The following is a 56502-nucleotide window of genomic DNA, read 5'->3' as shown; positions in this document are numbered from 1 at the left end:
CACTAACGCGTGAAAAACAAGAGTTTAAGCCAATAGAGGAAGGCAAGGTCCGTATGTATGTGTGTGGACCTACTGTATACAACTATATTCATATTGGAAACGCAAGACCAGCAATTGTATTTGATACCGTAAGAAGATATTTGGAATATAAGGGCTATCATGTTGACTATGTTCTCAATTTTACCGATGTGGACGATAAAATTATTAAAAGGGCAAATGAACTAGGGGAAGATGTGTTTGCGGTTTCTAATAAGTATATTGATGCTTATTTAGAAGATGTAAGTAAATTAGGAGTTAAAAAGGCAACTCATAATCCACGAGTTACCAATACGATGCAAGAGATAATTGATTTTATTAAAGACTTAGTAGATAAAGGCTTTGCTTATGAAGCGGAGGGGGATGTTTATTTTAAACCGAGGGCTTTTGAAGGCTATGGCAAGCTTTCTCATCAGTCAATCGATGAATTACGATCTGGAGCTAGAATCCAAATCGGGGAGAAAAAAGATGACCCTCTTGACTTTGCGTTGTGGAAAAGTGCTAAGGAGGGGGAAATTTCTTGGGATTCTCCATGGGGCAAGGGCCGTCCTGGCTGGCATATTGAATGCTCCGCGATGGCGAAGAAATATCTTGGCGAGACGATTGATATTCATGCTGGAGGACAGGATCTAACATTCCCACACCACGAAAACGAAATTGCCCAATCAGAGGCAAATAACGGGAAAACATTTGCAAACTATTGGATGCATAATGGATATATTAATATTAATAACGAGAAAATGTCTAAATCACTAGGTAATTTTGTGTTAACAAGAGACTTATTGGAACAGCATGATGCTAATGTGATTCGTTTCTTTATGCTAAGTGTTCACTATAGAAACCCGATTAATTTCTCAGGAGAACTATTAGAAGCAGCAAAAAACAGTCTGGAACGCGTTATCACCTCGTATCAGAATTTAGAGCATCGGAAAGCATCAAGTACTAATCTTGATACAACCCAGCAAGAATGGGTAGATAAAATCGCTGTTTTAACAGCGCGGTTTGAAGCAGAGATGGATGATGACTTTAACACAGCAAATGCAATTTCTGTTCTATTTGATTTAACAAAAGAAGCAAATGTTTATTTAAATCAAGACCATACATCAGCACATGTAATCGACCTATTTCAAGAGAAAATAAAATCGTTCTTAGAAATTTTAGGAGTAACCGTTGAAGGTGAGAAAGCTTTATTGGATGAGGAGATTGAAGCGCTGATTGAGGAGAGAAATGAAGCAAGAAAAACGCGTAATTTCGCTCGGGCAGATGAAATTCGTGATTTATTAAAAGAAAAGAATATTATTTTAGAAGATACACCACAAGGGGTTCGTTGGAAAAGGGGCTAGTGAATGGGAACTGACATTAAACAGATGAAAAGCTTAGCCCTTGCCTATATGGGCGATGCAATCTATGAAGTATTTGTTCGCGAGCATTTATTAGCAAAAGGAACCGTGAAGCCTAATCAACTACATCAGAAGGCCATTACCTTTGTATCGGCCAAAGCGCAAAGCTTTGTTTTGCGGGATTGGTTAGAGCAAGGGATTTTAACGAGTGAGGAGGAGCGGATTGTTGCAAGAGGGAGAAATGCAAAATCCGGCTCCGTTCCTAAAAACACCGATGTTGTCACCTATCGTTATTCTACGGCGTTTGAGGCGTTAATTGGGTTTCATTACTTATCTAAAAATGAGACAAGGTTACAGGATTTAATAAATTTAGCGATTGAACAAATAGAAAGGAGGAATGGCTAAATGGATCAAGAAATGATTATTGGTAAAAACCCAGTAATAGAAGCACTAAATTCAGGAAGATCCGTGAATAAAGTGCTTATTTCAGATCAATTAAATGCTAATACACAAGGAAAGATTATTCAGCTCGGCAAACAAGCGGGGACTATTGTACAAAAGGTTCCCAAATCGAAGCTAGATCACATAACAGATGGAAACCACCAGGGGGTTGTCGCTTATGTAGCTTCCTATCAGTATGCATCACTGGATGAATTGTTTAGAAAGGCCAAGGAAAGAAACGAAGAGCCGTTTTTTATTATTTTAGATGAATTAGAAGACCCTCATAATTTAGGATCCATATTGCGAACAGCAGATGCTACTGGTGCACACGGTGTCATCATTCCGAAGCGACGTTCTGTTGGTTTAACCGCAACAGTAGCGAAGACAGCAGCAGGCGCTCTAGAGCATATCCCTGTAGCTCGTGTGACCAATATTGCGAACACAATTGAAGAATTGAAGCGAGAAAATGTGTGGGTAGTTGGTACAGAAGCGGAAGCAACGGAGGATTATCGGAAATTGGACGGAGCGCTTCCGATTGCATTAGTGATAGGGAACGAAGGAAAAGGAATGAGTCGACTAGTACGTGAAAAGTGTGATTGGACGGTAAGTCTCCCGATGAAGGGAAACGTTTCTTCTCTTAATGCCTCTGTCGCGTGTAGCTTATTGTTATATGAGGTGTACCGTAAAAGGTATCCTGTCGGTGAGTAGTTTATGGTTGTATTAATAGTAGACGGCTATAACATTATCGGTGATTGGGATGAGCTAAAGCAGTTAAAGCAGAAAGACTTAAGCCAAGCTCGAGATCAGTTAATTGAGTTAATGGCAGAATACCAAGCTTATTCTGGATCCCGTGTGATTATTGTATTTGATGCCTACTATGTTCGTGGAATAGAGAGTAAGCTTAAGCAATACAAGGTAGAAATCATTTATACAAAAGAGAAGGAAACAGCTGACGAATGTATTGAGCGGTTAGTTAAAAAAGTAAAGAATGTAAGAACACAAATCTATGTTGCAACATCTGATTATGAGGAACAGCGAATGATTTTCGGACAAGGTGCACTTAGGAAATCAGCTCGAGAATTAAAGGTAGAGCTTGAGAATATGAATCGGGAAATCTCGCATAGTGTGTCAGAGCATATGAAGGCAAGACCAAAGTCGAAGATCCCATTAAATGATGACATATTAGAGAAGTTTGAAAAATGGAGAAGAGGGAAAATGTAACTGTGCATTTCCCTCTTTTTCGTTATAAGAGAGTAGTAAGTAAACGAAGCGGTTCTAGCTATTGGGATAGGATTGTTTAATCGAGGGGTTAGCTATATTTTTCATTTGTCGCATAACTAATCGGAGCAAACATTAAAGCGGTAAAACGTTTGAAAATTATAGCTATTGAGTTATTAAATCGCTTACTGTATAATATTTTTAATGATTGACAATTTGTCAAGGGGGCTTTCCGGATGAACATCAAGCAATTAATCAAAGACAACGACAAATTAGTTACGCTTGATGATGATGAAATTTTAGAGTTAATTCATCAAGGAGACAATCAGGCATTAGATTATTTAATACATAAATATAAGAACTTTGTCCGGGCAAAAGCTAGAACGTATTTTCTAATTGGAGCGGATAAAGAAGATATTATCCAAGAAGGGATGATTGGCCTTTATAAAGCAATTCGCGATTATAATGAGGATAAATTAACGTCATTTAAAGCGTTTGCTGAATTGTGTATTACTAGGCAAATAATTACCGCGATCAAAACAGCCACTCGACAAAAGCATATTCCACTTAATTCATATGTGTCATTGGACAAGCCTATATATGATGAAGAGTCGGACAGGACATTACTTGATGTAATAGCAGGATCAACGGCGATAGACCCACAGGAGTTACTCGTTAACCAAGAGAAGTTTGGTGATATGGAAGTAAAGCTTTCCGAATTACTTAGTGAATTTGAGAGAGGGGTTCTTCAATTGTACTTGGAAGGACGGACCTATCAGGAAATATCAGCCGATCTTAACCGACATGTTAAATCAATTGATAATGCACTACAACGAGTTAAGCGTAAACTGGAGCAGCTGATGGAAGCAAACGAAGTGGGTCAATAGGCGACGTTGACACAGCCTGTCAACCATGCTACATTTAAGTGAGGAAATATCCCGAAATACGGGGTGAAATCATGACGAAAAAAATTACTTTAGCGTGTGCAATTTGTTCTAGCAGAAACTATACTACTAGTAAGAATGTATCCACACAAGCTTCACGCATGGAAGTGCGCAAATATTGTAAAACATGTGGGCAACATACATTGCATCGCGAAACAAAATAAATTTATAAATTCATTTTTACGCATCTTCAAGGCCTAAGTTTGGGGAGGGTACAAGCATGTTTAAGTTTCTAGGTAACGTATCTAAAGAAATGAAAAAGGTTAGTTGGCCAAAAGGTAAGGAATTAACAAGCTATACGATCGTTGTTATCACTACGGTTATCTTTATGGCACTATTCTTTGGTGTTGTTGATTTAGGTATTTCACAAGTATTGAACTTATTTTTTGAATAATTTTCCTACAAATATGCTATAATGAAAAATAGATTAAGGAAGTTTCTAAAAAAACCCGAAATTTGCGGGTTTTTTTAATATGTTGTTTTTTGATATAAATTCACCTATAAAGGGAGGGAAGGGCAACGTAATTGTCCTAAATAAATGGAGAAAAATTGGTATGTTGTTCATACGTACTCAGGATATGAAAACAAAGTAAAGGCTAACTTAGAAAAGCGTGTCGAAACGATGGGAATGGAAGATAAAATCTTTCGTGTCATTGTTCCAGAAGAGGAAGAAACGGAAATAAAAAATGGCAAAAAGAAAGTCTTGAAAAAGAAGGTATTTCCAGGTTATGTATTAGCTGAAATGATAATGACGGATGATTCTTGGTATGTGGTACGTAACACGCCAGGTGTGACAGGCTTTATCGGATCAAGTGGTGGAGGTACGAAGCCAACCCCACTCATGCCAGGAGAAGCAGAAGCAATTCTAAAAAGAATGGGCATGGCAGAGCCGGTTGTTCAAGTTGACTTTGAGCTGAAAGAAAACGTTCGCGTAACAGATGGACCGTTCTCGAACTTCACTGGTTCTATTGAACACATCGACATGGACAAGCAAAAAATAAAAGTACATGTTAACATGTTCGGAAGAGAAACCCCGGTTGAGCTAGATTTCTCGCAAATTGAGAAAATATAAGTTTTATATAGAAACGTAATAGAAATCGCAAAAAAATAGTAATAAATACTTGCGGTATATGGTGTGTATCAGGAATTTTTCCTGTCTATAGATCGTGGTCATGGTCGTGATTCGAACCAAAGGAATATGCTAAACTTTTCAGAAGGCACTTGCATTTTTTCGGAATACATGCTAAAATTCTTTTGTTATTCATGCCCTAGGAGGGAATGAAAACCTGAGTGGGAGGGGAAAATCCCCAATTACCACATCACGGACTTTAAGGAGGTGTGTCTCGTGGCTAAAAAAGTAATCAAATTAGTTAAATTGCAAATTCCAGCTGGTAAAGCGAATCCAGCTCCACCGGTGGGACCTGCACTAGGTCAAGCTGGTGTAAATATCATGGGATTCTGTAAGGAATTCAACGCACGTACGCAAGATCAAGCTGGTTTAATTATTCCGGTTGAAATCACTGTATTTGAAGACCGTTCATTTACATTTATTACGAAAACTCCACCTGCTGCAGTATTACTTAAAAAAGCAGCTGGATTAGAGTCAGGATCTGGTGAACCTAACAAAACAAAGGTCGCTACTTTAAAACGTGATAAAGTAAGAGAAATTGCAGAAACTAAAATGCCTGATTTAAACGCAGCTGACGTTGAAGCGGCTATGCGTATGGTTGAAGGAACTGCACGTAGCATGGGTATTGTAATCGAAGACTAATACTCTATAAATGTTACTACTAGAGGTTGCGGTAATGGTCTTCCGTTTCGCGCAACCCTTTTTCATGAAATCAATCTATAACTAATAGATTGTATCGTAAGCTTTATAGAAGCAAGCGCTGCTTCTATAAGTGGGAGGTACTACCGCTATTACCACATTAGAGGAGGAAATAAATAATGGCTAAAAGAGGTAAAAGATATCAAGAAGCTGCAAAGCTAATTGATCGTTCTAAATCTTATGATATAAACGAAGCTGTTGCTTTATTAAAAGAAACAGCGAAAGCTAAATTTGATGAAACTGTAGAAGTGGCTTTCCGTCTAGGGGTTGACCCTAAGAAAGCTGACCAACAAATCCGTGGTGCTATGGTGTTACCAAACGGTACTGGTAAAACACAACGTGTACTAGTATTCGCTAAAGGTGACAAAGTGAAAGAAGCAGAAGCGGCTGGAGCAGATTATGTTGGAGATCAAGATCTAATCAACAAAATCAACCAAGGTTGGTTTGAGTTTGATGTGATTGTTGCGACTCCAGACATGATGGCTGAAGTTGGTAAATTAGGTAGAGTTCTAGGACCTAAAGGCTTAATGCCAAATCCTAAAACTGGTACTGTTACATTCGAAGTAGAAAAAGCAATCAAAGAAATTAAAGCTGGTAAGGTTGAATATCGTGTAGATAAGCAATCTAATATCCACGTTCCTATCGGAAAAATTTCTTTCGACAACCAAAAGCTTGTTGAAAACTTCGAAGCTCTTGTTGAAACAATTGTAAAAGTAAAACCTCAAGCTGCTAAAGGGGTTTACATGAAGAATGTTGCAATTACTTCAACAATGGGACCTGGAATCAGAGTAGACGTTTCTAACTACCGTTAATTGGTAATTGACTTTTAATCCTCGATTCGGTATACTGTAATTTGTGATGAATTGAATACGTTGTACCGTAGACAGTAGGTGCTGAAAAGCTTAATATCCTGCCGAGGTGTTTGAAACAAGTTAAACTTTGTTTATTCGAGCCTCCATGTCTATATGGGGGCTCTTTTAATAGTGAAACCTATAACGGTATGATGGACGAAACTAACGGGAGGTGGAACAATGTCAAAAGTAATGGAAAAGAAACAACAAATCGTACAAGAAATCGCTGATAAATTCCGTGAAAGCCAATCAACAGTTTTAGTTGATTATCGTGGTCTTGACGTTGCAGAGGTTACTGAACTTCGTAAGCAACTTCGTGATGCTGGTGTTGAGTTCAAAGTGTACAAAAACACAATGTCTCGTCGTGCAGCTGAAGCAGCTGAATTAGCTGAATTAAATGAAGTTTTAGTTGGACCAACTGCTATTGCTTTTAGTAAAGATGATGTAGTTGCTCCAGCGAAGATCCTTAGCAATTTTGCTAAAGAGCACGAAGCTTTAGAAATTAAAGCAGGTGTCTTAGATGGCAAAATCGTAACGCTTGATCAAATCAAGGAGCTTGCAGATCTACCGAACTACGAAGGTATGGTATCTATGCTACTCAGCGTACTACAAGCACCTATGCGCAACTTTGCTTATGTTACAAAAGCTGTTGCAGAACAAAAAGAAGAACAAGGCGCGTAAGTTGATTGTGAATCAACCAATTGTCTTAGGATATTAAAAAAACATTAAAAATCAGGAGGAAATAAAAATGACTAAAGAGCAAATTATCGATGCTATTAAAGAAATGTCTGTACTAGATCTTAACGATCTTGTAAAAGCTATTGAAGAAGAATTTGGAGTAACTGCTGCTGCACCTGTTGCTGTAGCTGGTGGAGCTGCTGCTGGTGGAGCTGCTGAAGAAAAAACTGAATTTGACGTAGTACTTGCTGATGCTGGTGCTTCTAAAATTAAAGTTGTTAAAGCGGTTCGTGAAATCACTGGTCTTGGCTTAAAAGACGCTAAAGATTTAGTAGATAACGCTCCTAAAGCTGTTAAAGAAGGCGTTTCTAAAGATGAAGCTGAAGAAGTTAAAGCTAAACTTGAAGAAGCAGGCGCTTCTGTAGAAGTTAAATAATTATAATTCAATGAACATGAGCTCGTCGTAACTATTCGACGGGCTCTACATTTACACAGAATCTTCCTTATATTACATAAAAGTAAAGTAGGTGCCCAAATGTCTGAGCATTACTTTTCACAAAAACCCCAATCAAAAAGTTCACCCAAACATTGGAATTACAGACTGAGAGGAAAAGAATATAAATTTACAAGTGATGTCGGTGTGTTTTCTAAGAATGAAGTAGATTTTGGATCGAGGTTATTAATAGAAACATTTACTCCGCCTGAAATTCCCGGGGATATACTGGATTTAGGGTGTGGTTATGGGCCGATAGGGATTTCTATTGCAAATGAATTGCTAGAGCGTAAGGTTGTTATGGCCGATGTTAATGAACGCGCGTTAACATTAGCTGCATCCAATGCGGAGCAAAATGGAGTATCGAATGTAGAATTTGTTCTCAGTGATAGATTTTTGGGATTAGACAATCGAAAGTTTGCTGCTATATTAACTAATCCACCTATTCGAGCCGGGAAATCGGTTGTGCATGGGATGTTTGAAGGTAGTAGAGAAAGTTTGCTTGAAGGTGGCGAACTTTGGGTTGTGATTCAGAAAAAGCAAGGTGCTCCTTCTGCTATACAAAAATTAGAATCTTTATTCGGAAATTGTGAAACGATAGCAAAGAGTAAAGGTTATTTTATTTTGCGGTCAATAAATGATTGACTTCGATAGAAGGACTATGATAATATAATAAAATGCTAATATGGGATTATTTTGTCAAGAGAATTTTTTTGAAAGAGGAAAGTGTATAATTCATCAAGTTTAGGAAACAATGATAGAATCGAATTATGAGCGTTCTATCTATTTTTCGCTTTTGTGGAATTGTTTCAGATGAATGTACAACTTATTATGCTTTTCTATTTTAAAATCATACCCCATATTTTTAGGGATGGCAAGTAATAGTTTTACCTTATAAGTAGAATCAACGTCCGCTGTTGATTCACTTTGGTTTGTTACTTGTACATAAATCCTATTAGTAGTTTTTTTCGTTTTTAAGCAATTGTTTCTCCAACTAAGAAAGCATTAACAAGAAACAATTGTTTTCTAACAATATAGTTGTTATTTACATGTGAGCTCTGCTCGCAAATAAAATATGCATGATTTGAGAGGTGAAGCAGTTGACAGGTCAACTAGTTCAGTATGGACGGCACCGCCAACGTAGAAGTTATGCGCGCATCAGTGAAGTATTAGAATTGCCGAATCTAATCGAAATCCAAACCGCTTCATATCAATGGTTTATGGAAGAAGGTTTGAGAGAAATGTTCCAGGACATTTCTCCGATTGAGGATTTTACAGGTAACCTATCACTTGAGTTTGTTGATTATAGCTTAGGTGAGCCGAAATACCCTGTAGATGAATCAAAAGAAAGAGATGTTACTTATAATGCTCCACTTCGTGTAAAGGTTCGATTGATTAATAACGAAACCGGCGAAGTGAAAGAGCAAGAAGTCTTTATGGGAGACTTCCCTCTCATGACAGATACTGGTACGTTCATTATCAATGGAGCTGAACGTGTAATTGTTTCGCAGCTTGTACGTTCACCTAGTGTCTATTTTAATGAAAAAATGGATAAAAACGGTAAGCGTGGTGTTGCGGCAACTGTTATTCCAAACCGCGGTGCATGGTTAGAATTTGAAACAGATGCTAAAGACGTCGCTTATGTACGTATTGATCGTACACGTAAATTGCCAATTACCGTACTATTACGTGCGCTTGGTTTTGGTTCTGATCAAGAGATTATCGATTTAATCGGTGAAAACGAGTATCTGATCAATACGCTAGAAAAGGATAATACCGAAACGACTGAAAAAGCGCTATTAGAAATTTACGAGCGCCTGCGTCCGGGTGAACCACCTACTGTAGAAAATGCGAAAAGCTTATTAATTTCACGTTTCTTTGATCCTAAACGTTATGACCTTGCGCATGTTGGACGTTACAAGATCAACAAGAAACTTCATCTGAAAAATCGTTTATTCAATCAAGTATTGGCTGAGCCTATTGTTGATATGGATACTGGTGAAGTTCTTGCAGAAGCAGGAGATAAGGTCGAACGTAGATTGTTAGATAAAATCATTCCATATATCGAGAAAAAAGATGTTGTTCTTGGTGAACAAATTCTAGAGCCACATGATGGTGTATTAGAGGATCCGATTCGAATTCAATCTATTAAGATTGTTGATCCAACAGACCCAAGTGGTGAAAGAGTGCTTAATCTAATTGGTAATGCAAATATCGATACGAGTGTGAAACATATTACACCGGCTGATATATTAGCATCGATTAGCTATTTCTTTAACTTACTACACCAAGTTGGTGACACAGATGATATTGACCATTTAGGTAACCGTAGACTTCGTTCTGTTGGTGAATTACTACAAAACCAGTTCCGTATTGGTTTATCCCGTATGGAGCGTGTGGTTCGTGAACGTATGTCTATTCAAGATACATCTAGTGTAACACCACAACAATTAATCAACATCCGTCCGGTTATTGCGTCTATTAAAGAGTTCTTCGGAAGCTCACAGTTATCACAGTTTATGGATCAGACTAACCCGTTAGCTGAATTAACACATAAACGTCGTCTGTCAGCTCTAGGACCTGGTGGTTTAACTCGTGAACGTGCTGGTTTTGAAGTGCGTGACGTTCACTATTCCCACTATGGTCGTATGTGTCCGATTGAAACTCCAGAGGGGCCGAACATTGGGTTAATTAACTCATTATCTTCCTATGCGAAAGTGAATAAATTTGGATTTATTGAAACGCCATATCGTCGGGTTGATCCGGATACTGGTAGAGTTACAAACCAAATTGATTATTTAACAGCAGATGAAGAGGATAATTATGTAGTTGCCCAAGCAAATGCTAGATTAAATGAAGATGGAACATTCGCTGATGAAGAAGTAGTAGCACGTTTCCGTGGTGAAAATACAGTTGTTGCTCGTGAAAAGATAGATTACATGGACGTTTCACCGAAGCAGGTAGTATCGGCTGCGACAGCATGTATTCCATTCTTAGAAAACGATGACTCCAACCGTGCACTAATGGGAGCGAACATGCAACGTCAGGCGGTTCCATTATTAAATCCAGAAGCTCCAATTGTAGGTACTGGAATGGAGTATGTATCTGGTAAAGACTCTGGAGCAGCAATCATCTGTAAGAATGATGGTATTGTAGAACGAGTAGAAGCAAAAGAAATTTTAGTACGTCGTGTATCTGTGGTGGATGGTAAAGAAGTAAAAGGTGATTTAGATCGCTATAAGCTTCAGAAGTTTATTCGTTCTAACCAAGGTACTTGTATAAATCAACGCCCGAATGTAACAGAGGGTGATCGTGTTACAAAAGGTGAGGTACTTGCGGATGGACCTTCCATGGAAAAAGGTGAGCTTGCACTTGGACGTAACGTATTAGTAGCGTTCATGACATGGGAAGGTTACAACTACGAGGATGCAATCATCATGAGTGAGCGTCTTGTAAAAGATGATGTATATACTTCGATCCATATTGAAGAGTATGAATCTGAAGCGCGTGACACGAAGCTTGGACCAGAAGAAATCACTCGCGATATCCCGAATGTAGGGGAAGAAGCACTGAAGAATCTTAACGAACAAGGGATTATTCGTATCGGTGCAGAGGTTTCAGACGGTGATATTCTAGTAGGTAAAGTAACACCAAAAGGGGTTACTGAACTTTCAGCGGAAGAGCGTTTATTACACGCAATCTTCGGTGAAAAGGCTCGTGAAGTACGCGATACATCTTTACGTGTACCACATGGTGCTGGCGGTATTGTATTAGACGTCAAAGTCTTCAATCGTGAAGATGGTGATGAACTACCACCAGGCGTTAATGAATTAGTACGTGTTTACATTGTACAAAAACGTAAAATCCATGAAGGGGATAAAATGGCAGGACGTCACGGTAACAAAGGGGTTATTTCCCGTATTTTACCGGAGGAAGATATGCCATTCTTACCTGATGGTACACCGGTCGATATCATGCTTAACCCATTAGGGGTACCATCGCGTATGAACATCGGACAGGTGTTTGAATTACATCTAGGTATGGCTGCTAGACAGCTAGGTATCCATGTTGCTACACCGGTATTTGATGGGGCGACAGAGCAAGACGTTTGGGATACATTAGAAGAAGCTGGTATGCCACGTGATGCGAAAACGATTCTTTATGATGGAAGAACTGGAGTACCATTTGATAATCGTGTATCTGTTGGTGTCATGTATATGATTAAACTAGCGCACATGGTTGATGATAAATTACACGCTCGTTCAACTGGTCCATACTCGCTTGTTACACAGCAGCCGCTTGGTGGTAAAGCACAGTTTGGTGGACAACGTTTCGGTGAGATGGAGGTATGGGCACTAGAAGCATATGGTGCTGCATACACGTTACAAGAAATTCTAACCGTGAAATCGGATGACGTTGTTGGACGTGTGAAAACGTATGAAGCAATCGTTAAAGGCGATAACGTACCTGAACCAGGAGTTCCAGAATCATTTAAAGTATTAATTAAAGAGCTACAGAGTCTTGGTTTAGACGTAAAAATCTTAGCTGGAGACGAATCTGAAATAGAAATGCGTGACTTAGAAGAAGAAGAAACACAAGCAGCTAGTAAGCTTAATTTAGAAGTTGAAGAAAATTAATGTTGGTGGGGAATTGACTTTATTGTCTTTCCCCCATAGCTCATTCGTAAGTAAATCCATTGGAAAACGGACATTAAAAAGGGAGGTATACCCTTGTTAGATGTAAATAATTTTGAATTTATGAAGATAGGTTTAGCTTCACCAGAAAAGATTCGTTCTTGGTCGTATGGTGAGGTTAAAAAGCCAGAGACAATTAACTACCGTACACTAAAGCCAGAAAAAGATGGTTTATTCTGTGAACGTATCTTTGGACCACAAAAGGACTGGGAATGTCATTGTGGAAAATATAAAAGAGTGCGTTACAAAGGTGTTGTATGTGATCGGTGTGGTGTTGAAGTAACCAAATCAAAAGTACGCCGTGAACGCATGGGGCATATTGAATTAGCAGCTCCTGTTTCACACATTTGGTATTTCAAAGGAATCCCTAGTCGTATGGGTCTTGTATTAGATATGTCACCACGTGCATTAGAAGAAGTAATTTATTTTGCTGCATATATTGTGACAGATCCAGGTAATACACCTTTAGAAAAGAAACAACTTCTTTCAGAAAAAGAGTTTCGTGCATATTACGAAAAATACGGTAGTGCCTTTAAAGCACAAATGGGTGCTGAAGCAATCCGTAAACTTCTTCAAGATATTGACCTTGATAAAGAAGTAGATGCGCTAAAAGAGGAACTAAAAACAGCTCAAGGTCAACGTAGAACGAGAGCAATTAAACGTTTAGAAGTGCTAGAGGCATTTCGTAATTCTGGTAATGAGACTTCTTGGATGATTTTAGATGTTCTTCCGGTTATCCCACCAGAAATTAGACCAATGGTACAGTTAGATGGTGGTCGTTTTGCTACATCTGACTTAAACGATTTATATCGTCGTGTAATTAACCGTAACAATCGTTTAAAACGTCTATTAGATTTAGGTGCGCCTAGCATTATCGTTCAAAACGAAAAGCGTATGTTACAAGAGGCAGTAGATGCTTTAATTGATAACGGTCGTCGTGGTCGTCCGGTTACAGGACCAGGAAACCGTCCATTGAAATCTCTATCCCATATGCTTAAAGGTAAGCAAGGTCGTTTCCGTCAAAACTTACTAGGTAAACGTGTAGACTACTCTGGACGTTCTGTTATCGTAGTAGGTCCAAACTTAAAAATGTACCAATGTGGATTACCAAAAGAAATGGCTTTAGAGTTATTCAAGCCGTTCATTATGAAGGAACTTGTTGAGCGTGGAATTGCGCATAACATCAAATCTGCAAAACGTAAAATTGAGCGCGTTCACCCAGATGTTTGGGGCGTTTTAGAAGATGTGATTAAGGAGCATCCGGTATTACTTAACCGTGCCCCTACACTTCACAGACTAGGTATTCAAGCATTCGAACCTACATTAGTAGAAGGTCGTGCTATCCGCCTACACCCATTAGTATGTACAGCATATAACGCTGATTTTGACGGGGACCAAATGGCTGTTCACGTACCGCTATCTGCAGAAGCACAAGCAGAAGCACGTCTTCTAATGCTAGCAGCGCAGAATATTCTTAACCCGAAAGACGGTAAACCAGTTGTAACACCATCACAGGATATGGTATTAGGTAACTATTATCTAACGTTAGAACGTGAAGGTGCAGTTGGAGAAGGTACTGTATTTACGGGTGTAGATGAAGCTAGAATCGCATATCAAAATGGTTATGTTCATTTGCATACTCGTGTTGCTGTTCAAGCATCTAGCTTAAACAACAAAACATTCACAGAAGAACAAAATAACCAACTATTACTTACAACAGTAGGTAAATTAATTTTCAACGAAATATTACCAGATTCGTTCCCTTACATTAATGAACCAACTAAGACAAATCTTGAGGAACGTACTCCGGAAATGTACTTTGTTGATAAAGGAACAAATATTAAAGAAGAGATTCAAAAACGCGAAATCATCAAGCCGTTTAAGAAAGGCTTCTTAGGTGATATTATTGCGGAAGTGTTCAAGCGATTTAAGATTACAGAAACATCTAAAATGCTTGACCGTATGAAGGATCTTGGATTTAGTATGTCTACCACTGCAGGTATGACAGTTGGTATTTCTGATATCGTCGTATTACCTGAAAAAGAAGAAATCTTAATTGAAGCGCAGAAGAAAGTAGATAACGTCATGAAGCAATTCCGTCGTGGTTTAATCACAGAAGAAGAGCGTTATGATCGTGTTATCGCTGTTTGGACGCAAGCAAAAGATACGATTCAAAATAAACTAATGCAGTCTCTAGATAATCGTAACCCGATCTTCATGATGAGTGACTCTGGTGCCCGTGGTAACGCATCTAACTTTACACAGTTAGCAGGTATGCGTGGACTAATGGCTAACCCAGCAGGACGAATCATCGAGTTACCGATCAAATCTAGTTTCCGTGAAGGTTTAACGGTATTAGAGTACTTTATTTCTACGCACGGTGCGCGTAAAGGTCTAGCCGATACAGCACTGAAGACAGCGGACTCTGGTTACCTAACACGTCGTCTTGTTGATGTGGCACAGGACGTTATCGTTCGTGAAACAGATTGTGGAACCGACCGTGGATTACCAGTAACAGCATTAATGGATGGAAATGAAGTAATCGAGCCATTATTTGACCGTTTAGTAGGACGTACTGCGTTCGAAGAAGTGGTTCATCCTGAAACAAAAGAAGTCATTGTGAAATACGATACAGTGATTTCTGAAGATCAGGCGAAACAAATCGTTGAAGCAGGAATTGAACAAGTAACAATCCGTACCGTGTTTACATGTAATACAAAACACGGCGTATGTAAGAAATGTTATGGTCGCAACTTAGCGACTGGTTCAGAAGTAGAAGTTGGCGAAGCAGTTGGTATTATTGCAGCACAATCTATTGGTGAGCCAGGAACACAGTTAACGATGCGTACTTTCCATACAGGTGGGGTAGCAGGAGACGATATCACTCAAGGTCTACCTCGTATCCAAGAGTTGTTTGAAGCGCGTAATCCGAAAGGGCAAGCGATCATCAGTGAAGTTCACGGTACTGTACTAGAAATTCACGAAGTGAAAGACAAACAAGAAATTGTGATACAAGGTGATGTGGAACAACGTTCTTATGCTGTACCATACAATGCGCGCTTAAAAGTATCTGTTGGAGACCAAGTGATTGCTGGTCAAGAACTAACAGAAGGTTCAGTGGATCCTAAAGAACTGATTCGTGTTCAAGGAGTAGCTGGCGTTCAAGACTACTTACTACGTGAAGTGCAGCGTGTATACCGTATGCAAGGTGTAGAAATTGGCGACAAGCACGTTGAGGTAATGGTACGTCAAATGCTACGTAAAGTTCGTGTACTTGATGCTGGAGATACTGATGTATTACCTGGATCGTTACTTGAGTTACATCAATTCAAAGAAGCGAACCGCAAAGTATTACTTGAAGGTAACCAGCCTGCTGTAGGTAGGCCGGTATTACTAGGTATTACAAAAGCTTCCCTAGAAACGGATTCATTCTTATCAGCTGCATCATTCCAAGAAACAACTAGAGTACTTACTGACGCAGCAATTAAGGGTAAACGTGATGAATTACTAGGACTTAAAGAAAACGTCATTATCGGTAAGCTAGTACCGGCTGGAACAGGTATGCAACGCTATCGCAAAATTCAACTACCAGCAGTAGAACAAGAAGAAACAGAAGAAGAATTAGAACAACCAGTTCAATAACTTAATTGACTATGTAACTGTAAAAGTGCACGTCATCAGTCAAATTAATTAGTCGCACTAAGCGGTCCGAATTCAAGGAATCTACTATGGGAATAGCGCACAAGATAAAGCCCTGTAGAAAGAAAGTGTATTCGGACCACGGGTGTGACTTCCTTTCTGAACTGAAGCTATAAAGAAAAAAATATCAAGGAAGCACCAAAAAATATTAGAATTCTAGTTGACATTAAAAAACGAGAATGATACTATATTCAAGGTGCTTCCGATTTATACTTGTAACTTTGGAGGATATACCATGTCTTATGAAAAAGTACTGCAAGTAAAGTCACAAACGATTATTGGTGTGAAGCAAACACTTAAAGCTATGAAAAATGGCCAAGTGAAACAAGTGTATATAGCCGAAGATGCTGATCGGTTCGTTACACAAAAAGTAGAAGAATTAGCAAAAACACTAGACATTCCATGTCAACGTGTTGATTCCAAGAAAAAGCTAGGAACCGCATGTGGAATAGATGTCGGCGCATCAGCGGTTGCAATTAAAAAGTAGAAAGTGGTTTTGGCAAGAGGCACTCTTGCGAAAGCTTTGTTTTTTACCTTAAGATGAACCGCCTGGATGTGTGGAATTACAAAACGGTATAAACTAGCTAATTACTAACCAAAGAAAAGAAGGGAGGACAACATAATGCCTACAATTAACCAACTTGTCCGCAAAGGTCGCGTAAGCAAACCTAAGAAATCTAACTCACCAGCACTTAACAAAGGGTACAACAGTTTCAAAAAGTCTCTAACTGATGAAAACTCTCCACAAAAACGTGGCGTATGTACTCGTGTTGGTACACTAACTCCTAAAAAACCGAACTCAGCTTTACGTAAATATGCTCGTGTTCGTTTATCAAACAACATGGAGGTAACTGCATACATTCCTGGTATTGGTCATAACCTACAGGAGCACAGTGTAGTTTTAATCCGTGGTGGACGTGTAAAAGACTTACCGGGGGTACGTTATCACATTGTTCGTGGAGCACTTGATACTGCTGGAGTAGACGGTCGTATGCAAGGTCGTTCTAAATACGGTACAAAACGCCCTAAAGAGAAAAAATAACTCTTTTTAACAACATGATACAGGAAAGGAGGGGGACATATGCCACGTAAAGGACCAGTACCTAAGCGCGATGTCTTGCCAGATCCAATTTATAATTCAAAACTAGTAACTCGTTTAATCAACCAAATCATGGAGGATGGAAAACGAGGCATTGCTCAAAAGATTCTTTATAACGCTTTTGAACTAGTTGAACAACGCAGCGGACAAAATCCGATGGAAGTGTTTGAGCAAGCTATGAAAAACGTTATGCCAGTACTTGAAGTACGTGCACGCCGTGTTGGTGGTTCTAACTACCAAGTACCGGTTGAAGTTCGTCCGGAACGCCGTCAAACTTTAGGTTTACGTTACATTGTTAACTACGCACGTTTACGCGGAGAAAAAACAATGGAAGAGCGTTTAGCGAATGAAATTCTAGATGCTTCAAATAATACAGGTGCATCTGTTAAAAAACGCGAAGATATGCACAAAATGGCAGAAGCAAACAAAGCGTTTGCTCACTATCGTTGGTAATATAAATAAAAATAAAGGTTTTAACAGGAAGGAGAAGAATACATGGCAAGAGAGTTCTCCTTGGAAAAGACGCGCAATATTGGTATTATGGCTCACATTGATGCAGGTAAAACCACTACAACTGAGCGTATTCTTTTCTATACAGGACGCATTCACAAGATTGGTGAAACACACGAAGGTGCTTCACAAATGGACTGGATGGAGCAAGAGCAAGAGCGCGGAATTACAATCACTTCTGCTGCTACAACTGCTCAATGGAAAGGTCACCGTATCAACATCATCGATACACCTGGGCACGTAGACTTCACAGTAGAAGTTGAACGTTCATTACGTGTACTTGATGGTGCGGTTACAGTACTTGATGCTCAATCAGGGGTTGAGCCTCAAACTGAAACAGTTTGGCGCCAAGCAACAACTTATGGAGTACCACGTATTGTATTTATCAACAAAATGGATAAAACAGGTGCAGATTTCCTATACTCTGTAGGTACATTAAAAGAACGTCTAGGTGCTAATGCACACCCAGTACAATTCCCAATCGGTGCAGAAGATGAATTCCAAGGAATCATCGACTTAATCGAAATGGAAGCTTACTTCTATGAGGATGATTTAGGAACTCGTTCTGAAGCACGTGAAATCCCAGCTGATTTAAAAGATCAAGCAGAGGAATTACGTACTAGCTTAGTAGAAGCTGTATCTGAATTAGACGAAGAGCTAATGATGAAATACCTTGACGGAGAAGAAATCTCTAATGAGGAATTAAAAGCAGTTATTCGTAAAGCTACAGTAAACGTTGAGTTCTATCCAGTATTCTGTGGATCAGCGTTCAAAAACAAAGGTGTTCAATTAATGCTAGATGGTGTTATTGATTACCTACCATCTCCAGTAGATGTACCAGCAATTGAAGGTACACTTCCTGGTTCAGATGAGAAAGTAACTCGTCCATCTTCTGATGACGAACCTTTCGCAGCGTTAGCTTTCAAAGTTATGACAGATCCTTTCGTGGGTAAATTAACATTCTTCCGTGTTTACTCAGGAACATTAGATTCTGGATCATATGTACGTAACTCTGTAAAAGATAAGCGTGAGCGTGTAGGTCGTATCCTGCAAATGCACGCAAACACTCGTGAAGAAATTTCTAGAGTATATGCAGGTGAAATCGCTGCAGCTGTAGGTCTGAAAGATACTTCAACAGGTGATACTCTATGTGACGAGAAGAATCTTGTAATCTTAGAGTCCATGGAATTCCCAGAACCAGTTATTGATGTTGCTATCGAACCAAAAACGAAAGCAGACCAAGATAAAATGGGTATTGCACTTGGTAAACTTGCAGAAGAAGATCCAACTTTCAGAACGGAAACAAATCCAGAAACTGGTCAAACAATCATCTCTGGTATGGGTGAGCTTCACCTAGACATCATTGTTGACCGTCTAAAACGTGAATTCAAAGTTGAAGCAAACGTTGGTGCACCACAGGTTGCATACCGTGAAACATTCCGTGCTGCTGCTGAAGTCGAAGGTAAATTCGTACGTCAGTCTGGTGGACGTGGACAATACGGTCACGTTTGGATCAAATTTGAACCAAACGAAGAGGGCGCAGGATTTGAATTCCAAAACAACATCGTTGGTGGTGTAGTACCACGTGAATACATCCCTGCTGTTGAACAAGGTATTAAAGAAGCAATGGAAAACGGTGTATTAGCTGGGTTCCCTGTAATCGACATTAAAGCTTCTCTATTTGATGGTAGCTACCATGATGTCGACTCTAACGAAATGGCGTTTAAAGTTGCTGCATCAATGGCACTTAAAGCTGCTAAAAGTAAGTGTAACCCTGTAATTCTTGAACCAATGATGAAAGTGGAAGTTGTAATCCCTGAAGAATATCTTGGAGATATTATGGGTGACATCACTTCTCGTCGTGGACGTGTAGAAGGAATGGAAGCACGCGGTAACCAACAGGTTGTTAAAGCGTTTGTTCCTCTATCAGAAATGTTTGGATATGCAACAGCATTACGTTCAAACACTCAAGGACGTGGAACTTACACAATGCACTTCGATCATTATGAAGAAGTACCGAAGAGCATCTCTGAAGAAATTATTAAGAAAAATGCTGGAGAATAATTGATTTTTTTATCATTCTCAAGTATAACTTTTATTGTAAGCTAAGAAATAACACAAGCTGCTATTTCTTAGCTCCAACATATACTTACAATCTTTCATTTATTTAAGGAGGAAATATAAATGGCTAAAGAAAAATTCGACCGCTCTAAAAGTCACGTTAACATTGGAACAATTGGACACGTTGACCATGGTAAAACTACATTAACAGCTGCTATTACAACTGTAATGGCTAAGAAAAGTGGTAAAGGTACTGCGATGGCATATGACCAAATCGACGGTGCACCTGAAGAAAAAGAACGTGGAATCACTATCGCGACTTCTCACGTTGAGTATGAAACTGAAACTCGTCACTATGCACACGTAGACTGCCCAGGACACGCTGACTATGTTAAAAACATGATCACTGGTGCTGCACAAATGGACGGAGCTATCCTAGTAGTATCTGCTGCTGATGGTCCAATGCCACAAACTCGTGAGCACATCCTACTTTCTAAAAACGTTGGTGTACCTACAATCGTAGTATTCCTAAACAAAGTAGATATGGTTGACGATGAAGAATTATTAGAACTAGTTGAAATGGAAGTTCGTGATCTATTATCTGAATATGACTTCCCTGGTGATGATGTACCAGTAATCAAAGGTTCTGCTCTTAAAGCTCTTGAAGGAGACGCTCAATACGAAGAAGCAATCGTTGAATTAATGAATGCTGTAGATGAGTATGTTCCAACTCCAGAACGTGACACTGATAAGCCATTCATGATGCCAGTTGAGGACGTATTCTCAATCACTGGTCGTGGTACAGTTGCAACTGGTCGTGTAGAACGCGGTCAAGTTAAAGTTGGAGACGAAGTTGAAATCATCGGTCTTCAAGAAGAATCAAGCAAAACTACTGTAACTGGTGTTGAAATGTTCCGTAAGCTTCTTGATTATGCTGAAGCTGGAGATAACATTGGTGCACTTCTACGTGGTGTTTCTCGTGAAGATATCAACCGTGGTCAAGTACTTGCAAAACCAGGTACAATTACTCCACACACTAACTTCAAAGCTGAAGTTTACGTATTATCTAAAGAAGAAGGTGGACGTCATACTCCATTCTTCTCAAACTACCGTCCACAGTTCTACTTCCGTACAACTGACGTAACTGGTGTTATCAACTTACCAGAAGGAGTAGAAATGGTTATGCCTGGAGACAACATCGAAATGGATGTTGAACTAATTTCTCCAATCGCTATCGAAGAAGGAACTCGTTTCTCTATTCGTGAAGGTGGACGTACTGTAGGATCAGGCGTAGTATCTTCTATCCAAAAATAATTAAATGAATCATATATAAAGACAGCCGATTGTTCGGTTGTCTTTTTTGTATAAAGGATTAGTGCAATCATTTCAGGCATAAGGGGTATAGTAGATAAGTTGCCCGAAGCTTAGAATGCAATATACTGTACTGAAATTTGTTTCGTAAGGTGACAAAGAAGGATTAGTAGCTTACAAGCTACCTAAAGATGCTGCTTTATTCTTGAGAAAGGCGCACTAGCATCATCGTATTTATCTCGCATAGAACGTCACCATATTGCTATAGCAGTTCATATAGTAATGGTGGAATGATGATAAGGGACTATGAATCGATCTACCACATCGTTAAAACCAAACTTTCCCAACAAAAAACTCCCTAGAATCCTTGCAATCACTAAGATTACTAAGTATAATACATAGATGTGCAACAAATTAGTTTTATAACTAAAAAAGGGTTGCAATGACCACGTATATTCTATATAATAAGAATGTTGGTCGTTTCAGGCGATGATGTGGAAGGTTGTTGGCACACCCGGCCCCTTTGCCATGGGCGGTGGCTAAGAAATTTTCACGGAGTATGTCTATAATAATATGGGCGATAAAGGAGGGAAAATAATGGCAAAAGATAAAATTAGAATTCGTTTAAAAGCATATGATCATCGTATTTTAGATCAGTCTGCTGAAAAAATCGTAGATACTGCGAAGCGTTCTGGTGCGAAAGTGTCTGGTCCGATTCCATTACCTACAGAGAAGGCTGTCTACACAATCTTACGTGCGGTTCATAAATACAAAGACTCACGTGAGCAATTCGAGATGCGTACACATAAACGTCTAATCGATATCGTAAACCCAACACCGCAAACAGTAGATTCGCTAATGCGTTTAGACTTACCATCTGGTGTTGACATTGAAATTAAACTATAAAATTTGTTTTTAAATAGGAGGTGTAACGGATGACGAAAGGAATCTTAGGTCGAAAAATCGGCATGACTCAATTGTTTAATGAAAACGGAGAATTAATCCCGGTAACAGTTGTTCAGGCTGAGCCTAACGTAGTATTACAAAAAAGAACTCTTGAAAACGATGGATACGAAGCGATTCAAATCGGTTTCCAAGATCTTAAGGAATCACGTACTAACAAAGCGGAGAAAGGTCATGCTGAAAAAGCAAACACAACCCCTAAGCGCTACGTTCGTGAAATCCGTAACGCTAATCTTGATGAATATGAAGTAGGTCAAGAAGTTAGCGTTGAAATTTTCCAAGCTGGTGAAAAAGTTGATGTAACTGGAACTTCTAAAGGTAAAGGTTTCCAGGGTTCAATTAAACGTCATGGTCAATCACGTGGACCTATGTCTCACGGTTCTCACTACCATAGAGCTCCAGGTTCAATGGGTGCAATTGATGCAATGCGCGTATTCCCAGGCAAAAACTTACCAGGTCACATGGGTCAAGAGCAAGTAACAATCCAAAACCTTGAAGTAGTAAGTGTTGACGTTGATCGCAACCTGCTATTAATCAAAGGTAATGTGCCAGGTGCTAAAAAATCATTCGTAAAAATCACGAGTGCAGTTAAGGCTAACTAATCATATATACGAAGGGAGGATATGTCATGCCTAAAGTAGCACTATTTAAACAAGATGGTTCACAAGCAGGTGAAATCGAATTAAACGCGTCTGTATTTGGTATTGAGCCTAATACACACGTTTTACACGAAGCGGTAGTTATGCAACGTGCGTCTATGCGTCAAGGTACACACGCTGTTAAAAATCGTTCTGATGTTCGCGGTGGTGGACGCAAACCATGGCGTCAAAAAGGTACAGGTCGCGCGCGTCAAGGTTCTATTCGCTCACCACAATGGGTAGGCGGTGGAGTTGTTTTCGGACCTACACCTCGTAGCTACAGCTACAAACTACCAAAGAAAGTTCGTCGTTTAGCTCTTAAATCAGCATTATCTTCTAAAGTACAAGAAGAAAACTTAGTTGTTTTAGAAAGTCTTGCACTAGATGCTCCTAAAACAAAAGAAGTTGTAAAAATGCTAGGTGCTTTAAACGTAAATGAAAAAGCTCTTATCGTTACTGCTGACACTGACGAGAACGTAGTACGTTCTGCTAATAACCTTCAAGGGGTTAAAGTTCTTACAGTTACAGAAGTAAACGTTCTTGATTTATTAATGCATGACAAGTTGATCTTAACGAAAGATGCAGCTGAAAAAGCAGGGGAGGTGCTTGCATAATGACTGATGCACGTGATATTATTAAGCGCCCTGTCATCACTGAACACTCTGCAGATCTAATGGCAGAGAAGAAATATACGTTCGAAGTTAGTACGAAAGCTAACAGAACACAAATCAAAGATGCTGTTGAAGAAATCTTTGGTGTAAAAGTTGAAAAAGTTAACACTATGAACTTAAAAGGTAAATTCAAGCGAATGGGTCGTTACGGTGGTTTCCGCCCAAATCGCAAAAAAGCTATCGTTCAGCTATCTGCTGACAGCAAAGATCTAGACTTCTTTGAAGGTTAAAAAGTAAATAAGTGAAGGAGGGAAAACAAGATGGCGATTAAAAAATTTAAACCTACCACTAATGGTAGACGTAACATGTCTGTATCTGATTTTGCAGAAATCACTACAGATCAACCGGAAAAATCCCTATTAGCACCTCTACCAAAACGTGGTGGACGTAACAACCAAGGGAAATTAACCGTTCGTCATCAAGGTGGCGGTCACAAGCGTCAATATCGTATCATCGATTTCAAACGTGACAAAGATGGTATTCCAGGTAAAGTTGCTACTATCGAATACGATCCAAACCGTACCGCTAACATTGCATTAATCAACTACGCTGATGGTGAGAAGCGTTATATTCTTGCACCAAAAGGCTTACAAGTAGGTCAAGTAATTGAATCTGGTGAAAGCGCGGATATTAAAGTGGGTAACGCTCTTCCGTTAGCAAACATTCCAGTAGGTACAGTAATTCACAATATCGAACTTAAACCAGGAAATGGCGGACAGTTAGCTCGTTCTGCGGGTGCTGAAGCTCAAATCCTTGGTCGTGAAGAAAAATACACATTAGTGCGTTTAGCTTCTGGTGAAGTTCGTTTAATTTTATCAACTTGCCGTGCAACAGTAGGTCAAGTAGGTAACTTAGAACATGAATTAATTCGTGTCGGTAAAGCAGGACGTTCTCGTTGGAAAGGTATTCGCCCAACTGTACGTGGATCTGTTATGAACCCGAACGATCACCCACACGGTGGTGGTGAAGGACGTGCACCTATCGGACGTAAATCACCAATGTCACCTTGGGGCAAACCAACTCTTGGTTATAAGACGCGTAAACGTAATAAAGCTTCAGATAAGTATATTGTGCGTAAACGTAAAAAATAATCGTAATTTAAGGTGGGAATAACTCCCATCTTGGAACTTCGAAAGGAGGTTTATCCATGGGTCGTAGTTTAAAAAAGGGACCTTTTGCAGATGACCATCTATTGAAAAAAATTGATGAACTAAATGAATCTGACAAAAAACAAGTTATTAAAACTTGGTCACGTCGTTCTACTATTTTCCCGACATTCATCGGGCACACTATTGCTGTTTATGATGGACGTAAACATGTTCCTGTATTTGTTACAGAGGACATGGTTGGACATAAATTAGGTGAATTTGCTCCAACTCGTACGTACAAAGGACATGCAAGTGACGATAAGAAAACAAAACGCTAATGAGAGGAGGCGCTCTAAATGCAAGCTAAAGCCGTAGCTAAATCAGTTCGTATTGCTCCTCGTAAAGTGCGATTAGTCGTTGATTTAATTCGAGGAAAACAAGTTGGCGAAGCAATTGCTATTTTACGCCACACACAACGCGGTGCTTCTCCAGTTGTAGAGAAAGTGTTAAAATCTGCAATCGCAAACGCAGAACACAACTACGAAATGGATCCAGATAATCTAGTGATTTCTGAAGCATTCGTTAATGAAGGTGTTACTTTAAAACGTTTCCGTCCACGCGCTCAAGGACGTGCAAGCAAGATTAATAAGCGCACTAGCCACATTACAGTGGTTGTAACAGAAAAGAAGGAGGGATAGTTAGTGGGTCAAAAAGTGAATCCAACAGGTCTTCGCGTTGGTATCATTAAAGACTGGGAGTCTAAATGGTATGCTGGCAAAGACTATGCAGACTTACTACATGAAGATATTAAAATCAGAGAATATCTTGAAAACCGTCTAAAAACCGCAGCTGTTTCCCATGTTGAAATTGAACGTGCAGCTAATCGCGTAAACGTAACAATTCACACTGGTAAACCAGGTATGGTTATTGGTAAAGGCGGATCTGAAGTAGAAGCTCTACGTAACTCATTAAACAGTTTAACTGGCAAACGTGTTCACATCAATATTGTTGAAATCAAGAAAGTTGATGTTAATGCTAAGCTAGTTGCAGAAAATATTGCTCGTCAATTAGAAAATCGTATTTCATTCCGTCGTGCACAAAAGCAAGCTATCCAACGTGCTATGCGTGCTGGTGCAAAAGGAATTAAAACACAGGTATCTGGTCGTCTAGGTGGCGCAGATATTGCTCGTGCTGAACATTACAGTGAAGGAACTGTTCCACTACACACATTACGTGCTGATATCGACTATGCAACAGCAGAAGCTGATACTACGTACGGTAAACTTGGTATTAAAGTGTGGATCTATCGTGGTGAAGTCCTTCCAACTAAATCGAACAAATAAGGAAGGGGGCTATAAACATGTTAATGCCTAAACGTGTTAAATATCGTAGACAACATCGTGGTAAAATGAGAGGCCAAGCAAAAGGTGGTACTCAAGTTACTTTTGGTGAATATGGAATACAAGCTCTTGAGGCTTCTTGGATTACAAGTCGTCAAATAGAAGCTGCTCGTATCGCTATGACTCGTTACATGAAACGTGGCGGTAAAGTATGGATCAAAATTTTCCCAGATAAGCCGTATACAGCGAAGCCTCTAGAAGTCCGAATGGGTTCTGGTAAAGGTGCTCCTGAAGGATGGGTTGCTGTAGTTAAGCCTGGAAAAGTTATGTTTGAAATTGCTGGAGTATCTGAAGAGGTTGCTCGTGAAGCATTACGTCTTGCTTCTCACAAACTTCCAATCAAAACTAAATTCGTAAAACGTGAAGAAATTGGTGGTGAAATCAATGAAGGCTAATGATATCAGAGAACTAACCACTGCCGAAATTGAACAAAAACTTAAATCTTTAAAAGAAGAGTTATTTAATTTACGCTTCCAACTAGCAACTGGTCAACTTGAGAACACTGCACGTATTCGTGAAGTAAGAAAGACCATTGCTCGTATGAAAACTGTTGTCCGTCAACGCGAACTAAGCGTAAACAACTGATAATGAGAGGAGGTTAGCCTCAAAATGACTGAACGTAATAATCGTAAAGTATATACAGGCCGTGTAGTTTCAGATAAAATGGATAAAACAATCACAGTTTTAGTTGAAACTTACAAAAACCATAAATTATATGGTAAACGTGTTAAATATTCTAAGAAATTTAAAGCACATGATGAGAACAATCAAGCAAAAACTGGTGATATCGTTCGTATTATGGAGACTCGTCCGTTATCATCAACTAAACGCTTCCGTCTAGTTGAAATCGTTGAAGAAGCGGTAATTATATAATAAAGTTTCGCTCGGAAGGTATCCGAAGGGAGGTTTAAAGCGTATGATTCAACAGGAAACACGCTTAAAAGTTGCAGATAACTCTGGTGCACGTGAGTTACTTACGATTAAAGTACTAGGTGGCTCAGGTCGCAAAACTGCTAATATCGGTGATGTTATTGTTTGTTCCGTAAAACAAGCAACACCAGGAGGCGTTGTCAAAAAAGGTGACGTTGTAAAAGCAGTAATTGTACGTACTAAATCTGGTGTACGTCGTAAAGACGGCTCATATATTCGTTTTGATGAAAATGCTGCAGTAATCATTCGTGACGACAAAAGTCCAAGAGGAACTCGTATCTTCGGACCAGTTGCACGTGAATTACGTGATGCACAATTCATGAAAATCGTATCTCTAGCTCCAGAAGTTCTATAAGAAGAGAATTACCTTGTAAGGAGGTGCGTAAAGCATGCATGTAAAAAAAGGTGATAAAGTAATTGTTATTTCCGGTAAAGACCGTGGTAAAACAGGCACAATTTTAGAAGCATATCCGAAAAAGGATCGCGTTCTTGTTGAAGGTGTTAACTTGATCAAAAAACACGCTAAGCCTTCTCAAGAGAATCCACAAGGTGGAATTCTTAACCAAGAAGCTCCAATTCATGTTTCTAACGTGATGCCAGTAGATCCAAAGACCGGCAAACCAACACGTGTTGGTTACGAAGTGCGTGATGGAAAGAAAGTCCGCATCGCTAAAAGTTCCGGTGAAGCATTAGATAAATAGTATGTGCTGTGAAAGGAGGGCAACATGGTGAATCAATTAAGACAAAAATACCAAGATGAAATTGTACCATCTTTAATGAATAAATTTAATTACAAGTCTGTTATGGAAGTGCCTGGAATCGAAAAAATCGTTATCAACATGGGTGTTGGTGATGCAGTTCAAAACTCTAAGGCACTAGATAGCGCAGTTGAAGAACTAGCATTAATTTCTGGTCAAAAACCAATGATTACACGTGCTAAAAAATCAATAGCAGGATTCCGTTTACGTGAAGGAATGCCGATTGGTGCGAAAGTTACTCTTCGCGGTGAGCGCATGTATGAATTCCTACAAAAGCTAATCGCGGTATCTCTACCACGTGTACGTGACTTCCGTGGTATTTCTAAAAAAGCTTTTGATGGCCGTGGTAACTACACGCTAGGTGTTAAAGAACAATTAATTTTCCCAGAAATTAATTACGATAAAGTAAGTAAAGTGCGCGGTATGGATATTGTTATCGTAACAACATCTAATACTGATGAAGAAGCACGTGAACTTTTAGCTCAGCTTGGCATGCCTTTCCAAAAATAGACATGAGCTAATACAAGGAGGGAAAATTGTGGCTAAAAAATCAATGATTGCGAAACAAAAACGCACACAAAAGTATCAAGTACAAGAGTATACTCGTTGTGAACGTTGTGGACGTCCGCATTCAGTAATGCGTAAATTTAAACTTTGCCGTATTTGTTTCCGCGAACTTGCCTATAAAGGTCAAATTCCTGGTGTCAAAAAAGCAAGCTGGTAAACCCCGATTCGGGAAGGAGGTAATGATTAATGGTTATGACAGATCCAATCGCAGATATGCTAACTCGCATTCGTAATGCGAACATGGTTAAACATGAAAAGTTAGAACTTCCTGCTTCTAAAATTAAAACTGAAATTGCTGATATTCTAAAAAGAGAAGGCTTTGTACGTGATTATGAAGTTATTGAAGATAACAAACAAGGCGTTCTGCGTATTTTCCTTAAGTACGGTGTAAATGAAGAACGAGTAATTACAGGTATTAAACGTATTAGTAAGCCAGGATTACGTGTTTATGCTAAAGCTGGTGAAGTACCTCGTGTACTAAACGGTTTAGGTATTGCAATCGTATCAACATCTAAAGGTGTACTTTCTGATAAAGAAGCACGCGCTCAAGCTGTTGGTGGCGAAGTACTTGCATATGTTTGGTAATTAATTTTTTATGATGAGGAGGTGCATGGAATGTCTCGTATAGGACTTAAGCCAATTGAGATTCCGAGTGGTGTAGAAGTAAAACTTAATGAAAATACAGTTACAGTTAAGGGCCCTAAAGGTGAATTAACTAGAGAATTTCATCCTGATATGAAGATTGTTGTTGCAGATAACGTGATCACAGTGGAACGCCCAAGTGATCAAAAAACACATCGTTCATTACACGGAACAACTCGTAGCCTACTAGCTAACATGGTTGAAGGTGTATCGAAAGGATTTGAAAAACATCTTCAAATTATCGGTGTTGGTTATCGTGCACAAAAGCAAGGTAATAAAATCGTAGTAAACGCTGGATATTCACATCCAGTTGAAATAGATCCAATCGACGGTATTGAAATCGATGTTCCAAACAACACTTCTGTGATTGTTAAAGGTATCGATAAAGAAAAAGTTGGCGCTGTTGCAGCTAACATTAGAGCTATCAGAAAACCAGAACCTTACAAAGGTAAAGGTATTCGTTACGTTGATGAATATGTACGTCGTAAAGAAGGTAAAACTGCTAAGTAAGGTTAGTTAGGCGAGAAAGGAGTGACCCAGATGATCACAAAACCTGACAAAAATGTTGCACGTAAAAGAAGACATAACCGTGTTCGTAAAAATCTTTTCGGAACACCTGAGCGTCCTCGTTTAAACGTGTATCGTTCAAATAAACACATTTATGCACAGTTAATTGATGATACTAACGGTGTAACATTAGTTAGCGCGTCTACTGTAGATAAAGAATTAAGCGTTGATTCAACTAGCAGTGTTGATGCTGCAACTAAAGTTGGAGAATTGATTGCAAAACGTGCCCAAGATAAAGGTCATAAATCAGTTGTATTTGATCGTGGAGGCTACCTTTATCATGGACGTGTAAAAGCATTAGCAGATGCTGCTCGTGAGGCAGGTCTTGAATTTTAATTGTAAAAGGAGGGACACAGATGAAAACAGTAATCGATCCTAATAAATTAGATCTTGAAGAACGTGTTGTTGCGGTAAACCGCGTAGCAAAAGTTGTAAAAGGTGGACGTCGTTTCCGTTTTGCTGCATTAGTAGTTGTAGGAGATAAGAACGGCCATGTTGGATTTGGTACTGGTAAAGCACAAGAAGTACCAGATGCAATTAGAAAAGCAGTTGATGATGCGAAGAAAAACTTAATCACTGTACCGATCGTTGGAACAACAATTCCACATGAAATTCATGGAGAATTCGGTTCTGGACGTGTATTAATGAAACCAGCTTCTGAAGGTACTGGAGTTATCTCTGGTGGTCCGGTTCGTGCGGTACTTGAGCTTGCTGGTGTTGGTGATATTTTAACTAAGTCACTTGGTTCTAACACACCAATTAATATGATTCGCGCTACTATGAATGGTTTAACTAACCTTAAGCGCGCGGAAGATGTAGCAAAACTACGAGGAAAGTCTGTAGAAGAACTGTTAGGATAAGGAGGGAAACACTATGTCTAAAAAATTAGAAATCACCCTCACACGCAGTGTAATAGGTGCAAAAGAAAAACAAATGAAAACTGTTGAAGCACTAGGTCTTAAAAAGATTCGTCAAACCGTAGTTCTTGATGATACTCCGGCTGTTCGTGGAATGGTTAACCGAGTATCTCATCTTGTAACGGTTAAAGAAGGTTAATAAACAGAAGCGTAAAGAGGAGGTGCTCGTATGAAACTTCATGAATTGAAACCAGCAGAAGGCTCACGTAAAGAGAGAAACCGTGTAGGTCGCGGAACATCATCTGGAAACGGAAAAACTTCCGGTCGTGGTCACAAAGGACAAAACGCTCGTTCTGGCGGTGGTGTACGTCCTGGATTTGAAGGTGGACAAATGCCTTTATTCCAACGTTTACCAAAACGTGGATTTACGAACATAAACCGTAAAGAATATGCTATAGTGAACTTAGACGTTTTAAACCGATTTGAAGACGGCACAGAAATCACTCCTGAGTTATTATTAGAATCAGGTGTCGTAAAGAACGTAAAATCAGGTATTAAAGTACTTGGTAATGGTTCCGTCGAAAACAAATATACCGTTAAAGCTCATAAGTTCTCTGCTTCAGCAAAGGCAGCAATCGAAGAAGCGGGCGGTAAAACAGAGGTGATCTAATGTTCCGTACATTCTCCAATTTTATGCGCGTGGCTGACATTAGACGGAAAATATTTTTTACACTTGCTTTGTTAATTGTATTCCGTCTAGGCACATTTATTCCTGTGCCATTCACAGATAAAACTGCAATTGAACATTTGAACTCGCAAAATAATGTGTTTGGATTTCTAGATACATTTGGCGGTGGGGCATTGATGAATTTCTCCATTTTCGCAATGGGGATAATGCCTTATATTACAGCTTCAATCATTATGCAATTACTACAAATGGATGTTGTACCGAAGTTTACTGAATGGAAAAAGCAGGGTGAAATGGGTAGAAAGAAACTTGCCCAAGTTACCCGTTATGGAACAGTGGTCCTTGCATTCGTTCAAGCAATAGCCATGTCTATTGGCTTCAATGCCATGGCTGGTGGTTTCTTAATTGCCAATCCAGATCCAATGAAGTTCCTTATCATCGCATTAGTATTAACTGCTGGAACAACATTCCTAATGTGGTTAGGTGAACAGATCACTGCAAATGGAGTTGGGAATGGAATTTCGATACTCATTTTTGCAGGTATCGTAGCTGCTATACCGAACGCTGTTGAACAGTTATATGCCCAGTACTTTACAAATCCTGGAGATGAACTGTTTATCAATATCGTTATTGTAGCTTTAATAGCTTTAGTTGCGATAGCAATCACGGCTGGTGTTGTTTTCGTACAACAAGCGTTACGTAAGATCCCAATTCAATATGCAAAGAAACTTGTAAATCGTTCTCCAGTTGGTGGTCATTCTACACATTTACCTCTAAAAGTAAATGCTGCGGGAGTTATCCCAGTAATCTTCGCGATTGCCTTTATTATGGCTCCAAGAACTGTTGCAGGATTCTTTGATGGTAATGTTGCTAATACAATTGAATCGATCTTTGATTATACAACAACAACAGGTATGCTTATCTATGTGGCGCTAATTATTGCGTTTACGTATTTCTATACATTTGTTCAAGTTAATCCTGAGCAAATGGCTGAGAACTTACAAAAGCAGGGTGGATATATTCCAGGAATTCGTCCAGGTAAAAATACTGAAACGTATCTTACTCGTGTTATCAATCGTTTAACATTTGTAGGAGCAATATTCTTGGCTGCAGTTTCCGTACTACCTATTGTATTCGGTAAACTTGCAGGTCTTCCACAATCAATTCAAATCGGCGGCACAAGTCTACTAATCGTTGTAGGTGTAGCAATTCAAACAATGAAGCAATTAGAAGGTCAGTTAGTGAAGCGACACTACAAAGGATTTATTAAGTAAGAATTTGCCAATGAAGCGAGGGGAAAGTTTTGAATCTATTGTTAATGGGTCTTCCTGGTGCAGGCAAAGGTACACAGGCAGATAAAATAAGCGAGAAATATAACATCCCTCATATTTCAACAGGAGATATGTTCCGATCCGCTATTAAAGAAGGAACAGAACTTGGTGTGAAAGCTAAAAGCTTCATGGACCAAGGCGCACTTGTTCCGGATGAAGTAACAATTGGAATCGTAAAAGAGCGTTTGAGTAAAGCTGACTGTGAGAAAGGGTTCTTGTTAGATGGTTTCCCAAGAACCATTGCACAAGCAGAAGCTTTACAAGCACTTTTATCGGAAATGAATCAAGCGATTGACCATGTATTACATGTAGAAGTACCAGAAGATAAATTAGTGGAGCGTTTATCCGGTCGTAGAATTTGTCCAACATGTGGTAGAGCTTATCATGTGATATATAATCCTCCCAAAAAAGAGGGTATCTGTGATATTGATGGTTCAGCGTTAATTCAACGTGATGATGACAAACCAGAAACGGTTAAAAATCGTTTGGCGATCAACATCGAACAATCGAAGCCGTTACTAGACTTTTATGAAGATAGAGGATATCTTGTAACCGTTGATGGTGATCAAGATATCAATAAGGTTTTTCAAGACATTCAATCGATTATTGAAAAGTAATTCATTGTAGGCCCTGCACGAATAGACAATTCTATTTGTTTCATAGTAATAAGAGTCGTTTAGCTTTAATGCTTACTATGTGGATAATGACACCCTGTGTTTAACATTCCACCCTCATTTAGGTGAACGTCATGAAGCGAAACTGATTCGATGCCACGAATAGGTCTTGTTTGTCGAATTTGCAAGAGGCGACAAGGCATTATCGGTTTGAGTGATTGATGATCGTTGTGTCTTGGTAGCAGATGGGGAACACGTAAATATGATCTCGACCAAAGAGAATGAGTAAACATCATATTGAACATGGATTATACGTCTCCAGAAGTCCAAAACAGCCTTCTAGAAACTGGTCGTGTCACAAATGAAAATTTATCGTTTATATGTTGTTTTAGAACAATATTGTGACTGATTTAAAAGAAGGGAGTAAGGCGCGATGGCGAAAGATGATGTAATTGAAGTGGAAGGAACCGTAACAGAAACATTGCCAAATGCAATGTTCAACGTAGAGCTTGAAAACGGTCATACGGTCTTGGCACATGTGTCGGGAAAAATCCGTATGCACTTCATCCGTATCTTACCAGGTGATAAAGTAACGGTAGAACTCTCTCCATATGATTTAACAAGAGGACGAATTACGTACCGTTATAAATAAGCGAGCTCCGATATAAAAGGAGGTAAAGATGATGAAAGTAAGAGCATCTGTAAAGCCAATTTGTGAAAAATGCAAAGTCATTAAACGAAAAGGCAAAGTAATGGTGATTTGTGAAAATCCGAAACACAAGCAAAAACAAGGATAATTGAAGGAGGTGCGCATTTTTTATGGCACGTATTGGAGGTATAGATATTCCACGTGATAAACGTGTAGTAATCTCTTTAACATACATTTATGGTATTGGTAAGAAAACTGCACAAGATATCCTTAAAGAAGCAGGCGTTTCTGAAGATACTCGTGTTCGTGATCTAACTGAAGATGAGTTAGGACGTATTCGTCAAGCGGTGGATGGTTACACAACTGAAGGGGATCTTCGTCGTGAAGTATCGCTTAACATTAAACGTCTAATCGAAATCGGCTCATATCGTGGTCTAAGACATCGTCGTGGTTTACCGGTTCGCGGTCAAAATACGAAGAACAACTCTCGTACTCGTAAAGGCCCACGTCGTACAATCGCTAACAAGAAAAAATAATGTAAGGAGGTAAACTAATAGATGGCTCGTAAAACTAATACACGTAAACGTCGTGTGAAAAAGAATGTTGAGACTGGTGTAGCACATATCCGTTCTACTTTCAACAACACTATTGTAACTATCACTGATGTTCAAGGTAATGTTGTTGGATGGAGTTCTGCAGGTGCACTAGGTTTCAAAGGTTCTCGTAAATCTACTCCATTTGCTGCACAAATGGCTGCTGAAACAGCTGCTAAAACTGCAGTTGATAATGGAATGAAAACTCTAGAAGTATCAGTTAAAGGTCCAGGAGCTGGACGTGAAGCTGCTATTCGTTCTCTACAAGCAGCTGGACTAGAAGTTACAGCTATTAAAGATGTAACTCCAGTACCTCATAACGGTTGCCGTCCACCAAAACGTCGTCGTGTATAATTTAAACGTATATTATTTGTCACCCTGTCTATAATGGGTTATGATGACTAAAAGTATAGATGGTAATAGAGATAAATTTAAGTACACCAAGGTAAATGATGAGAAGATGGTATAGCAACACGCCTTAGGGGCGAGGAGATATATTTCTTATTAAGACCTTACTATACAGCATCGCAAAGACAAACGTACGATAAATTACACAGGTAGTGCAGAAACGCCAACTGCCGATCCCGAGGAATTTCGGTTAGATCACTTTCTAGCCGGGGTTTCGACGTTTTAAAGGAGGGTATTATGGAATGATTGAAATAGAAAAGCCAAAGATTGAAACGGTTGAGATTAGTGATGATGCTACATTTGGAAAATTTGTGGTAGAACCGCTCGAACGTGGTTATGGTACAACTCTTGGAAACTCCTTGCGTCGTATCCTACTATCCTCACTTCCAGGTGCTGCTGTTACGTCAGTTCAAATTGATGGAGCATTACATGAATTTTCAACTATTGATGGAGTAGTTGAAGATGTTACGACAATCATTTTGAATTTGAAAAAGCTAGCCCTTAAAATCTATTCAGACGAACCAAAAACATTAGAAATCGATGTGCAAGGTGAAGGAGTCGTTACTGCGGCAGATCTAACATACGATAGTGATGTAGAAGTATTGAATCCTGAACTTCCAATTGCAACATTAAATGCAAAAGGAAACTTGCGTATGAAATTAACTGCACAACGTGGTCGTGGTTATGTTCCAGCAGATGCAAACAAACATGAAGATCAACCAATTGGTGTTATTCCAGTTGATTCCATTTTCACACCAGTATCACGTGTCACTTACCAAGTTGAGAATACTCGTGTAGGTCAAAGTGCAAACTACGATAAATTAACTTTAGATGTTACAACTGATGGAAGCATTCGTCCAGAAGAAGCGATTTCTTTAGGGGCAAAGATCTTTTCTGAGCATTTAAATATTTTCGTAGGCTTAACTGATGAAGCACAGAATGTTGAAATAATGGTTGAGAAAGAAGAAGACCAAAAAGAAAAAGTAATGGAAATGACAATTGAAGAATTAGACCTATCGGTTCGTTCTTACAATTGTTTAAAACGTGCTGGCATTAATACAGTTCAAGAGCTTTCAAATAAATCTGAAGAAGATATGATGAAAGTGCGTAATCTAGGTCGTAAATCATTAGAGGAAGTTAAAGTTAAGCTTGCTGATTTAGGTTTAGGTTTACGTAAAGAAGATTAATATCGGACATCTTTAGAGTTTCAAGAAAGGGAGGGATAGTCCATGGCAAGAAAACTAGGACGTACAACAGATCAACGACTAGCACTACTTCGCAACCTTGCTTCTGATTTAATTATTCATGAGCGGATTGAAACAACAGAAGCTAAGGCTAAAGAACTTAGATCTGTAGTAGACAAAATGATTACATTAGGTAAACGTGGTGATCTACATGCTCGTCGTCAAGCAGCTGCTTTCTTATACAACAAAGAGGCTAATGAAGAAGATACAGTTCTTCAAAAGCTATTCAATGATGTAGCGAAGCGCTATGAAGACAGACAAGGTGGATATACACGCGTTCTTAAGTTAGGCGAACGCCAAGGTGATGGAGCGAAAATGGCAATTATTGAGCTAGTTTAATCAATCCATACGCGTTAAGGGCAGGACTTGATCTCTTCCACGAGGTGAAATCCAAGCCCTTTTTTTGTATAGAAAAGGGCTTGGATTTCAGGTTAAGTGGATCACGTGTTTCGATTGAATGGGCAATATACATGTAATATAAGCGGTATGAAGTGGTTAACTAGGGTTAGTTATAGAGGAAATTAGGCATCCGAACCTTTAGATGGTCGCTAGAACTGTAATAGGGAAATATACCATATAATGGGCAGATGTTTCGGATACACGGTTATGCTATACAAGCATAGTTGAAAGCTAATTATCCTGCTTTAGGTTCACTAAGCTAAGTAAGGTCAGCCCCAACCACTTTCCCCAGACACCCTTCGCTAAATTAAACACCTATCTATTAACATTCAACAACAGAAGTAGTAAAATACATACATGGATGTAACCTAAAGGCTACGTAGAGAATAGGAGGAATAAAGATGAGAGAGAAGTTTATAGAGTTTAGGAATGTATCGTTTCGATACGGAGAAGAGCAGCCTTGGGTATTAGAGAACGTTTCATTTGAAATATATCAAGATGAATGGGTAGCGATTATTGGGCATAATGGATCTGGTAAATCGACAATCGCTAAGTTAATGAATGGACTATTGTATCCCCAAGAAGGGGAAATTTTAATAAATGGGATGCCAGTTAACGACGAGCACGTCTGGGAAATTCGTAAGCAAGTAGGAATGGTCTTCCAGAACCCTGATAACCAGTTTGTCGGGACAACTGTTCAGGATGATGTAGCCTTTGGAATGGAGAATAGAGGTGTCCCAAGAGAAGAAATGGTCACTAGAATTGATGAGGTATTAAAGGCTGTACGGATGGAAGATTATCGCCTTACAGAACCACATCGACTATCAGGCGGACAAAAGCAACGAGTGGCGATAGCTAGTGTGCTAGCCATTCAACCAGCTGTTCTAATCCTAGATGAGGCGACAGCAATGTTAGATCCAAAGGGTCGTAAAGAAATTATGCGAACCGTTTCAGAGATTCAAGCAAAGAATGAGATTTCACTTATTACGATAACACATGATTTACAGGAAGTAGTACAAGCAGAGCGCGTTATCGTGATGAATAGCGGTAAGGTATGGGAAGAGGCGACACCGCGAGAGGTTTTTGCTAAAAAGGATGAGTTACGGAAAATCGGCTTAGATGTTCCCTATATTGCGTTACTGGCAGATGAATTAAAACGAAATGGGCTAGAGATCTCGACGGAACCTTTAAATCATGAAGAATTATTGGAGGAATTATGGACATTACATTCAAAGATGTAAGTTACATCTACCAAGCAAACTCACCTTTTGCTCATTCTGCGTTAAAGGACCTATCCTTTCATATTCCATCTGGATCCTTTGTCGCGATAGTTGGTCATACTGGATCTGGTAAGTCAACATTACTCCAGCACTTAAATGGACTGTTAACACCAACTAAAGGTGAAGTTCGAATTGGTGACTTTCATATTAATTCGGATAAAAAAACGGAGAATTTAAAGGAACTTCGTAGTCGAGTAGGAGTCGTCTTTCAGTATCCTGAACACCAATTATTTGATGAAACCGTCGAAAAGGACATCGCGTTTGGACCGAAGAACTTTGGGGTTTCCGATACAGAAATAGCGGAACGAATACGAGATATTATTCCTGCAGTTGGAATGGATGAGTCTTTACTAGAAAGATCCCCTTTTGATCTAAGTGGTGGACAAATGAGACGGGTTGCGATAGCTGGAGTTCTTGCTATAAAGCCAGAGATTCTTGTTTTAGATGAGCCAACTGCAGGGCTAGATCCAAGAGGTCAATTGGAAATAATGGACATGTTCTATACGCTTCACCAAGAGCGCAACTTAACTACGATACTAGTAACACATAGTATGGAGGATGCCGTCAAATACGCTGACCACGTCATTATCATGAACAAAGGAACGAAATATATGGAAGGTTCACCTGAAGAGGTATTTACGCAACGAGAAGCGCTTCATCAGGTGCAATTAGAAGTCCCTGAAGCTATTCAATTTATTACCTCATTTCAGGAGAAATTTGGGTTAACCATCCCCTTCAAGCGTCAAACCGTTGAAGAGCTTGCGGTTGAGATTCAGCAATTACTAAAGGGGGCTGAATCGGATGAATAACATGATGATTATCGGACAATATGTCCCAGGAAATTCTTTAGTGCATCGGTTAGACCCAAGAATGAAGATTACGATCATCTTCTTATTCGTTATTATTGTGTTCTTTGCTAATAATGTCGTTAGCTATAGTATTTTGACAGCATTTGCGATTATTACGATTGTTATCACGAGAATCCCGTTTCGTTTTATATTGAAGGGATTAACACCAGTATGGTTCTTAATTATTTTTACCTTTATCCTGCATTTGATTGTAACAAAGGAAGGTTCCGTAGTTTTTGATTTATTTGGGTTTAAAATATACTCAGGAGCCATTATACAGGGGTTTGCAATCTCGCTACGATTCTTCCTATTAATCTTGATTACATCGCTATTAACGTTAACGACAACACCAATAGAGATCACAGATGCGATTGAAGATATGTTACATCCATTGAAGAAAATCAAGTTCCCAGTACATGAACTAGCTCTCATGATGTCGATATCCTTACGTTTTATCCCAACCCTTTTACAAGAGACGGATAAGATATCAAAGGCACAAGCATCAAGGGGAGTGGATTTTCGTACTGGACCAATGAAGGAACGGTTAAAAGCCATTGTTCCTCTATTAGTACCGCTATTTGTTAGTGCGTTTAAGCGTGCGGAAGAGCTTGCGATGGCGATGGAAGCTAGAGGCTACCAGGGAGGAGAGGGAAGAACGAAGCTAAGGCAATTAAAAATTGATAAGATCGATATCTTTGTTTTGCTTTTCTTCTTATTGGTAATTGCTGGGCTATTCTTAACGAGAAATTATTCATAGTTTGGAGGTTGGACAGTTTTGCCGAAAATTAAATGTACGATTAGCTATGATGGAACTAATTTCCATGGCTATCAGGTCCAGCCCGATAAACGAACCGTTCAACTAGAATTAGAGCATGCATTGGAAAAAATCCACAAAGGTGAAAAAATCCATATTCATGCATCCGGCAGAACCGATACAGGGGTTCATGCTAAGGGACAAACCATTCACTTTGAAACGAATCTAGATATCCCGGGAAATAGTTGGAGGAAGGCACTCAATGCCTTATTACCGAGTGATGTATATGTGACACATGCAGAAGTAGTTTCTAATGATTTTCACGCTAGATACAATGTAGTGGAGAAGGAATATCGTTATTTTTTATTAAATACAACGAATCCTGATGTTTTTAGACGAAATCATGTGTATCATTTTCCATATAAGCTTGATATAGAAGCAATACAAGAAGCTTGTCGTTATTTAGAAGGAACCCATGACTTTACCACCTTTTCTTCAGCAAAGGCAACTGTCAAAGGGAATAAGGTAAGAACGTTGTATGAGGTTTCATGTAATCAAGATAACGGGCAAATAGAATTTATTTTCCGAGGTAGTGGATTTTTATATAATATGGTTCGAATCTTAGTAGGAACGTTAATCGATGTTGGGCAAGGGAAAATTAGCCCTTCTGATATTGGCACGTTGTTAGAGGCAAGGGACCGGAAATATGCCGGAAAAACAGCTCCAGCTCAAGGTTTATTCTTGTGGAGAGTAAGCTATTAAGGCATCATTATTTCTGACAAAACACTACATTTCCTGGGAAATATCGACACCTTTCTTTTTAGATAGAAATGCTGTATAATAGAAAGAGTGTTTTTGCAATGAATTATAAAAAAATATCAATAAATAAATCTGCCAGACTCTTGACAATTTACCCTATTTTGATATATTATGGTCTATGGCATTTTATTTCTAAAACCGCGATTAGCCCCGGAACTAATTGTGTTGAAAATATAGGAATAACGAACTTTAAACATTTAAAAATTTATGAATGAAAAATATGGAGGGAACCAATCATGCGCACAACTTTCATGGCGAATGAAAACAATATCGAACGCAAATGGCTTGTTGTGGATGCTGAAGGCCAACGCCTTGGTCGTCTAGCAAGTGAAGTTGCTGCAATCCTTCGTGGAAAGCATAAGGCAACTTATACACCACACGTTGATACTGGTGATTATGTAATCATCGTTAACGCTGACAAAATTGAACTAACTGGAAACAAATTAAGTGACAAGAAGTACTACCGTCACTCTGGACATCCAGGTGGATTAAAAGAACGTACTGCTGATGAAATGCGTACAAAATATCCTGAGCAAATGCTTGAGATTGCAATCAAAGGCATGCTTCCAAAAGGATCTTTAGGACGTAAAATGGCTAAGAAATTACATGTATACAGAGGTGCTGAGCACAATCACGCAGCACAAAAACCTGAAGTTTACGAACTTCGCGGATAATAAAAGGAGGTAAATCAATTGGCACAAGTACAATACTACGGCACAGGTCGTCGTAAAAGCTCAACTGCACGTGTACGTTTAGTACCGGGTACTGGTAATGTAACCATTAATGGTCGTGATGCAAAAGACTATTTCCCATATGAAACTCAAATTCTAATTCTTAACCAACCACTACAAGCTACTGAAACTCAAGGAACATATGATGTAATCGTTAATGTTCATGGTGGTGGATTTACTGGTCAAGCTGGTGCTATCCGTCATGGTATCGCACGTGCTTTACTAGAAGCAGATCCAGGTTATCGTCCAGCGCTTAAAAGTGCAGGGTTCCTAACTCGTGACCCTCGTATGAAAGAACGTAAGAAATACGGTCTTAAAGGCGCTCGTCGTGCACCTCAGTTCTCAAAACGTTAATATTTCAATGTTTAAAGGCTCTCAACATATTAAGTTGGGAGCCTTTTCTGTTTCATAGGTCCATTCGTATATAAACTAATTCAGGTGGAGGCAAATAGATAGGGATGCCAGAATTAAAACGTATGGAAGCCTATGAAACAAAGCTTATAGGGAAGAGTATATGAACACAATATTCCTTTCTAATAAGGAATGTATACTATCACTAGCTGGTGAAGTTAGTAGGAAGATTGTATTGTGTGATTATGAAGTACGTGTATTCAAATTGAAAAAAGCTCCTCAAATTGAAGGAGCTTTTTTATTTGCTATTTTTTCTATAGGTTCGTATCATACCACCATTAGGACATATCACGGGGTTGTTGCTGTATTTTGTTACAGACGCTTCGTAATTATTCTTACACGAAAATAAAATGTAAGGTAGTATACCTACTAATCACGCTTAAATCTAGCAAGAAATGATACTGAATTGCCAAAAGCAGTTTGGGCCATTTATAAGGGAGGTAAGGAAATGATTATCCTTGCCTCCCTTCACGTTCATCAGGCGATAGTAAAATGACCATATAAAAGGTCAAAAAAGTGACCGTTGCAACGGTCATTTTCCAGGGAAGCGTTTTCTAAAGAATACGATAAGATTAATAACAAGGGAGGCGTGGCTGTGAGTTCAAAAAACAACCGTGAACATGATTTGTTAATGTTTCTTTCCAAGAGTCAAGGTTACGTTACCTCGAACGAACTTGTAGAAGAACTAAAGGTTTCTCAAAAAACAGTTTATCGTTTAATAAAGAAAATTAACGATGAGTACATGGACAGCCCTTTAATTATATCGGAAAGAGGGAGAGGGTATAAGTTAGATTACGAGAATTTTATCAATTATCAAAAAAGTGATAATAAATACAAGGAAAAACACTTTTCTCCAAGTGAGAGACGTAAACGCATTATGGAAGAATTATTGTTGTCCTCTCCTAAACCTATCAATATATACCATTTATACAGTGATTATTATGTTGGGGATTCCGTTATTTTTAATGACGAACAGCTTATGAGCGAAAAACTGCAAAAGTACAATTTGGTTTTAGAGCGAAAAGATAGGAAGCTAGCGATATTAGGGGAAGAAGTAGATATTCGGAAAGCAATTAAGCACATGAATGAAATATTTAATACGATTGATATTGATGATTTAAAAAGGAATCAAGAACTTAACTTTAATCAATACGATGTTTTATTTATATTAGGCCAACTAAGGGATATTGAAAAGGATTTAGATATCACGATTCCCTACCCATATAATGTAAACATTTTCTCCCATTTATATATATTACTTAGTCGCTTAAGAAAAGTTCCTGCCTTACTTTTTAGAGATAAGGCTTCAATGGAAGAAATGGAGAATATGAAAAGAGATCCTATTTTGTATCCGATTGCTAAAGGTATTGTAACCAACATTGAAAAATATTTAGGCAGTTCTTTACCGGATATTGAGATTTATTTCCTTTATCAGTATTTAGTATCATCCAGAATGCAAGGGTCCCTTGCTAAAACCTCCACATTTTCACCAGAGGTTATTCAAGTGACAGAAGCGTATATTGAGGGGATGAGTATTTACTTAGGAATGGCTATCGAAAGTGAGTCTATTTTTACAGATTTAGCTAACCATATTAAACCTATGCTTAATAGATTAGACTATAAAATTCGGATTAAAAATAGTTTGTTAAGTCAAATCAAGGTAACGTATGAAGATGTTTATTCGGGCGTCACGAATGTATCCGAATTTGTAAGTAAAAAATTCAATCTACCAGCAATTAATGAAGATGAAAATGGGTTTATCACACTCTATTTTGCAAAGGTGATCGTAACTGGTCAATATCAACATCCGATAAAAACGTTAATTATGTGTACGACAGGAATTGGAACGTCAGAACTGTTAAAGGCAAAGGTATCACGAAAATTCCCTGAGTTAGAGATTCTTGATGTTGTAGCTTCACAGAACATGCAGATGATTAAAGAGAAATATGCAGATGCCGAGTTAATTCTAAGTACGGTTCATATTAAGGAAGAAATACCAATCCATTGTTTATTAGTGAGTGCTATGTTTACACTGGATGACCAGAAGAGACTTCAGCGAAAGATAGAGGAGATTTACCATGGATATTAACTCTTTTTATCACGTTTGTTTTAATTGTGAGTTAAAAACTAAAGAAGAAGTATATACCTTTATCGCTGACATGGTGTGCCGGGATAATCCTTCGCAAAAAGAAGAAATCGTGAACCAATTATATCAAAGAGAAAATGTAGGGAGCATATTAATCGCTGAACAAGTGATGTTGCCTCATATGGAAAGCGACCTAATAGAGAAGAGTCAAATCGTATTTATCCATCTAGCAAACCCTATACAATCCTGGGATGAACAGACAAAGGATATCCGTTTATTCATTGTCATTTTATTAAAAGAAAATGAACAGGAGCAAATAAAGAAAAGAATATCGTTGTTCACTCGAACATTAGCAGATGAAGCGTATTTAAATCGATTATTGTGTAGTAATGACAAGGAAGCGTTTAATCAAGAACTTATAAAAATTTAGGAGGAATAATGATGAAAATAGTAGGAGTAGCAGCATGTACAGTTGGTATTGCACACACATATATTGCACAGGAGAAATTAGAGAATGCTGGAAAGAAAGCCGGTCATGACATTTCTATTGAAACACAAGGAACCATTGGGACGGAAAATGAATTAACACAAGAACAAATCGTTGAAGCAGACATTGTTATTCTAGCAGCAGACGTTAAGATTGCAGGAAGAGAACGGTTTGAAGGAAAGCGAATCATCGAGGTTCCAACAGAGATAGCTGTAAAATCACCAAATAAATTAATTGAAAAAGCAGTAGAAGTTGTAAACCAAAAGAAATAGCTAGCAATGGAATGGGGGATAAATGGGATGGAAGTCAAAGAAATTGTAGATCTAAAGACAATCAAAACCGACATGAATGCGAAAAGTAAGGAAGAAGCTATACAAGAATTAGCAGAGGTATTACAAAGAAATGATTACATTAATGATGTTGAAGCGTTTCTAAAAGATATTTATGCAAGAGAAGCGGTAGGTCAAACTGGAATTGGAAATTATATCGCTATTCCGCATGGTAATAGTGATGCGGTCCAAAAAATAGGCGTAGCTATTGGAATCACCCAGCAAGAAATCCCTTGGGAAACGCTCGACGGGAAAGGTGTAAAGGGAATCATTCTATTTGCTGTTGGGAAAGAAAATGATGGCGCACAAACCCATCTAAAATTATTGTCCTTATTTGCAAGAAAATTAGGTAATGATGAAGTCATCGAGAAAATGCTTCAGTCGAAAAATGCTGAAGACGTAAAAGAAGCTTTATGTAATTAAACTATTTTAATGAAAGAACTGGACTAGTAATCCATTAATCACTTACCAAATACGGGAGAGCCTACATCATTTGAGATTTATCCATAAAGATAGAAGTAAATGTTACTGGTATGTTTTTACTTATTAACTTCTGCTAATAAATTGTTGATTGAAGATGGTTTGGTGGTTCTGAATATATAGGGGGGCTTGAGAATGAGTAAGATAAAAGCTTTAAATCTTAAAGGCCATTTATTGACAGCGATTTCATATTTAATTCCAATTGTTTGTGGTGCGGGTTTTTTAATCGCCATTGGGATGGCCTTTGGAGGTAGTAATCAAGCGGAATTAATACAAGGTGAGTTTTCCATTTGGGATGCGTTAGCGACAATGGGTGGAGCTGGTTTAGGTTTATTACCTGCCGTTATCGCTACAGGGATTTCTTTCTCCATTGCAGGAAAACCAGGCATCGCGCCAGGCTTTATCATTGGTTTAACAGCAAATGCTATTGGTGCAGGTTTCATTGGTGGTATTTTAGGTGGATTCTTAGCGGGTTATCTAGGAATAGCTATCCTAAAATATCTTAAAGTTCCAAAGTGGGCTAAGGGATTAATGCCAACGTTAATCGTTCCATTTTTAACTTCGATTATTGGTGGTTTAATCATGGTTTATATTATTGGTGTACCAATCTCTGGTCTTACATTGCTCTTAACTAATGCATTAAACAGTTTGGGAGCTTCTTCATTGTTAGTATTTGGAGCCATTGTAGGTATATTAAGTGGAGTCGATTTTGGTGGTCCAATTAACAAGACTGTCTTTGCCTTTGTACTGACAATGCAGGCAGAAGGAATTAATGGACCTATTACAGCGTTACAGTTAGTAAATACAGCAACACCAATTGGATTTGGACTTGCTTACTTTATAGCGAAAATGTTTGGCAAGAGAATTTATACAAACGTCGAAACAGAGACCTTAAAATCTGCGGTTCCGATGGGTGTAATTAACATTGTGGAAGGTGTCATTCCAATTGTTATGAATGATATTGTACGTTGTGTGATTACAACAGCTGTTGGTGGAGCAGCGGGTGGTGCAGTATCGATGTTGTTAGGTGCAGATGCAATGGTACCATTTGGCGGAGTATTGATGCTACCAACAATGTCTCAACCATGGACAGGTGCTGTAGCTATATTAGTCAATGTTCTGGTAACAGGATTAACCTTGGCGTTAATTAAGAAAAATGTGACGGATGAGGAAGCGGATAAGCAAGAAGAAATAGAAGAAGACATTGATTTAGATGATATAAAAATTTACTAAGTGTCATGAACGGTTTAATAGGCATATCCATTCTTTAGAAATGTTGGCAAGGTAATCAAAACCCAATAGTTCTAGAGGGAATGATGATTTTTGAGGAGGATATATAGAATATGAAGAAAGTAGAATTTTCACCATCATTGATGACAATGGACTTAGATAAGTTTAAAGAGCAGATCACTTTCCTAAATGATCATGTTGATTCTTATCATATTGATATTATGGACGGTCATTATGTTCCGAATATTACTTTATCTCCATGGTTTATTGAAGAAGTACGAAAAATAAGTGATCTACCTATATCTGCCCATCTTATGGTAACAGATCCAAGCTTCTGGGTCGGGCAATTAGTGGATATTAAGTGTGAATGGATTTGTATGCATGCAGAAGTACTGGATGGTCTGGCTTTTCGGTTGATTGATCAAATACATGATGCTGGATTAAAAGCTGGGGTAGTTTTAAATCCAGAAACACCTATTGAAACGATTTTCCCTTATATCGAGTTAGTAGATAAAATAATCATTATGACAGTTGATCCAGGTTTTGCTGGGCAACGTTTTATCGAATCAACACTAGATAAAATTGTAGCATTAAGAGAACTACGAGAAGAAAAAGGGTATCAATATGTCATAGAAATGGATGGATCATCTAATCGGAAATCATTTAGAAAAATTGATGCAGCCGGTCCGGATATTTATATTGTGGGGCGTAGTGGTTTATTTGGACTAGATGAAGATATTGAAAAATCTTGGGAAATCATGTGCAAAGATTATGAGGAAATGACTGGTAAGGCAATAATTTAAAAAGTGAAGCGGCTATAACATCTGTATATTCGTAATCAATGCGAAAATAGCTTTAGCAGAAGAAGATATCGATGTACCTATTGCTTCCTTACCAATCCAAGTTTGGTTGAGAACCAAATGTTGGTGAACAGGGCACTTGATGATGAAAAATGTAGTGTGATTCTTGTTCCTATTATTAAATTGGGGCAAATTTTAAAAGGAAAGTAATGTGGTAGTTTAAACACACATTACTTTCTTTTTTTACTTATTGTAGCTTATACTCCCATAGTTGAGCCGCAATTTCTTCTAATACAGACCACTCTCCACTAAGGTTAGCCCTCCATCATTACATCAAATGATATTATTCGACAAAATATGACACGCTTCTACCAATAGTACCTCGGTTATGTTCCCAACCGATTTCCCTGAAACAGCTATCCATAAAACCAATCATTATTCCGGTGATTCAAGTAAAGGCCGATATTCTCAAACCATGGAGTGGACAAGGCCAACAGCAAATTCTAGTTATTTCATGGCTAGCTCAGACATAGGATAAACATGAAGAGTACATGAGCAAGAAGTTCTATTTATCCACTTTTTTATTCTTCATAGAAAGTAACTCATAAAAACGATTAAGGGTGGTGCAAAAAATGAATCGATACCGTAAGTCTATAATTGGAGGACTTGTAGGTGCTTCCTCTGCTGGAGGATGGTTGATCATGGATCTATTACTCCCAGAGCCGATTGGTGACTATTTGTTATTTGGATTAATGGGATTGGTTAACGCTGCGATTGGTTGGCAATTTGTAAGGATGCTTGATAGGAAGCAACGTAAAGGAGGAGAAGCGGAAAGGATAACCACCGGAGCACATTAATGTTTACCAGGTACTTCGAATAGGTTATTCAATATTTCCTGTTTCACTAGGTTAGAAGAAGGCCTGCGATGAAGGCATAAATGTATCCTTTAGGGTCATTCTACTTTGATATAAGGCATGCTTTGTTTATATATAGAAGTTAGTAAAAGAGGGTTTGTACACATATCTGTTAATTTTTATGCGAGTTACTAATAGAGTTAAAGGTGGTTATAAGCAATGAGTCGATTTCGGAAACCTATGTATTGGAGCTTTTGTTGGTGCTACTACTGCCGGAGGTTGGCTAATCATGGATTTAATGCTTCCAGATCCGGAAGGTGATTACTTTTTGTTTAGTTTAATGGCGATTGTAAATGCAGTAGTTGGTTGGAATGTAGTAAAGATGTTGAATAAAAAACCAGAAACAGAAGAAGCCACATCAGAAAAGTGGCAGACGGAATCAAACTAAATAGTTTATGTGTGCCAAGTAGCTCCGTAAAGTGGCAAATTTCGGGGATACTTGGCACTATTTTTATGTAACTTTGGTACTTAAGCACTATTCTCATTTTAAATTTATTGAAAATAATGGATATTTGTGGAATCGTGCGGTAAAATTGATAAATATAGCTCCCTGAAAGTTATACAGAAACGGGTGAAAACATGATTTATCAGGTACAAATTTTTAAACTATTATTCGCAGTAGATGATCATATTTTCCGGATTGGTAAAGCAGAACAAATTCGCAACCCATGGAAAACAATTTCTTTATTAGCGCTTCTCAGTGTCTTGATTTATACTGGCGCTAGTTTATTGGGAATTGGATCCTCCACATTATCTAGCGGAGCTGTTTTATTAAGTGCTGCTGAGTACGAGGTATATAAGTTTTGGTTTATCATCGGTAGGATTATGTATTCATTAGCACTTGTAGGCATGGTTTTATTTATCCCATCCTTAATCTATTATTGGGTAACAAAGATTCCTTATAAAAAACTCTTACTAATGCAAGTCGTTGTACTGTTCATGATGCTTTTGGAGCGGATTTTGTGGATTCCGCTGGCCATTTATTTTGGACTTGACTGGTTTGTATCACCATTTTCCTTAGGGATTATCGCATCTTATTTAACAGATATCTCTTTTTTGATTTATCTATGTGGGGCTTGCTCCCTATTCCAGCTATGGATTATCATTTTTCAAGTGAAATTCTTAAGTAGGCTTTCTGGTATACATAAGGGCTGGATATGGAGTACGGTCATCTTGTTTCATCTAGCAACTTGGACTGTTACGGCTGTAATCGCGCTTACAGATATGCATATGATAAATGGGTGGTTTAATTCATGAAGAAACGAATAAAATGGTTAGCGATAATCTTGTTTATCGGGATTAATAGTCTACTGGTTTGGTTAGATGATGGAGAAAAAGTAGTCAGACAAGCGTATGTAACGAATTGGGAGCAGGTCTATCAAACCGATTTTGTTGAAACGGTAGAAGCAGATGGTGTTGTTGACTACTCCGGAGAAAGCTATGTGTACTTTGACAAAGCGCTAGGAAGCTTTGATCAGTTTCTAGTAGAGGAAGGAAGCGTGGTACGTGTTGGAGACCCGCTTTTTCAATACCAAGTACATGATTATTTGGCGACGGAAGCTCATTTAACGTATGAGTTAGAGAAAGTGAATAGTGAAATCGATGCGATTGAAGATGCGATTACCGAGATGGTAGCGTTTCGGATACCGGGTCCTTCAGTGCCAGTTGTAGGGAGTAACGAGGAAGACGGGACAACTGTAGTTGTTTCACCACCTGAACCGGTAGAAGCGGAAGTGATGAAGGAGCAATTTATTATTCAAAAGGAACAAGAGTTAGCTGCCAAACAAGACCTAAAAAGTATGATTCAATCACAATTAGATGATTTAAAGGCGACTGGTGCTGTCATTACAGTGGAAAGTCCGGTTGAGGGAAAAATAAAAGAACTTTCTTCCACATTAAATGATCCGTTAATAAGTATTGAAGAAACAGCCTTACATGTGAAGGGAAATGTTGATGAATCTGTAAGGGTTGACATTGATGTGGAGCAACCTGTCGATATTTTGTTAAAGGAAAGTGGACAAGTATTGCAAGGTACTATCTCTCATGTGGAAGATGCGCCGTATGAAGTAAATGTGGATACGGCTAGTATTTATCCGTTTGAAGTGACTTTTACGGATGAAGAAGTCTTGGATGTATTACCGGGGTATCATGCTGATTTAACGATAACCGTCAATGAATCATTGAATGCCAATACGGTTGATCCAACTATGGTAAATCATAATCAAGTGTGGAAGTTGACTGAGGCTGGAACATTGGAATTAGTTCCGGTGCATACTGGCATTATGATGGATAACAAATTGGAAATTGTTAGTGGATTGGAAGCGGGAGATTCTGTTACGGATGAATCGATTCCATTCTCGTACAATGGTATGCCGTTCTTCACGCCTCTAAAGATTAAGCAGGTGCCTTGGTTGGAGATTGGGAATTATGAAGAGAGAACGAAGCATATATTAATGGGGATTATGGTGAGGTAACATACTTAAAATGTTTTTCTTAGCGCAGGTCCCTAGGATAATGAGGTTGGGACATAACGAAAAGATTTAAATGTAAAACCGAATGATACACGGATACTAGCTCCGGAAATATACGTAGACTCCTGCGGGAGGAAAGGGCACGGTTGAGACCCCTAAAGTAGTAGCACGAGGAGGCTCACCAGCCGCCCGCGAACCGCAAGTATATTTCCGGAGCGTGGTCTTTGCTCATCATTCGGTTTTTACATTAAGATTAATCCTTTTGTCCCAGCCTCACTAATTATTTTAGTCAGCATCTCTTTTGTCTTAATTGTTATAATATATTTGCAATACATTCGTTAGGAGGAATCCCAGATGATCAAAGAGCTGAATATTAAGGAACATTATCGTGAAATTTTCAAACTATCACAGTTTGCTTTTCAATATACGTTATCAGAAGCGGAGTTAAAAGCAAAGCGAGAGGAAGCGGAGCGTCATACGATTTGGGGAGTTATGGAGGAGGGCCAACTAGCAGCTAAACTCCATTTAATTCCTTTAGCAGTATCTATCCATGGAAGATCGATGCAAATGGGAGGCGTTGCATCTGTTGCTACGTGGCCTGAATTTAGACGAAATGGCATGGTAAAGAACCTATTAGCAAACGCATTAAATCACATGCACCAAAACGGACAAGTATTATCCTACCTTCACCCCTTCTCCGTTCCGTTCTATCGGAAATATGGGTATGAAGTTACATTTAATAAAAAACAATATAAAATCCCATTCGAGAAGTTAAAGCGAAATTGGGATGCTTCTGGATATGTGAGAAGAACGGAAGTCGATATTGACTTATTAGATAATTTGTATAGCCAGTACATAGGGAACTATACTGGAGCCCTTATTCGGGATGAAAAATGGTGGAAGCAGCGTGTACTAAAAGACCATCATCAAATTGCGGTAGCCTATAATGAGAATCGTGTTCCGGAGGGCTATATTCTATTTCATGTTAAGGATAAGCTATTTAAAGTAAGTGAAATTGCTTATCGATCCTTAACTGGCTTAAAGCTATTAATGGAGTTTATTGGTAATCATGATTCCATGGCGGAGCATGTTGAAATCACTGTACCAGAAAATGATAATATCCCACTTCTCCTTAAGGAGCCACGATTCGAAACAAAGGTTAATCCGTACTTTATGGCGAGGGTAGTTGATGTAAAGGGCTTTCTTACGCCATATCCATTTGAGGGATCACATTCTTCTGTATCTCTTTTTGTGGAAGATGAGTTTCTACCGGTTAATACGGGGGTGTATGTACTAAATCCTCGTCAGGAGGGAATGACCTGTACCCATATGAAAGGTAAAGGAAAAGCAGATATTACTTGTAATATTCAAGCATTTACGACAATGTTTTTAGGGTATAAAAGGCCGACAGAATTACTTGCGTTAGGGTTAATCGAGGGAAATATCGAAGCGGTTAATAAATTGGAGGATATGATACCAAGGCAGCAAACGTATTTACCGGACTTTTTCTAATGCATGTACTATCGATTCATTCCAAAGTCATAAACCGATTACTTGTCCCATAAAATAGGATGAGGATAAATAAAGGGGAGAATGGAATGAATCGATTAGGGAAAGTTGTTGCTTGGATTATTGGGTTAATCATTCTTTTTGCACTGATCAAATTGCCGTTACCAGATGTAGAGGAAACAATGGGATTTTCTTTACCTCTGGCAGGGAAAACCATTGTACTTGATCCAGGACATGGCGGACCAGATGGAGGAGCAGTTGGTAGTGATGATACATTAGAGAAGGACATTGCGCTAGAGGTATCGAAAGAGTTAAGAAACTATTTACAGCAATCTGGGGCAATAGTGTATCTAACAAGAGAAACCGATACAGATTTAGCGGATGAAAATACGAAAGGTTTATCGAGGCGAAAGGCAGAGGATATTAGAAAGCGAATGGAGTTTATCCACTCACATGATGCGGACCTCTTTTTAACGATACATTTAAATGCCATTCCCTCAACCAAATGGAGCGGAGCACAAACATTCTATTTTCCGAAATCGGATGAGGGAAAGCATTTAGCACAAATGATCCAAGCTGAAATTATCCGTAATTTAGAAAATACGAACCGAAGTGCACTAGCTGTGAATAATCTCTATTTATTAAAGCATGCCGAGGTACCAGGAGCACTAGTGGAAATTGGTTTCCTTTCTAATGTACATGAAAGGGAATTACTAAAAACAAATACGTACCAACGTCAAATGGCGGCAAGTATCTATAAGGGGATTTTGCGCTATGTCACCGAAGAACCTGAGGTGGAGGAAGAATAAGAATTGGATCACTCCTTCCAAAATTCATATCACTTAGATTTCTAGTGATTTATGGTATACTAGCCTTGGACTACTTAATCCATGCTAATAGGAAGGTGATTAAATGTTAACGAAAGAAGAAGTAATACAATTACTGAATCCTGTAAAAGATCCCTTTTTACATAGAACGTTTGAAGAAACACAAGGAATTAAAGAAGTAACGATAAAGGAAGATAAGAAGCATATCAGTGTGAAGGCTGCGATTGGAAAGACGAATACAGCTGAACAAATGCAGCTTCAACAAGAAATAGTAGGCATTCTAAAGCGTAATGGTGCCGTTACAGTAGGTCTGCGATTCGAGCAGTTACCCGACGAAGTTATAAAAAAATACCAGCCTGCAATTGAAAGCGCTAAAGAAAAGGCATTAATGGGTGGCAATAAACAACCCCATTTCCTTGCCATTGCTAGCGGTAAAGGTGGCGTTGGTAAATCAACGGTCACCGTTAACCTAGCTGTTGCATTAAGAAGAATCGGTAAAAAAGTCGGTATTATTGATGCGGATATATATGGCTTCAGTGTTCCAGATATGATGGGAATCGAAGAAAGACCGGTTGTTCGTGGAGAGAAGATTATTCCAGTGGAGCGGTTTGGTGTTAAGGTTATTTCCATGGGATTTTTTGTTGAAGACAATTCCCCGATTATTTGGCGTGGACCAATGCTTGGTAAAATGTTAAATAGTTTCTTTAAAGAGGTAGAATGGGGAGACCTAGATTATTTATTACTAGATCTTCCTCCAGGTACAGGGGACATCGCTATGGATGTGCATGAACTTTTACCATCTTGTAAGGAAATAATCGTAACAACTCCACATCCTACTGCAGCATTTGTAGCAGCTCGTGCTGGTCAAATGGCATTGAAAACAGAGCATGAAATATTAGGTGTTGTGGAAAATATGGCTTACTACAAGAGTCCAAAAACAGGAGAAAAGGAATATGTATTTGGACAAGGTGGCGGTAAGAAGCTTGCGGAAGTATTAAAAACCAAAGTGCTTGGACAATTACCAATTCAACAGCCTTATGAAGAAGAGGATGTATTTGCACCATCCGTGTATCAAGAAGACCACCCAAATGGCAAAGAGTACCATAAAATGGCAGCTAAAGTTATTGCCAAAGTAGAAGAATAAAGAGGGAAAAGGTCAGCACCCTGAAAAATGGGAGCTGACCTTTTATCTTTTAGTTTATTCCGCTCCGCCACCGGACCCGCTAGATCCACCGCCAGATTGATTACCGCCACCAGGACCACCTTGCTCACCAGATTGATTACCGCCGCCTTGGCCACCGCCTTTACTTTGTTCTTCAGCAGCTTTTAGTAATATCTCTTGTATTCGTGCCTGGAATATTGGTGATTCTAAGGTTTGCTGGATGGTTTCTTCTAGGTGTGCGCGAAATTGTTGGCTTTTTAAGGTTTGAATTTGCTGTTCTGTCATTTCCGGATTTTGTAATAAATCCATCATTTGCTTTTGGTATTCCGAATCATTCATTAAGTCCTTCATCAACTTTTTCTGATCTTCTTCGATGGATTTATAAAATGTTTCAACAAACTTAGGGTCTTCAAATAGCTTTTTCCACATTTCGCCGCCCTTTTTAGATGATAAGGTCTCATCAATCGCCTGTTTTACTGTAGTGGAGTCAATAACGAGCTGTTTCTGCATCTCTTCATCAGCTAATATTTCTCCAAGGGCTTTTTTTCCATCCTCGGTTTGCAATATATCAACAATCATTTTTTTGGTTGTATCATAATCCGTTTCCTTTGGCGCTGCTTCCCCTCCACATGCACTCATTAATAAAAGCAATCCACTAATTAATGGTAAGTAGACCACACGTAGCATGATAAATCCTCCTTCCACTTATCCTTTAATATGGATGAGATAAGTAAAAATATGCACTTGATAAAGGAAAAAAGATGTTGTTCATGATAAAATACCAATTATGTAAGCGGATTTTGGATTTATACTATATCAGGGGGACATTTCAATTGAATAGTCGCAAAGTAGTAAACTTGTTTTTAAAAACATTAGCATTAGGTGGTCTCGTTGGGCTAATTGTTAGTTTTTTTGTGAATGTTAGTGGTGCCTATACAGAGAATTTGCAGCCGTTTAATTTTATTGGATTATTAGGCGTTATGCTTTTCTTTATAGGACATGGAATGTTGTACAGTGCTGTAAGTCAAACGGGCTTCTTCGCGTACTTGTATGTACATAGATTAGGTCTAAGCATCTTCCGTTCATTCTGGCCGACAGTACAGATTGTATTAATCGCATTCGTTCTTTTTGATTTAGTTTATTTCCCTTATAAAAATGCAGAAGGTGAAGTATCCATCATTTGGTTTATACTGGCTGCTTTAGCTTTATTCATTTATGGATGGATTATTGCCAAAATAAAAGCGAAAGAAACGAAAAAGCATGCATTTATACCTGCTTTATTCTTCATGGTTGTATTTACAGTGGTTGAATGGGTACCGGCTTTACGAATTGGATTTGTTGGTGTCGAGTTTTCATTAATTATGGTATTAACATTACTTGCATGTAATACATACCAGCTACTAATCCTGCATCGTCTTCATAACAGTCCGGATAAAAAGGGGAAAACAGCTAAATAAATCGAAGAAAAACCTGATGGGCTTGTTCTAAGTCCATCAGGTTTTTTTTAGGGATTTTTTGTTGTTTAGCTTGAGAAACTTTTCATTATTCCACTATTTTAGATTCTGCGTGGGCTTGATTGATTATTTCTGACACCGTTACAAAGGTAAATCCTTTATTTTTTAATCCTGGTAAAATGGTCTTCAAGGATTCTGCGGTTTGTTTTACAGAATCAGATGCATGTAAAAGGATAATATCCCCATTACTTGTTTCTGACATGACATGATCAACGATTCTCTGGGTTCCTGGGTTTTGCCAATCGTGCGGATTAATATTCCAATGAATCACTTTATGTCCCATGTCTTCTGCTAATTTAATTATTTCATCATTGAAGTGTCCATGTGGTGCACGAACAAGCTCTAGATCCTTATAACCTAACTTGCCAAAAACCTCTTTTGCATATTGTAAATCCTTCCTAACTTGGCCGATTTCCTGGTCTAAATAGCTTTTATAACGATATCCTAGCATACCGACTTCATGCTTACTTTCGGATATTTTTTTCAAAATGTCTGGATGTTTTTCGGCCCATTCACCACTTACAAAGAAGGTAGCTTGTACTTGATGCTCTTCCAGCTGTTTTAAAATATCATGCACCTTCTCTTCGCCCCAGCTAATATTAAAGGTTAAGGCAATATTCGGTTCCTTGGAACTTCCCTTTGTTAAAGCAACAGCCTCATTCTTTGAGAAAACAGAAAAAACGCCATTGCTTTCAAACCAAAGAAAGCCAGCAGTGAAGAAAGCTAGTATAGCTACAAGCGCCCATCTTTTTATCCGACTAAAACGCCATACGTAAAAATGATTCATTACTTACCCTCCTAAGGAAACAAGCTATCAATACATCTTATGAAGGGAACGATAAAATATGAACAAGCTGTCTGGAGATTTGCTAATTTCGATTGAATAAATTCATTAAAAGTGAGAACGATATAAAATACCCCCATATTGCCTAAATAAAAACGAAGGTATATAGTAACAAGAATTATAGTGAAATTTGCCGAATGATGATGAGGTGAAAGAATATGCTAGGATTAATGATTAATCAGACCGAACAAAAGGAACTAGAGTATTTGATAAAAAGAGAATTAGATGAAATCATTTTTGATTTAGATGATACGAGAATTGATAATATGGTGAAGAGTGCCATGAAAGAACGGTATAAAGTATTGTTCCAGTTATTAAGAAGAGTAGCTAGTGAACAAGAATGTATGCGATACATACCAAAGAAGACACAGAATGAATAAGGTACCATTTAGTCCTGTTTTACATATAATACAATGTTAGTATACTAAAATTTCTGAAGAGATTTTTTTTGAAAAAGACCGTTGATTTTATTTTATAGCTATGGTATATTAATTTCTGTTGTCACATACGAAACATTGTCGAATACAACTTCAAAAAAGTTTTTTCAAAAAAGATGTTGACATTGTGTGGTAAACATGTTAAATTATATCTTGTCGCTAAAAACGACAAAGCAAAATGATTGTTCCTTGAAAACTGAACAAAACAACCAGTATGTCAAGAAGAAACATACCCTGTTTTTTCTATTAAAGAATTACAGAAGCTAGCAGCTTCTTTGCTAAGAATTACCTATGATTGATTGGTGTCAATCGTAGACAAACTTTTTTGGAGAGTTTGATCTTGGCTCAGGACGAACGCT

At 38.6% G+C, this 56502-nt stretch carries 72 protein-coding genes and 1 other annotated feature (1 of these 73 only partly in view); of the genes, 70 read left to right on the top strand and 2 right to left on the bottom strand.

Translation table 11 applies throughout. From position 1 onward, the window contains the following. From cysS to AAIB49_RS10985, 68 genes are all read left to right on the top strand, one after another. On the top strand, positions 1-1379 hold the 3' portion of the coding sequence (gene cysS, locus AAIB49_RS11320) for a cysteine--tRNA ligase (protein WP_343458100.1). The gene continues 22 nt to the left of window position 1, outside the view; the window shows 1379 of its 1401 coding nt (coding positions 23-1401); its start codon lies off the left edge, out of view; it ends in the stop codon at positions 1377-1379. 3 nt (positions 1380-1382) lie between these two features. Then, a complete protein-coding gene (locus AAIB49_RS11315; protein ID WP_186871239.1) occupies positions 1383-1781 on the top strand; it encodes a Mini-ribonuclease 3 in 399 nt (132 codons plus the stop codon). Further along, entirely contained in the window at positions 1782-2525 is a 744-nt protein-coding gene (gene rlmB, locus AAIB49_RS11310) for a 23S rRNA (guanosine(2251)-2'-O)-methyltransferase RlmB (protein WP_343458099.1), read from the top strand. 3 nt (positions 2526-2528) lie between these two features. Then, positions 2529-3038 carry an NYN domain-containing protein gene (locus tag AAIB49_RS11305; protein ID WP_343458098.1) on the top strand — a complete coding sequence of 170 codons (510 nt, stop codon included), beginning with the start codon at positions 2529-2531 and terminating at the stop codon, positions 3036-3038. 233 nt (positions 3039-3271) lie between these two features. After that, complete coding sequence (gene sigH / locus AAIB49_RS11300) at positions 3272-3922, top strand: RNA polymerase sporulation sigma factor SigH (RefSeq protein WP_186871242.1); 651 nt, start codon at positions 3272-3274, stop codon at positions 3920-3922. 71 nt (positions 3923-3993) lie between these two features. After that, on the top strand, positions 3994-4143 hold the full coding sequence (gene rpmG / locus AAIB49_RS11295; RefSeq protein WP_186871243.1) for a 50S ribosomal protein L33: 150 nt from the start codon (positions 3994-3996) through the stop codon (positions 4141-4143). 56 nt (positions 4144-4199) lie between these two features. Continuing rightward, positions 4200-4373: a preprotein translocase subunit SecE gene (gene secE, locus AAIB49_RS11290; protein WP_186871244.1), complete on the top strand. Its 174-nt coding sequence runs from the start codon at positions 4200-4202 to the stop codon at positions 4371-4373. Between the two features lie 144 nt (positions 4374-4517). Next, positions 4518-5051 carry a transcription termination/antitermination protein NusG gene (gene nusG, locus AAIB49_RS11285; protein ID WP_186871245.1) on the top strand — a complete coding sequence of 178 codons (534 nt, stop codon included), beginning with the start codon at positions 4518-4520 and terminating at the stop codon, positions 5049-5051. A 273-nt stretch (positions 5052-5324) separates the two neighbouring features. Then, the gene (gene rplK / locus AAIB49_RS11280) at positions 5325-5750 is read left to right on the top strand and encodes a 50S ribosomal protein L11 (protein ID WP_010095790.1); all 426 of its coding nucleotides are present in this window, start codon (positions 5325-5327) and stop codon (positions 5748-5750) included. 176 nt (positions 5751-5926) lie between these two features. Beyond that, positions 5927-6619 carry a 50S ribosomal protein L1 gene (gene rplA / locus AAIB49_RS11275; protein WP_186871246.1) on the top strand — a complete coding sequence of 231 codons (693 nt, stop codon included), beginning with the start codon at positions 5927-5929 and terminating at the stop codon, positions 6617-6619. A gap of 47 nt (positions 6620-6666) precedes the next feature. Further along, positions 6667-6795: a sequence feature (ribosomal protein L10 leader region), on the top strand. A gap of 43 nt (positions 6796-6838) precedes the next feature. Then, on the top strand, positions 6839-7339 hold the full coding sequence (gene rplJ / locus AAIB49_RS11270) for a 50S ribosomal protein L10 (protein ID WP_186871247.1): 501 nt from the start codon (positions 6839-6841) through the stop codon (positions 7337-7339). A 67-nt stretch (positions 7340-7406) separates the two neighbouring features. Beyond that, entirely contained in the window at positions 7407-7772 is a 366-nt protein-coding gene (gene rplL, locus AAIB49_RS11265; protein WP_186871248.1) for a 50S ribosomal protein L7/L12, read from the top strand. A 99-nt stretch (positions 7773-7871) separates the two neighbouring features. Further along, positions 7872-8474: a class I SAM-dependent methyltransferase gene (locus AAIB49_RS11260; protein ID WP_339217510.1), complete on the top strand. Its 603-nt coding sequence runs from the start codon at positions 7872-7874 to the stop codon at positions 8472-8474. Between the two features lie 455 nt (positions 8475-8929). After that, positions 8930-12466, top strand: a complete 3537-nt coding sequence (gene rpoB / locus AAIB49_RS11255) for a DNA-directed RNA polymerase subunit beta (protein ID WP_343458097.1) — start codon at positions 8930-8932, stop codon at positions 12464-12466. Between the two features lie 93 nt (positions 12467-12559). Beyond that, on the top strand, positions 12560-16165 hold the full coding sequence (rpoC, locus tag AAIB49_RS11250; protein WP_339217509.1) for a DNA-directed RNA polymerase subunit beta': 3606 nt from the start codon (positions 12560-12562) through the stop codon (positions 16163-16165). 292 nt (positions 16166-16457) lie between these two features. Then, positions 16458-16709, top strand: a complete 252-nt coding sequence (locus AAIB49_RS11245) for a 50S ribosomal protein L7ae-like protein (RefSeq protein WP_186871252.1) — start codon at positions 16458-16460, stop codon at positions 16707-16709. 135 nt (positions 16710-16844) lie between these two features. Next, positions 16845-17264, top strand: a complete 420-nt coding sequence (gene rpsL / locus AAIB49_RS11240) for a 30S ribosomal protein S12 (RefSeq protein WP_186871253.1) — start codon at positions 16845-16847, stop codon at positions 17262-17264. 39 nt (positions 17265-17303) lie between these two features. Continuing rightward, positions 17304-17774 carry a 30S ribosomal protein S7 gene (gene rpsG, locus AAIB49_RS11235; RefSeq protein WP_186871254.1) on the top strand — a complete coding sequence of 157 codons (471 nt, stop codon included), beginning with the start codon at positions 17304-17306 and terminating at the stop codon, positions 17772-17774. 42 nt (positions 17775-17816) lie between these two features. Next, positions 17817-19895, top strand: coding sequence for an elongation factor G (gene fusA / locus AAIB49_RS11230; protein ID WP_343458096.1), 2079 nt, complete (start codon positions 17817-17819; stop codon positions 19893-19895). Positions 19896-20015: 120 nt separating this feature from the next. Beyond that, positions 20016-21206: an elongation factor Tu gene (gene tuf, locus AAIB49_RS11225; RefSeq protein WP_186871256.1), complete on the top strand. Its 1191-nt coding sequence runs from the start codon at positions 20016-20018 to the stop codon at positions 21204-21206. A 594-nt stretch (positions 21207-21800) separates the two neighbouring features. Continuing rightward, entirely contained in the window at positions 21801-22109 is a 309-nt protein-coding gene (gene rpsJ / locus AAIB49_RS11220; protein ID WP_186871257.1) for a 30S ribosomal protein S10, read from the top strand. Between the two features lie 29 nt (positions 22110-22138). Continuing rightward, positions 22139-22768 carry a 50S ribosomal protein L3 gene (gene rplC, locus AAIB49_RS11215; RefSeq protein ID WP_186871258.1) on the top strand — a complete coding sequence of 210 codons (630 nt, stop codon included), beginning with the start codon at positions 22139-22141 and terminating at the stop codon, positions 22766-22768. Positions 22769-22794: 26 nt separating this feature from the next. Beyond that, positions 22795-23418 (top strand): 50S ribosomal protein L4, encoded by a 624-nt coding sequence (gene rplD / locus AAIB49_RS11210; protein ID WP_186871259.1) that lies wholly within the window; start codon positions 22795-22797, stop codon positions 23416-23418. Next, positions 23418-23705: a 50S ribosomal protein L23 gene (gene rplW, locus AAIB49_RS11205; protein WP_186871260.1), complete on the top strand. Its 288-nt coding sequence runs from the start codon at positions 23418-23420 to the stop codon at positions 23703-23705. Before rplD ends, rplW begins: the two co-directional genes overlap by 1 nt. A gap of 30 nt (positions 23706-23735) precedes the next feature. Next, on the top strand, positions 23736-24566 hold the full coding sequence (gene rplB / locus AAIB49_RS11200; protein ID WP_186871261.1) for a 50S ribosomal protein L2: 831 nt from the start codon (positions 23736-23738) through the stop codon (positions 24564-24566). 56 nt (positions 24567-24622) lie between these two features. Further along, positions 24623-24901: a 30S ribosomal protein S19 gene (gene rpsS, locus AAIB49_RS11195; RefSeq protein WP_186871262.1), complete on the top strand. Its 279-nt coding sequence runs from the start codon at positions 24623-24625 to the stop codon at positions 24899-24901. An 18-nt stretch (positions 24902-24919) separates the two neighbouring features. Further along, positions 24920-25261 (top strand): 50S ribosomal protein L22, encoded by a 342-nt coding sequence (gene rplV, locus AAIB49_RS11190; RefSeq protein WP_186871263.1) that lies wholly within the window; start codon positions 24920-24922, stop codon positions 25259-25261. A gap of 3 nt (positions 25262-25264) precedes the next feature. Beyond that, on the top strand, positions 25265-25906 hold the full coding sequence (gene rpsC / locus AAIB49_RS11185) for a 30S ribosomal protein S3 (RefSeq protein WP_186871264.1): 642 nt from the start codon (positions 25265-25267) through the stop codon (positions 25904-25906). Positions 25907-25923: 17 nt separating this feature from the next. Next, the gene (gene rplP / locus AAIB49_RS11180) at positions 25924-26358 is read left to right on the top strand and encodes a 50S ribosomal protein L16 (protein ID WP_010095762.1); all 435 of its coding nucleotides are present in this window, start codon (positions 25924-25926) and stop codon (positions 26356-26358) included. Beyond that, positions 26348-26548 carry a 50S ribosomal protein L29 gene (gene rpmC / locus AAIB49_RS11175; RefSeq protein WP_047983280.1) on the top strand — a complete coding sequence of 67 codons (201 nt, stop codon included), beginning with the start codon at positions 26348-26350 and terminating at the stop codon, positions 26546-26548. The genes rplP and rpmC overlap by 11 nt, the downstream gene beginning before the upstream one ends. 24 nt (positions 26549-26572) lie before the next feature. Beyond that, positions 26573-26836 carry a 30S ribosomal protein S17 gene (gene rpsQ / locus AAIB49_RS11170; RefSeq protein ID WP_186871265.1) on the top strand — a complete coding sequence of 88 codons (264 nt, stop codon included), beginning with the start codon at positions 26573-26575 and terminating at the stop codon, positions 26834-26836. Positions 26837-26879: 43 nt separating this feature from the next. After that, positions 26880-27248 (top strand): 50S ribosomal protein L14, encoded by a 369-nt coding sequence (rplN, locus tag AAIB49_RS11165; protein ID WP_010095756.1) that lies wholly within the window; start codon positions 26880-26882, stop codon positions 27246-27248. A 34-nt stretch (positions 27249-27282) separates the two neighbouring features. Then, on the top strand, positions 27283-27594 hold the full coding sequence (rplX, locus tag AAIB49_RS11160) for a 50S ribosomal protein L24 (RefSeq protein WP_339217500.1): 312 nt from the start codon (positions 27283-27285) through the stop codon (positions 27592-27594). A gap of 27 nt (positions 27595-27621) precedes the next feature. Beyond that, positions 27622-28161: a 50S ribosomal protein L5 gene (gene rplE, locus AAIB49_RS11155; protein WP_186871298.1), complete on the top strand. Its 540-nt coding sequence runs from the start codon at positions 27622-27624 to the stop codon at positions 28159-28161. Between the two features lie 28 nt (positions 28162-28189). Next, positions 28190-28375, top strand: a complete 186-nt coding sequence (locus AAIB49_RS11150; protein ID WP_186871267.1) for a type Z 30S ribosomal protein S14 — start codon at positions 28190-28192, stop codon at positions 28373-28375. A 29-nt stretch (positions 28376-28404) separates the two neighbouring features. Continuing rightward, positions 28405-28803, top strand: coding sequence for a 30S ribosomal protein S8 (gene rpsH / locus AAIB49_RS11145; RefSeq protein WP_186871268.1), 399 nt, complete (start codon positions 28405-28407; stop codon positions 28801-28803). 30 nt (positions 28804-28833) lie between these two features. Continuing rightward, on the top strand, positions 28834-29370 hold the full coding sequence (rplF, locus tag AAIB49_RS11140; protein WP_186871269.1) for a 50S ribosomal protein L6: 537 nt from the start codon (positions 28834-28836) through the stop codon (positions 29368-29370). Between the two features lie 30 nt (positions 29371-29400). Further along, positions 29401-29763 carry a 50S ribosomal protein L18 gene (gene rplR, locus AAIB49_RS11135; RefSeq protein WP_186871270.1) on the top strand — a complete coding sequence of 121 codons (363 nt, stop codon included), beginning with the start codon at positions 29401-29403 and terminating at the stop codon, positions 29761-29763. A 20-nt stretch (positions 29764-29783) separates the two neighbouring features. After that, positions 29784-30287 (top strand): 30S ribosomal protein S5, encoded by a 504-nt coding sequence (rpsE, locus tag AAIB49_RS11130; protein WP_186871271.1) that lies wholly within the window; start codon positions 29784-29786, stop codon positions 30285-30287. 13 nt (positions 30288-30300) lie between these two features. Beyond that, the gene (gene rpmD, locus AAIB49_RS11125; protein ID WP_186871272.1) at positions 30301-30483 is read left to right on the top strand and encodes a 50S ribosomal protein L30; all 183 of its coding nucleotides are present in this window, start codon (positions 30301-30303) and stop codon (positions 30481-30483) included. Positions 30484-30513: 30 nt separating this feature from the next. Further along, entirely contained in the window at positions 30514-30954 is a 441-nt protein-coding gene (rplO, locus tag AAIB49_RS11120) for a 50S ribosomal protein L15 (protein ID WP_186871273.1), read from the top strand. Further along, on the top strand, positions 30954-32246 hold the full coding sequence (gene secY, locus AAIB49_RS11115) for a preprotein translocase subunit SecY (RefSeq protein WP_339217495.1): 1293 nt from the start codon (positions 30954-30956) through the stop codon (positions 32244-32246). Before rplO ends, secY begins: the two co-directional genes overlap by 1 nt. Positions 32247-32275: 29 nt before the next feature. Further along, on the top strand, positions 32276-32920 hold the full coding sequence (locus AAIB49_RS11110) for an adenylate kinase (RefSeq protein WP_186871275.1): 645 nt from the start codon (positions 32276-32278) through the stop codon (positions 32918-32920). Between the two features lie 430 nt (positions 32921-33350). Beyond that, a complete protein-coding gene (infA, locus tag AAIB49_RS11105; RefSeq protein ID WP_010095735.1) occupies positions 33351-33569 on the top strand; it encodes a translation initiation factor IF-1 in 219 nt (72 codons plus the stop codon). A gap of 31 nt (positions 33570-33600) precedes the next feature. After that, positions 33601-33714, top strand: coding sequence for a 50S ribosomal protein L36 (gene rpmJ, locus AAIB49_RS11100; RefSeq protein WP_010095733.1), 114 nt, complete (start codon positions 33601-33603; stop codon positions 33712-33714). Positions 33715-33736: 22 nt separating this feature from the next. Next, complete coding sequence (rpsM, locus tag AAIB49_RS11095; RefSeq protein ID WP_186871276.1) at positions 33737-34102, top strand: 30S ribosomal protein S13; 366 nt, start codon at positions 33737-33739, stop codon at positions 34100-34102. A gap of 21 nt (positions 34103-34123) precedes the next feature. Further along, positions 34124-34513: a 30S ribosomal protein S11 gene (gene rpsK, locus AAIB49_RS11090; RefSeq protein ID WP_010095726.1), complete on the top strand. Its 390-nt coding sequence runs from the start codon at positions 34124-34126 to the stop codon at positions 34511-34513. A gap of 296 nt (positions 34514-34809) precedes the next feature. Then, entirely contained in the window at positions 34810-35754 is a 945-nt protein-coding gene (locus tag AAIB49_RS11085; RefSeq protein ID WP_339217492.1) for a DNA-directed RNA polymerase subunit alpha, read from the top strand. Between the two features lie 42 nt (positions 35755-35796). Continuing rightward, the gene (gene rplQ / locus AAIB49_RS11080; RefSeq protein WP_186871278.1) at positions 35797-36150 is read left to right on the top strand and encodes a 50S ribosomal protein L17; all 354 of its coding nucleotides are present in this window, start codon (positions 35797-35799) and stop codon (positions 36148-36150) included. A gap of 461 nt (positions 36151-36611) precedes the next feature. Next, complete coding sequence (locus AAIB49_RS11075; RefSeq protein ID WP_186871279.1) at positions 36612-37451, top strand: energy-coupling factor ABC transporter ATP-binding protein; 840 nt, start codon at positions 36612-36614, stop codon at positions 37449-37451. Further along, the gene (locus AAIB49_RS11070) at positions 37427-38299 is read left to right on the top strand and encodes an energy-coupling factor ABC transporter ATP-binding protein (RefSeq protein WP_211742689.1); all 873 of its coding nucleotides are present in this window, start codon (positions 37427-37429) and stop codon (positions 38297-38299) included. The genes AAIB49_RS11075 and AAIB49_RS11070 overlap by 25 nt, the downstream gene beginning before the upstream one ends. Next, positions 38292-39095 carry an energy-coupling factor transporter transmembrane component T family protein gene (locus AAIB49_RS11065; RefSeq protein ID WP_211742690.1) on the top strand — a complete coding sequence of 268 codons (804 nt, stop codon included), beginning with the start codon at positions 38292-38294 and terminating at the stop codon, positions 39093-39095. The genes AAIB49_RS11070 and AAIB49_RS11065 overlap by 8 nt, the downstream gene beginning before the upstream one ends. An 18-nt stretch (positions 39096-39113) precedes the next feature. Next, positions 39114-39854 (top strand): tRNA pseudouridine(38-40) synthase TruA, encoded by a 741-nt coding sequence (truA, locus tag AAIB49_RS11060; RefSeq protein ID WP_339217485.1) that lies wholly within the window; start codon positions 39114-39116, stop codon positions 39852-39854. Between the two features lie 293 nt (positions 39855-40147). Then, positions 40148-40585 (top strand): 50S ribosomal protein L13, encoded by a 438-nt coding sequence (rplM, locus tag AAIB49_RS11055; RefSeq protein ID WP_186871283.1) that lies wholly within the window; start codon positions 40148-40150, stop codon positions 40583-40585. An 18-nt stretch (positions 40586-40603) separates the two neighbouring features. Continuing rightward, a complete protein-coding gene (gene rpsI, locus AAIB49_RS11050) occupies positions 40604-40996 on the top strand; it encodes a 30S ribosomal protein S9 (protein ID WP_339217483.1) in 393 nt (130 codons plus the stop codon). Between the two features lie 652 nt (positions 40997-41648). Beyond that, positions 41649-43142 carry a BglG family transcription antiterminator gene (locus AAIB49_RS11045; protein ID WP_343458093.1) on the top strand — a complete coding sequence of 498 codons (1494 nt, stop codon included), beginning with the start codon at positions 41649-41651 and terminating at the stop codon, positions 43140-43142. Further along, entirely contained in the window at positions 43132-43569 is a 438-nt protein-coding gene (locus AAIB49_RS11040; protein WP_343458092.1) for a PTS sugar transporter subunit IIA, read from the top strand. The genes AAIB49_RS11045 and AAIB49_RS11040 overlap by 11 nt, the downstream gene beginning before the upstream one ends. Before the next feature lie 11 nt (positions 43570-43580). Continuing rightward, positions 43581-43898: a PTS fructose transporter subunit IIB gene (locus AAIB49_RS11035; RefSeq protein WP_339217477.1), complete on the top strand. Its 318-nt coding sequence runs from the start codon at positions 43581-43583 to the stop codon at positions 43896-43898. A 27-nt stretch (positions 43899-43925) separates the two neighbouring features. Next, a complete protein-coding gene (locus AAIB49_RS11030) occupies positions 43926-44378 on the top strand; it encodes a PTS sugar transporter subunit IIA (protein WP_339217475.1) in 453 nt (150 codons plus the stop codon). Between the two features lie 192 nt (positions 44379-44570). Further along, positions 44571-45668, top strand: a complete 1098-nt coding sequence (locus AAIB49_RS11025; RefSeq protein ID WP_343458091.1) for a PTS fructose transporter subunit IIC — start codon at positions 44571-44573, stop codon at positions 45666-45668. Between the two features lie 110 nt (positions 45669-45778). After that, positions 45779-46468 carry a D-allulose 6-phosphate 3-epimerase gene (gene alsE / locus AAIB49_RS11020; protein WP_343458090.1) on the top strand — a complete coding sequence of 230 codons (690 nt, stop codon included), beginning with the start codon at positions 45779-45781 and terminating at the stop codon, positions 46466-46468. A gap of 629 nt (positions 46469-47097) precedes the next feature. Next, a complete protein-coding gene (locus AAIB49_RS11015) occupies positions 47098-47322 on the top strand; it encodes a hypothetical protein (RefSeq protein WP_339217472.1) in 225 nt (74 codons plus the stop codon). 286 nt (positions 47323-47608) lie between these two features. Further along, positions 47609-47767, top strand: coding sequence for a hypothetical protein (locus AAIB49_RS11010; RefSeq protein WP_339217471.1), 159 nt, complete (start codon positions 47609-47611; stop codon positions 47765-47767). A 191-nt stretch (positions 47768-47958) separates the two neighbouring features. Continuing rightward, positions 47959-48636: a hypothetical protein gene (locus tag AAIB49_RS11005; RefSeq protein ID WP_339217470.1), complete on the top strand. Its 678-nt coding sequence runs from the start codon at positions 47959-47961 to the stop codon at positions 48634-48636. After that, positions 48633-49853, top strand: coding sequence for an efflux RND transporter periplasmic adaptor subunit (locus tag AAIB49_RS11000; RefSeq protein WP_339217468.1), 1221 nt, complete (start codon positions 48633-48635; stop codon positions 49851-49853). Before AAIB49_RS11005 ends, AAIB49_RS11000 begins: the two co-directional genes overlap by 4 nt. A gap of 351 nt (positions 49854-50204) precedes the next feature. Further along, complete coding sequence (locus AAIB49_RS10995; protein ID WP_339217467.1) at positions 50205-51362, top strand: GNAT family N-acetyltransferase; 1158 nt, start codon at positions 50205-50207, stop codon at positions 51360-51362. A gap of 86 nt (positions 51363-51448) precedes the next feature. After that, positions 51449-52168 (top strand): N-acetylmuramoyl-L-alanine amidase CwlD, encoded by a 720-nt coding sequence (gene cwlD / locus AAIB49_RS10990; protein WP_339217466.1) that lies wholly within the window; start codon positions 51449-51451, stop codon positions 52166-52168. 103 nt (positions 52169-52271) lie between these two features. Continuing rightward, a complete protein-coding gene (locus tag AAIB49_RS10985; protein ID WP_186871293.1) occupies positions 52272-53330 on the top strand; it encodes an Mrp/NBP35 family ATP-binding protein in 1059 nt (352 codons plus the stop codon). A 54-nt stretch (positions 53331-53384) separates the two neighbouring features. Here AAIB49_RS10985 and gerD read toward each other — a convergent pair whose 3' ends face one another. After that, positions 53385-54035, bottom strand: a complete 651-nt coding sequence (gene gerD / locus AAIB49_RS10980; protein ID WP_211742697.1) for a spore germination lipoprotein GerD — start codon at positions 54033-54035, stop codon at positions 53385-53387. Between the two features lie 146 nt (positions 54036-54181). On the opposite strand from gerD, the gene AAIB49_RS10975 reads away from it, so the two are divergent. After that, positions 54182-54805 carry a KinB-signaling pathway activation protein gene (locus AAIB49_RS10975; RefSeq protein WP_343458089.1) on the top strand — a complete coding sequence of 208 codons (624 nt, stop codon included), beginning with the start codon at positions 54182-54184 and terminating at the stop codon, positions 54803-54805. An 85-nt stretch (positions 54806-54890) separates the two neighbouring features. Here AAIB49_RS10975 and pdaB read toward each other — a convergent pair whose 3' ends face one another. Further along, positions 54891-55649, bottom strand: coding sequence for a polysaccharide deacetylase family sporulation protein PdaB (gene pdaB / locus AAIB49_RS10970; protein WP_343458088.1), 759 nt, complete (start codon positions 55647-55649; stop codon positions 54891-54893). Positions 55650-55864: 215 nt separating this feature from the next. On the opposite strand from pdaB, the gene AAIB49_RS10965 reads away from it, so the two are divergent. Beyond that, positions 55865-56086: a hypothetical protein gene (locus AAIB49_RS10965; protein ID WP_186871297.1), complete on the top strand. Its 222-nt coding sequence runs from the start codon at positions 55865-55867 to the stop codon at positions 56084-56086. Positions 56087-56502: the final 416 nt, after the last annotated feature.

The sequence above is a fragment of the Ornithinibacillus proteolyticus genome, from assembly GCF_039581225.1.
In the GTDB taxonomy this organism is placed as follows: Bacteria; Bacillota; Bacilli; order Bacillales; family Amphibacillaceae; genus Ornithinibacillus; species Ornithinibacillus massiliensis.
Note: the sequence above shows the minus strand (reverse complement) of the source record. Positions and strands in the feature narration are given on the sequence as shown.

Bases quoted from the DNA above. Each gene is read 5' to 3' on its own strand.
- rpsL (WP_186871253.1), top strand. From the start codon at position 16,845: ATGCCTACAATTAACCAACTTGTCCGCAAAGGTCGCGTAAGCAAACCT.
- fusA (WP_343458096.1), top strand. From the start codon at position 17,817: ATGGCAAGAGAGTTCTCCTTGGAAAAGACGCGCAATATTGGTATTATG.
- rpmJ (WP_010095733.1), top strand. From the start codon at position 33,601: ATGAAAGTAAGAGCATCTGTAAAGCCAATTTGTGAAAAATGCAAAGTC.
- AAIB49_RS11035 (WP_339217477.1), top strand. From the start codon at position 43,581: ATGAAAATAGTAGGAGTAGCAGCATGTACAGTTGGTATTGCACACACA.
- rpsK (WP_010095726.1), top strand. From the start codon at position 34,124: ATGGCTCGTAAAACTAATACACGTAAACGTCGTGTGAAAAAGAATGTT.
- AAIB49_RS11075 (WP_186871279.1), top strand. From the start codon at position 36,612: ATGAGAGAGAAGTTTATAGAGTTTAGGAATGTATCGTTTCGATACGGA.
- rplV (WP_186871263.1), top strand. From the start codon at position 24,920: ATGCAAGCTAAAGCCGTAGCTAAATCAGTTCGTATTGCTCCTCGTAAA.
- rpsH (WP_186871268.1), top strand. From the start codon at position 28,405: ATGGTTATGACAGATCCAATCGCAGATATGCTAACTCGCATTCGTAAT.
- AAIB49_RS11015 (WP_339217472.1), top strand. From the start codon at position 47,098: ATGAATCGATACCGTAAGTCTATAATTGGAGGACTTGTAGGTGCTTCC.
- AAIB49_RS11085 (WP_339217492.1), top strand. From the start codon at position 34,810: ATGATTGAAATAGAAAAGCCAAAGATTGAAACGGTTGAGATTAGTGAT.
- rplP (WP_010095762.1), top strand. From the start codon at position 25,924: ATGTTAATGCCTAAACGTGTTAAATATCGTAGACAACATCGTGGTAAA.
- secY (WP_339217495.1), top strand. From the start codon at position 30,954: ATGTTCCGTACATTCTCCAATTTTATGCGCGTGGCTGACATTAGACGG.
- rplB (WP_186871261.1), top strand. From the start codon at position 23,736: ATGGCGATTAAAAAATTTAAACCTACCACTAATGGTAGACGTAACATG.
- rpsS (WP_186871262.1), top strand. From the start codon at position 24,623: ATGGGTCGTAGTTTAAAAAAGGGACCTTTTGCAGATGACCATCTATTG.
- rplQ (WP_186871278.1), top strand. From the start codon at position 35,797: ATGGCAAGAAAACTAGGACGTACAACAGATCAACGACTAGCACTACTT.
- rplO (WP_186871273.1), top strand. From the start codon at position 30,514: ATGAAACTTCATGAATTGAAACCAGCAGAAGGCTCACGTAAAGAGAGA.
- AAIB49_RS11070 (WP_211742689.1), top strand. From the start codon at position 37,427: ATGGACATTACATTCAAAGATGTAAGTTACATCTACCAAGCAAACTCA.
- AAIB49_RS11025 (WP_343458091.1), top strand. From the start codon at position 44,571: ATGAGTAAGATAAAAGCTTTAAATCTTAAAGGCCATTTATTGACAGCG.
- rpsJ (WP_186871257.1), top strand. From the start codon at position 21,801: ATGGCAAAAGATAAAATTAGAATTCGTTTAAAAGCATATGATCATCGT.
- AAIB49_RS11305 (WP_343458098.1), top strand. From the start codon at position 2,529: ATGGTTGTATTAATAGTAGACGGCTATAACATTATCGGTGATTGGGAT.
- rplC (WP_186871258.1), top strand. From the start codon at position 22,139: ATGACGAAAGGAATCTTAGGTCGAAAAATCGGCATGACTCAATTGTTT.
- rplD (WP_186871259.1), top strand. From the start codon at position 22,795: ATGCCTAAAGTAGCACTATTTAAACAAGATGGTTCACAAGCAGGTGAA.
- gerD (WP_211742697.1), bottom strand. From the start codon at position 54,035: ATGCTACGTGTGGTCTACTTACCATTAATTAGTGGATTGCTTTTATTA.
- rplF (WP_186871269.1), top strand. From the start codon at position 28,834: ATGTCTCGTATAGGACTTAAGCCAATTGAGATTCCGAGTGGTGTAGAA.
- alsE (WP_343458090.1), top strand. From the start codon at position 45,779: ATGAAGAAAGTAGAATTTTCACCATCATTGATGACAATGGACTTAGAT.
- AAIB49_RS11010 (WP_339217471.1), top strand. From the start codon at position 47,609: ATGGATTTAATGCTTCCAGATCCGGAAGGTGATTACTTTTTGTTTAGT.
- rpsG (WP_186871254.1), top strand. From the start codon at position 17,304: ATGCCACGTAAAGGACCAGTACCTAAGCGCGATGTCTTGCCAGATCCA.
- AAIB49_RS11040 (WP_343458092.1), top strand. From the start codon at position 43,132: ATGGATATTAACTCTTTTTATCACGTTTGTTTTAATTGTGAGTTAAAA.
- rpmD (WP_186871272.1), top strand. From the start codon at position 30,301: ATGTCTAAAAAATTAGAAATCACCCTCACACGCAGTGTAATAGGTGCA.
- rplX (WP_339217500.1), top strand. From the start codon at position 27,283: ATGCATGTAAAAAAAGGTGATAAAGTAATTGTTATTTCCGGTAAAGAC.
- rlmB (WP_343458099.1), top strand. From the start codon at position 1,782: ATGGATCAAGAAATGATTATTGGTAAAAACCCAGTAATAGAAGCACTA.
- sigH (WP_186871242.1), top strand. From the start codon at position 3,272: ATGAACATCAAGCAATTAATCAAAGACAACGACAAATTAGTTACGCTT.
- pdaB (WP_343458088.1), bottom strand. From the start codon at position 55,649: ATGAATCATTTTTACGTATGGCGTTTTAGTCGGATAAAAAGATGGGCG.
- rplR (WP_186871270.1), top strand. From the start codon at position 29,401: ATGATCACAAAACCTGACAAAAATGTTGCACGTAAAAGAAGACATAAC.
- infA (WP_010095735.1), top strand. From the start codon at position 33,351: ATGGCGAAAGATGATGTAATTGAAGTGGAAGGAACCGTAACAGAAACA.
- rplJ (WP_186871247.1), top strand. From the start codon at position 6,839: ATGTCAAAAGTAATGGAAAAGAAACAACAAATCGTACAAGAAATCGCT.
- AAIB49_RS11005 (WP_339217470.1), top strand. From the start codon at position 47,959: ATGATTTATCAGGTACAAATTTTTAAACTATTATTCGCAGTAGATGAT.
- rplN (WP_010095756.1), top strand. From the start codon at position 26,880: ATGATTCAACAGGAAACACGCTTAAAAGTTGCAGATAACTCTGGTGCA.
- tuf (WP_186871256.1), top strand. From the start codon at position 20,016: ATGGCTAAAGAAAAATTCGACCGCTCTAAAAGTCACGTTAACATTGGA.
- rplL (WP_186871248.1), top strand. From the start codon at position 7,407: ATGACTAAAGAGCAAATTATCGATGCTATTAAAGAAATGTCTGTACTA.
- rpmC (WP_047983280.1), top strand. From the start codon at position 26,348: ATGAAGGCTAATGATATCAGAGAACTAACCACTGCCGAAATTGAACAA.
- rpsQ (WP_186871265.1), top strand. From the start codon at position 26,573: ATGACTGAACGTAATAATCGTAAAGTATATACAGGCCGTGTAGTTTCA.
- rplW (WP_186871260.1), top strand. From the start codon at position 23,418: ATGACTGATGCACGTGATATTATTAAGCGCCCTGTCATCACTGAACAC.
- cwlD (WP_339217466.1), top strand. From the start codon at position 51,449: ATGAATCGATTAGGGAAAGTTGTTGCTTGGATTATTGGGTTAATCATT.
- AAIB49_RS10985 (WP_186871293.1), top strand. From the start codon at position 52,272: ATGTTAACGAAAGAAGAAGTAATACAATTACTGAATCCTGTAAAAGAT.
- AAIB49_RS11000 (WP_339217468.1), top strand. From the start codon at position 48,633: ATGAAGAAACGAATAAAATGGTTAGCGATAATCTTGTTTATCGGGATT.
- nusG (WP_186871245.1), top strand. From the start codon at position 4,518: ATGGAGAAAAATTGGTATGTTGTTCATACGTACTCAGGATATGAAAAC.
- AAIB49_RS10995 (WP_339217467.1), top strand. From the start codon at position 50,205: ATGATCAAAGAGCTGAATATTAAGGAACATTATCGTGAAATTTTCAAA.
- AAIB49_RS11065 (WP_211742690.1), top strand. From the start codon at position 38,292: ATGAATAACATGATGATTATCGGACAATATGTCCCAGGAAATTCTTTA.
- rplM (WP_186871283.1), top strand. From the start codon at position 40,148: ATGCGCACAACTTTCATGGCGAATGAAAACAATATCGAACGCAAATGG.
- rpsE (WP_186871271.1), top strand. From the start codon at position 29,784: ATGAAAACAGTAATCGATCCTAATAAATTAGATCTTGAAGAACGTGTT.
- AAIB49_RS11315 (WP_186871239.1), top strand. From the start codon at position 1,383: ATGGGAACTGACATTAAACAGATGAAAAGCTTAGCCCTTGCCTATATG.
- rpmG (WP_186871243.1), top strand. From the start codon at position 3,994: ATGACGAAAAAAATTACTTTAGCGTGTGCAATTTGTTCTAGCAGAAAC.
- AAIB49_RS11030 (WP_339217475.1), top strand. From the start codon at position 43,926: ATGGAAGTCAAAGAAATTGTAGATCTAAAGACAATCAAAACCGACATG.
- AAIB49_RS10965 (WP_186871297.1), top strand. From the start codon at position 55,865: ATGCTAGGATTAATGATTAATCAGACCGAACAAAAGGAACTAGAGTAT.
- rpsM (WP_186871276.1), top strand. From the start codon at position 33,737: ATGGCACGTATTGGAGGTATAGATATTCCACGTGATAAACGTGTAGTA.
- AAIB49_RS11260 (WP_339217510.1), top strand. From the start codon at position 7,872: ATGTCTGAGCATTACTTTTCACAAAAACCCCAATCAAAAAGTTCACCC.
- secE (WP_186871244.1), top strand. From the start codon at position 4,200: ATGTTTAAGTTTCTAGGTAACGTATCTAAAGAAATGAAAAAGGTTAGT.
- rplA (WP_186871246.1), top strand. From the start codon at position 5,927: ATGGCTAAAAGAGGTAAAAGATATCAAGAAGCTGCAAAGCTAATTGAT.
- AAIB49_RS11245 (WP_186871252.1), top strand. From the start codon at position 16,458: ATGTCTTATGAAAAAGTACTGCAAGTAAAGTCACAAACGATTATTGGT.